The organism is Adlercreutzia sp. ZJ242 (assembly GCF_011038995.1).
Taxonomy (GTDB): domain Bacteria; phylum Actinomycetota; class Coriobacteriia; order Coriobacteriales; family Eggerthellaceae; genus CAAEEV01.
The window spans coordinates 1-57671 of the sequence record NZ_JAAKEE010000012.1 but is presented as its reverse complement, the minus strand read 5'-3'; the positions used below and the strand labels follow the sequence as shown (position 1 = coordinate 57671).

General features: G+C 63.8%; 45 protein-coding genes (1 of these 45 running past the window's edge). 12 read left to right on the top strand and 33 right to left on the bottom strand.

What is annotated here, in order from left to right; genetic code table 11:
- From G7Y49_RS04615 to loaP, 7 genes are all read right to left on the bottom strand, one after another.
- Positions 1-990 carry the 5' portion of a hypothetical protein gene (locus G7Y49_RS04615; RefSeq protein ID WP_165171519.1) on the bottom strand. 396 nt of this gene lie to the left of the window's left edge, so the window shows 990 of its 1386 coding nt (coding positions 1-990); its start codon is at positions 988-990; its stop codon lies beyond the left edge, outside the window.
- Positions 941-1825 carry an AAC(3) family N-acetyltransferase gene (locus tag G7Y49_RS04610; protein ID WP_165171517.1) on the bottom strand — a complete coding sequence of 295 codons (885 nt, stop codon included), beginning with the start codon at positions 1823-1825 and terminating at the stop codon, positions 941-943. Before G7Y49_RS04610 ends, G7Y49_RS04615 begins: the two co-directional genes overlap by 50 nt.
- Positions 1822-2961, bottom strand: coding sequence for a glycosyltransferase family 4 protein (locus G7Y49_RS04605; protein ID WP_165171515.1), 1140 nt, complete (start codon positions 2959-2961; stop codon positions 1822-1824). The genes G7Y49_RS04610 and G7Y49_RS04605 overlap by 4 nt, the downstream gene beginning before the upstream one ends.
- Positions 2962-2988: 27 nt before the next feature.
- Positions 2989-4071 (bottom strand): non-hydrolyzing UDP-N-acetylglucosamine 2-epimerase, encoded by a 1083-nt coding sequence (wecB, locus tag G7Y49_RS04600; RefSeq protein ID WP_165171535.1) that lies wholly within the window; start codon positions 4069-4071, stop codon positions 2989-2991.
- A gap of 25 nt (positions 4072-4096) precedes the next feature.
- Positions 4097-5314, bottom strand: coding sequence for a nucleotide sugar dehydrogenase (locus tag G7Y49_RS04595; RefSeq protein ID WP_165171513.1), 1218 nt, complete (start codon positions 5312-5314; stop codon positions 4097-4099).
- Positions 5302-7563, bottom strand: coding sequence for a glycosyltransferase (locus tag G7Y49_RS04590; protein WP_206214550.1), 2262 nt, complete (start codon positions 7561-7563; stop codon positions 5302-5304). Before G7Y49_RS04590 ends, G7Y49_RS04595 begins: the two co-directional genes overlap by 13 nt.
- A 477-nt stretch (positions 7564-8040) precedes the next feature.
- Positions 8041-8553: an antiterminator LoaP gene (gene loaP / locus G7Y49_RS04585; protein WP_165171499.1), complete on the bottom strand. Its 513-nt coding sequence runs from the start codon at positions 8551-8553 to the stop codon at positions 8041-8043.
- A gap of 884 nt (positions 8554-9437) precedes the next feature.
- Here loaP and G7Y49_RS04580 point away from each other — a divergent pair.
- From G7Y49_RS04580 to G7Y49_RS04570, 3 genes are read left to right on the top strand one after another with little or no spacing between them, the layout of a single operon-like run.
- The gene (locus G7Y49_RS04580) at positions 9438-10103 is read left to right on the top strand and encodes a YveK family protein (RefSeq protein ID WP_165171497.1); all 666 of its coding nucleotides are present in this window, start codon (positions 9438-9440) and stop codon (positions 10101-10103) included.
- Positions 10104-11180, top strand: coding sequence for a CpsD/CapB family tyrosine-protein kinase (locus G7Y49_RS04575; protein ID WP_165171495.1), 1077 nt, complete (start codon positions 10104-10106; stop codon positions 11178-11180).
- Between the two features lie 35 nt (positions 11181-11215).
- Positions 11216-11848, top strand: coding sequence for a tyrosine-protein phosphatase (locus tag G7Y49_RS04570; RefSeq protein WP_165171493.1), 633 nt, complete (start codon positions 11216-11218; stop codon positions 11846-11848).
- A gap of 128 nt (positions 11849-11976) precedes the next feature.
- Here G7Y49_RS04570 and G7Y49_RS04565 read toward each other — a convergent pair whose 3' ends face one another.
- Positions 11977-12213 carry a hypothetical protein gene (locus tag G7Y49_RS04565; protein ID WP_165171491.1) on the bottom strand — a complete coding sequence of 79 codons (237 nt, stop codon included), beginning with the start codon at positions 12211-12213 and terminating at the stop codon, positions 11977-11979.
- 285 nt (positions 12214-12498) lie between these two features.
- Here G7Y49_RS04565 and yihA point away from each other — a divergent pair, with 285 nt between their 5' ends.
- Both yihA and G7Y49_RS04555 read left to right on the top strand, forming a co-directional pair.
- The gene (gene yihA, locus G7Y49_RS04560; protein ID WP_165171489.1) at positions 12499-13101 is read left to right on the top strand and encodes a ribosome biogenesis GTP-binding protein YihA/YsxC; all 603 of its coding nucleotides are present in this window, start codon (positions 12499-12501) and stop codon (positions 13099-13101) included.
- Between the two features lie 143 nt (positions 13102-13244).
- The gene (locus tag G7Y49_RS04555) at positions 13245-13835 is read left to right on the top strand and encodes an adenine phosphoribosyltransferase (RefSeq protein WP_165171487.1); all 591 of its coding nucleotides are present in this window, start codon (positions 13245-13247) and stop codon (positions 13833-13835) included.
- Positions 13836-13920: 85 nt separating this feature from the next.
- On the opposite strand, the gene G7Y49_RS04550 is transcribed toward G7Y49_RS04555, so the two are convergent.
- The 3 genes from G7Y49_RS04550 to G7Y49_RS04540 form a co-directional block, all read right to left on the bottom strand.
- Positions 13921-15444: an IMP dehydrogenase gene (locus G7Y49_RS04550; RefSeq protein ID WP_165171485.1), complete on the bottom strand. Its 1524-nt coding sequence runs from the start codon at positions 15442-15444 to the stop codon at positions 13921-13923.
- A gap of 429 nt (positions 15445-15873) precedes the next feature.
- The gene (locus G7Y49_RS04545) at positions 15874-16398 is read right to left on the bottom strand and encodes a ferredoxin domain-containing protein (RefSeq protein WP_165171483.1); all 525 of its coding nucleotides are present in this window, start codon (positions 16396-16398) and stop codon (positions 15874-15876) included.
- Positions 16399-16673: 275 nt separating this feature from the next.
- Positions 16674-18239 (bottom strand): aminopeptidase 1, encoded by a 1566-nt coding sequence (locus G7Y49_RS04540; protein WP_165171481.1) that lies wholly within the window; start codon positions 18237-18239, stop codon positions 16674-16676.
- Between the two features lie 455 nt (positions 18240-18694).
- On the opposite strand from G7Y49_RS04540, the gene ngr reads away from it, so the two are divergent.
- On the top strand, positions 18695-19303 hold the full coding sequence (gene ngr, locus G7Y49_RS04535) for a nigerythrin (RefSeq protein ID WP_165171479.1): 609 nt from the start codon (positions 18695-18697) through the stop codon (positions 19301-19303).
- Positions 19304-19537: 234 nt separating this feature from the next.
- Here the strand turns inward: ngr and G7Y49_RS04530 are convergent, their stop codons facing one another.
- The 4 genes from G7Y49_RS04530 to cimA form a co-directional block, all read right to left on the bottom strand.
- Complete coding sequence (locus G7Y49_RS04530) at positions 19538-20068, bottom strand: metallophosphoesterase family protein (protein ID WP_241157267.1); 531 nt, start codon at positions 20066-20068, stop codon at positions 19538-19540.
- An 855-nt stretch (positions 20069-20923) separates the two neighbouring features.
- On the bottom strand, positions 20924-21511 hold the full coding sequence (locus G7Y49_RS04525; protein WP_165171477.1) for an NAD(P)H-dependent oxidoreductase: 588 nt from the start codon (positions 21509-21511) through the stop codon (positions 20924-20926).
- A 382-nt stretch (positions 21512-21893) separates the two neighbouring features.
- Complete coding sequence (locus tag G7Y49_RS04520; protein WP_165171475.1) at positions 21894-22184, bottom strand: YerC/YecD family TrpR-related protein; 291 nt, start codon at positions 22182-22184, stop codon at positions 21894-21896.
- Positions 22185-22240: 56 nt separating this feature from the next.
- Entirely contained in the window at positions 22241-23824 is a 1584-nt protein-coding gene (gene cimA, locus G7Y49_RS04515) for a citramalate synthase (protein WP_241157266.1), read from the bottom strand.
- 590 nt (positions 23825-24414) lie between these two features.
- Between cimA and G7Y49_RS04510 the strand changes: the two genes are divergently transcribed.
- Positions 24415-26496 carry a hypothetical protein gene (locus G7Y49_RS04510; protein WP_165171471.1) on the top strand — a complete coding sequence of 694 codons (2082 nt, stop codon included), beginning with the start codon at positions 24415-24417 and terminating at the stop codon, positions 26494-26496.
- Between the two features lie 348 nt (positions 26497-26844).
- Here the strand turns inward: G7Y49_RS04510 and G7Y49_RS04505 are convergent, their stop codons facing one another.
- The 3 genes from G7Y49_RS04505 to rplM all read right to left on the bottom strand — a co-directional run bounded on the left by G7Y49_RS04505 (position 26845) and on the right by rplM (position 30195).
- Complete coding sequence (locus G7Y49_RS04505) at positions 26845-28935, bottom strand: glutamine synthetase III (RefSeq protein ID WP_165171469.1); 2091 nt, start codon at positions 28933-28935, stop codon at positions 26845-26847.
- A 430-nt stretch (positions 28936-29365) separates the two neighbouring features.
- Positions 29366-29758: a 30S ribosomal protein S9 gene (gene rpsI / locus G7Y49_RS04500; RefSeq protein WP_165171467.1), complete on the bottom strand. Its 393-nt coding sequence runs from the start codon at positions 29756-29758 to the stop codon at positions 29366-29368.
- A 2-nt stretch (positions 29759-29760) separates the two neighbouring features.
- Positions 29761-30195: a 50S ribosomal protein L13 gene (gene rplM / locus G7Y49_RS04495; RefSeq protein WP_165047013.1), complete on the bottom strand. Its 435-nt coding sequence runs from the start codon at positions 30193-30195 to the stop codon at positions 29761-29763.
- 875 nt (positions 30196-31070) lie between these two features.
- Between rplM and G7Y49_RS04490 the strand changes: the two genes are divergently transcribed.
- Positions 31071-31937 (top strand): ZIP family metal transporter, encoded by an 867-nt coding sequence (locus G7Y49_RS04490; RefSeq protein ID WP_241157265.1) that lies wholly within the window; start codon positions 31071-31073, stop codon positions 31935-31937.
- A 198-nt stretch (positions 31938-32135) separates the two neighbouring features.
- Here G7Y49_RS04490 and G7Y49_RS04485 read toward each other — a convergent pair whose 3' ends face one another.
- Positions 32136-33416 carry an O-acetylhomoserine aminocarboxypropyltransferase/cysteine synthase family protein gene (locus G7Y49_RS04485; RefSeq protein ID WP_165171465.1) on the bottom strand — a complete coding sequence of 427 codons (1281 nt, stop codon included), beginning with the start codon at positions 33414-33416 and terminating at the stop codon, positions 32136-32138.
- 272 nt (positions 33417-33688) lie between these two features.
- On the opposite strand from G7Y49_RS04485, the gene metA reads away from it, so the two are divergent.
- Positions 33689-34621, top strand: coding sequence for a homoserine O-succinyltransferase (gene metA / locus G7Y49_RS04480; RefSeq protein WP_165171463.1), 933 nt, complete (start codon positions 33689-33691; stop codon positions 34619-34621).
- 240 nt (positions 34622-34861) lie between these two features.
- Positions 34862-35035, top strand: coding sequence for a hypothetical protein (locus G7Y49_RS04475; RefSeq protein ID WP_165171435.1), 174 nt, complete (start codon positions 34862-34864; stop codon positions 35033-35035).
- A gap of 338 nt (positions 35036-35373) precedes the next feature.
- Here G7Y49_RS04475 and G7Y49_RS04470 read toward each other — a convergent pair whose 3' ends face one another.
- From G7Y49_RS04470 to lysA, 3 genes are all read right to left on the bottom strand, one after another.
- Positions 35374-36042, bottom strand: coding sequence for an HAD family phosphatase (locus tag G7Y49_RS04470; RefSeq protein WP_165171461.1), 669 nt, complete (start codon positions 36040-36042; stop codon positions 35374-35376).
- 265 nt (positions 36043-36307) lie between these two features.
- Positions 36308-37591, bottom strand: a complete 1284-nt coding sequence (locus G7Y49_RS04465; RefSeq protein ID WP_165171459.1) for a homoserine dehydrogenase — start codon at positions 37589-37591, stop codon at positions 36308-36310.
- A gap of 65 nt (positions 37592-37656) precedes the next feature.
- The gene (gene lysA / locus G7Y49_RS04460; protein ID WP_165171457.1) at positions 37657-39012 is read right to left on the bottom strand and encodes a diaminopimelate decarboxylase; all 1356 of its coding nucleotides are present in this window, start codon (positions 39010-39012) and stop codon (positions 37657-37659) included.
- Between the two features lie 321 nt (positions 39013-39333).
- Here lysA and G7Y49_RS04455 point away from each other — a divergent pair, with 321 nt between their 5' ends.
- A complete protein-coding gene (locus G7Y49_RS04455; RefSeq protein WP_165171455.1) occupies positions 39334-39729 on the top strand; it encodes a molybdenum cofactor biosynthesis protein MoaE in 396 nt (131 codons plus the stop codon).
- A gap of 150 nt (positions 39730-39879) precedes the next feature.
- Positions 39880-40701 (top strand): arylamine N-acetyltransferase, encoded by an 822-nt coding sequence (locus G7Y49_RS04450; RefSeq protein ID WP_165171453.1) that lies wholly within the window; start codon positions 39880-39882, stop codon positions 40699-40701.
- Positions 40702-40936: 235 nt separating this feature from the next.
- On the opposite strand, the gene G7Y49_RS04445 is transcribed toward G7Y49_RS04450, so the two are convergent.
- The 11 genes from G7Y49_RS04445 to G7Y49_RS04395 form a co-directional block, all read right to left on the bottom strand.
- Positions 40937-41434 carry a hypothetical protein gene (locus G7Y49_RS04445; RefSeq protein ID WP_206214549.1) on the bottom strand — a complete coding sequence of 166 codons (498 nt, stop codon included), beginning with the start codon at positions 41432-41434 and terminating at the stop codon, positions 40937-40939.
- 50 nt (positions 41435-41484) lie between these two features.
- Positions 41485-42210 (bottom strand): DUF3800 domain-containing protein, encoded by a 726-nt coding sequence (locus G7Y49_RS04440; protein ID WP_165171449.1) that lies wholly within the window; start codon positions 42208-42210, stop codon positions 41485-41487.
- 37 nt (positions 42211-42247) lie between these two features.
- The gene (locus G7Y49_RS04435) at positions 42248-45346 is read right to left on the bottom strand and encodes a DEAD/DEAH box helicase family protein (protein ID WP_165171447.1); all 3099 of its coding nucleotides are present in this window, start codon (positions 45344-45346) and stop codon (positions 42248-42250) included.
- A 2-nt stretch (positions 45347-45348) separates the two neighbouring features.
- The gene (locus G7Y49_RS04430) at positions 45349-46632 is read right to left on the bottom strand and encodes a restriction endonuclease subunit S (RefSeq protein ID WP_165171445.1); all 1284 of its coding nucleotides are present in this window, start codon (positions 46630-46632) and stop codon (positions 45349-45351) included.
- Positions 46629-48704 (bottom strand): class I SAM-dependent DNA methyltransferase, encoded by a 2076-nt coding sequence (locus G7Y49_RS04425; protein ID WP_165171443.1) that lies wholly within the window; start codon positions 48702-48704, stop codon positions 46629-46631. Before G7Y49_RS04425 ends, G7Y49_RS04430 begins: the two co-directional genes overlap by 4 nt.
- A gap of 290 nt (positions 48705-48994) precedes the next feature.
- Entirely contained in the window at positions 48995-49099 is a 105-nt protein-coding gene (locus G7Y49_RS12485; RefSeq protein WP_370519591.1) for a hypothetical protein, read from the bottom strand.
- A 185-nt stretch (positions 49100-49284) separates the two neighbouring features.
- Positions 49285-53031 (bottom strand): phosphoribosylformylglycinamidine synthase, encoded by a 3747-nt coding sequence (locus G7Y49_RS04415; protein WP_165171441.1) that lies wholly within the window; start codon positions 53029-53031, stop codon positions 49285-49287.
- Positions 53032-53047: 16 nt separating this feature from the next.
- A complete protein-coding gene (locus G7Y49_RS04410; RefSeq protein ID WP_206214548.1) occupies positions 53048-53803 on the bottom strand; it encodes a hypothetical protein in 756 nt (251 codons plus the stop codon).
- A 24-nt stretch (positions 53804-53827) separates the two neighbouring features.
- Positions 53828-54706, bottom strand: a complete 879-nt coding sequence (locus tag G7Y49_RS04405) for a phosphoribosylaminoimidazolesuccinocarboxamide synthase (RefSeq protein ID WP_165171439.1) — start codon at positions 54704-54706, stop codon at positions 53828-53830.
- Positions 54707-55079: 373 nt separating this feature from the next.
- Positions 55080-56675, bottom strand: a complete 1596-nt coding sequence (locus tag G7Y49_RS04400; RefSeq protein ID WP_165171437.1) for a cell wall metabolism sensor histidine kinase WalK — start codon at positions 56673-56675, stop codon at positions 55080-55082.
- 1 nt (position 56676) lies between these two features.
- The gene (locus tag G7Y49_RS04395) at positions 56677-57387 is read right to left on the bottom strand and encodes a response regulator transcription factor (RefSeq protein WP_165047045.1); all 711 of its coding nucleotides are present in this window, start codon (positions 57385-57387) and stop codon (positions 56677-56679) included.
- Between the last annotated feature and the right edge of the window lie 284 nt (positions 57388-57671).

The window sequence follows — 57671 nt, the reverse complement described above, 5'->3', positions numbered from 1 at the left end:
AAACTGCTGATTCAGCATCGCCGGCATAAGAAGAACTCGACGTATGACCACTTCAATAATTGCCTCATCATTGAAGACGACAGCAATTAGGTACGCTACTGCAGTTACGCCAGCGAATAAGTAAATTACTTTACGTCGAAAGTCTTCGCTATATGCCAGATAACACACTACGGCAACAGCCATCGCGTAGAGTGACGTTTTCAGTCCGTCTATACAAAAATTGAAGTATTGCACAAGAAGCAGCAATATAAAGACTCTGTAGTTTTTCTTCGATAAATAATAGCAAGCTAAGCAAGGGATGACAAGGCGAGACATCTCCAATAGATAATCCAGTATGGTTGGAATAGAATAAGTGAGGGATTCTCTTCTCACATCATACACAAACACAAATTCGGTCATTAATCTGAAATTTGCATATACAGCCCACACAATAAGCACTACGCCAACAAAAATGACAGTAAGGGCAACTGTTACGTTTCTCCCAGTTCTCGATTTTGGCTTTGCGAACGAAAAACTCGGTAAAGCGTAATATGCGAGTATTAAAACAGCCCAATATATGAACAGCAGGATTATAAACAGATATGATGCATCCTGTTTTTCAAGCATTACAAGACTGGGAACGAATGCGGCTAAATATAGAACAATAACAAGAGGCGACGATTTTCTTTGATTTGTCACCAAATCAAAGAGCAAAGGCAAGGTCACCACTAACGCGACCCAAGACACAATGCATAACTCAGGCGATGTATTATTCTGAAAGTTATAATAGCTCCATTTGTCCGCAATATAACCCTGATAGATTAACTCAAGGAAAGCCCGGTAGATGATTACCATCATTGAAACAGAAGCGAAACCCACAATGTCATACTTTAAATTAAAAATGGTAGGGGTTACGGCCTCCTTGTAGCCGACTGATCTAAAGCTACTTCTACTATCTTTCCTAGCTGCCTGCAAAAGTGAACCGTACCCCTTCCTCCACTCTTTGATCAATGTACTCCATAGCTTCAGATGCTTTCACACATACAATGTAATTTCTGCCCAGATGCTGTTCACGATAAGACGGAATATTGCGATAAACCTTTCTGATCTCCGCATCATTTAACTGTCCGCCGCGAGACCAGGTCACCATCTGCCTGATGCACGCAACACCTGAATCCAGCACCAACACTGCATCGTATGTCTTGTCGAACATTCTTTTGCAGGATTCACTGCTTCTGATATGATTATATTCGGAGACATGAACCAAAGAGAGCTTTGTGGGCTCTCGCCCCAATCCCATTATCAGCACCTTACTGTTCTTCGAGCGAGCGAAGGAGCCATAAGCCGAATTCTCGTCAAAGCCGTTCATGCTGCGTCCGCAATATGAAAAGAGCTTTTCAGTCGCTGGACCTGTTCCTGCAACTGAAAAGTGGCTCGATTCACTTCTAATGACGCCTTCTCTTTTTCTAAAAACTTCGGAAAGAACGCCTGCTACGCTCGGTGTATCCATAACATCAAATGAATGAAGATCTTTCCCGTACGCTGGCATCAAGAGCGTGCCCTCTTCACCCAGCAGCTCCAACAAACATTCTATGACGTCATCCGGAGAACCCGAGAAATTATAAAATGACCGCCAAGCACAATGAACCATGAGGATATCCCCTGGTCTTACGTTTACACGAATTAATGCCTTGCGAAGGTCATCAACTCCGTAAGAAACCCGATCTAACCTAGCAGATAACTTGACTTTCTTCCTTTCTACGCAATCACGAATGGTTTCATTCTCTCTGCAGGAGAGAGAATTACGGATCATCTGCCTTGTAAGCTTACGGAGACTTTCTTTCATAAGCAGTAGTCTTCCTTGACCAATTTCTTTGCGATCGCCTTCCAATCACAATTGCTCCGGATATATTGGAAGCTTTTTTTGCCCATCTCCGCCAATGTTGAGTCATCTACCATTCGGTCGATCTGACAGAGCTTCTCCGCAAAAGCCGCCTCTTCGTTTTCGACAATGCACCCGGTCACATCATTGATTACATAATCAGAAAACGCACCTACGTTCGTACACAAAACGGGCTTCGAGAATTCCGCAGAGCAAAATACCACGCCGCTCATGCTTGCGTGTCTGTACGGCATTAGGACAATGGCCGATTTACTAATGAGGTAATTCAAGACATCATCTGGAACAAACCCGTCTACGAACTCAATGTTGTGACTGGAATTCTGACGTGCGACAGTCAGCTCTTTGTATTCGCCCTGAATCTTTCCCGCAATAACCAATAGAGATCCGTCATCAAAAGGGCAGCTATTCCATATGTTAATCAGTCTATCTACCCCTTTATTATAGAATTGAAGTCCAAAAAATAGATAAAGACGATGATGCGATTCGCACTTCCTAAGCAGCGTTTTGGGTATGTTTTCCAAGTTGTAGTGGGTGGACTGATTCGAATAGTATCCATGGAGCTGAATAGACGTCTTGCCCTCACAAGATGGGTAGTATTTTAGAAACTCCTTTTCGATCATTTTCCCATGAAACAGTAGCGTGTCGATCTTATCGTAAAGGCAAAGACGACACGCAAAGTCTTCTTTGCCTTGATGGGAAATTGCATTATGCGACGTATATACAATTTTCTTGCAGTATCGTTTAATTATCCAAACGAACAAATTGTCAATTCTGGGCACTAAAAACCATTGGATATGGACGACGTCGATATTCGCTTTTCGGATGAACACTATGATTTTGAAATAGCACAAAAGGTATTCTAGGCCACGCAGTAGTTTTCTTCCCTTACCCTGTATTCCGATAAAGTCAGAAACAGGGAAGAACCACTTTAGCAAGTTGTACCCGCTCGCCACAATGTCAAATGACTTTGCCGTAACAAGCGTGACTGACGCTCTCTCCGATAACCCTGAGCAGAGTCCGTCTATATAGTGCGACTGACCGCTCATTCCTCCCCACGGATCAATCATCAGGATATTCATGCACGACATTTCCTCCCTCCCGTAATCCTATTGCATTAAAGCTTGAATAATTCGGGGACACGCGTGCCCGTCGCCGTAGGGGTTGGACGCATGCGACATCTCAGCGTAGGCCGCCTCGTCGTCGAGCAGGCGGGAGAACTCGCGGCATATCACGTCCTCGTCGGTGCCCACGAGCTTGAGCGTGCCCGCCTCCACGCCCTCGGGTCGCTCGGTGGTGTCGCGCATGACGAGCACGGGCTTGCCGAGGGAGGGCGCCTCCTCCTGGATTCCGCCGGAGTCAGTGAGGATGACGTGGCTCCTCGCCATGAAGTTGTGGAAGTCGAGCACGTCGAGCGGCTCTATGATGCGCAGGCGTTCGAAGCCGTCGAGCTCGGCGTGGGCCGCCTCGCGCACCTGCGGGTTCATGTGGATGGGATAGATCGCCTTGACGTCGGGGCGCTCCTCCATGACGCGGCGGATGGCGCGGAACATGCGGTGCATGGGCTCGCCGAGGTTCTCGCGCCTGTGTGCCGTAATCAGGATGAGGCGGCTCCCCTCAGCCCAACCGAGCTCGGGGTGGGAGTAGTCCTCCCGCACGGTCGTGCGCAGGGCGTCGATGCCGGTGTTGCCGGTGACGTATATCCGCTCGGCAGGCTTGCCCTCGTCGAGCAGGTTCCGGCGGCTCGCCTCCGTGGGCGCGAAGTACCACCTGGACACGACGTCGACAGCTTGGCGGTTGAACTCCTCGGGCCAAGGGCTGTATAAGTCTCGCGTGCGAAGCCCAGCCTCCACGTGTCCTACAGGAATCTGGAGATAGAATGCCGCAAGTGCCGACGCGAAGGACGTGGTGGTGTCGCCGTGGACAAGCACGATGTCCGGTTCCTCGTACTCCATGGCCTTGCGGATCTTGAGCAGCACCTCGCTCGTGATGTCGAACAGCGTCTGCCCTGGCTTCATGATGGCAAGGTCGTGGTCGGGGACCACTTCGAACGCGCACAGCACCTGGTCGAGCATCTCACGATGCTGGCCAGTGACACATACGACCGTCTCGAACTCGCTGGGGCGCGACTTCAGCTCGTTTACGAGCGGGCACATTTTTATCGCTTCTGGGCGCGTCCCGAAGACGAGCATGACCTTCTTTCTCAACGCCGTCACCCTATAGTTTCCAGACGTTGCCGCCGTCGCCCATGACGTTGCGCGGGTCGATCAGGGCGCGATTGCCAAATACCTTCGGCTTACCCTTGACCTGGCTGTGGCCGACCATGACGATGACCATCTCCAAGCCGTCCAGAAACTCCTCCATGCTGTGGACCTGGTTGGGGACGACGTCGCGCTCAACCCACGGGTCGTAGACCTTCATTGCCGCGCCCCCGAGGTGCTCCGCCTGCGCCTCCAGCATCTGCAGCGTGGGGCTCTCGCGCACGTCGTCCACGTCCTCCTTGTAGGTGAGCCCGTAGATGCCAACCTTCGAGGGGTCATCAATGCCGTTTTCCCTCATCGCCTCATAGGCGCGGTGCAACACGTACTCGGACATGGAAGCGTTGGTCTGCAACGCCAGTCGGATGAAGTTGGCGGTCTCGGGGTAGTCACCCACGAGGAACCAGGGGTCCACCGGGATGCAGTGACCGCCCACGCCGGGGCCGGGATTGAGGATGTTCACGCGCGGATGTTTGTTGGCAATGCGGATGACCTCATGGACATCCATGCCACCAACGCGACACACTTTCGCGAGCTCGTTGGCGAAGGCGATATTGACGGCGCGGAAGGTGTTTTCCACCACCTTGGTCATCTCGGCGGTGCGGATGCCAGTGAGGGCGATCTCGCCTTGGCAGAACGACGCGTAGAGCGCGGCGACTCTCTTCCCGACCTCGGGGTCGTCTGCGCCGATCGTGCGATTGTTGTGCAAAAGCTCGCTCACCATATTGCCAGGGATAATGCGCTCCGGCGCATGCACAAGAGCCACGTCCTGACGGTCCGTCTCAACCAAGAGTGGACGGACGAAGCGGTCGATCGTGCCCGGGGAAATAGTGGATTCCACAACGAGTATTGCTTTCTCAGGTGCGACTTCTAGCACCGCTTTGCAGGCGGCGACCACGTAGGCGGGGTCGATCTTTTTATTGACTTTGTCGTAGGGCGTGGGCACACTTACGATGTAGGTGTCGCAGATCTGGTACTCGGTGGTGAACTTTACGCCGTCCTTCACGGCATCTGCAAACAGCTGGTCTAAACCTTCCTCTTTGAAGGTGGTATGCCCTGCGTTGAGCGTCGCCACAAGCTCCGCATTGTAGTCCGTGCCGACGACCTCGACGCCGTGCGCCGCCATCATGAGGGCGGTGGGAAGCCCGATGTATCCGAGGCCGATTACGTTAACCATTGCTCCTTCTCCTTATCATTGCTTACGGGCAAGAATTCCTCGTCCAAGATCGAGCACATCACCTGCGCAGATAGCTGGCGAGTGTGATTTGCGAGAATGTAATCACGGGCAAGCTTGCGCTCAGCTGCCGTCCACTTCCTTTCGAGCATGTCGTCAAACGCCCGAAGAAGCCCCTCGTGGTCCTCGGGAGGGACTGATATCCCGAGTCCGCTATTACGCAGGATCTCAGCCGAATCTCCTTGCGCAGCGAGAAGAACCGGACATGAGCACCCGAGGGCTTCGAAGAGCTTCGTCGGAACGCTGTCGGTCATGTTGGAGCTCTTCAGCGGGACATAGGCAAACCTTGCATGGCGTAGCAGCGTGAAAGCGCCACGCGCATCCGTTCTTCCGCACAAGGTCGCGTTCGAAAGGTTCCCGCGGGCGATCGCTTCAGCCAACAACTTCTCCTCCGCGCCGCTTCCGAAGAGAAGAAAGCGCGTCTTCGGCCTGCTTTTCGCGATCTCCAGAAGCGTTGACAGCCCTTGGGCGAGCCCCAGGTTCCCGACGTAAACTACGGGAGGGTCTTCGAGCAGCCGGAGCTCCTCCACCATGTCCCCTCGCTCCCTCTGCTCAAGGAACGAAGCGTCGAGACCGTTCGGGACAAGCCGGACCTTTGCCGCGTCAGAAGGCGGAAGCTGCTTGCGCAATTTGTCGAACTTGCCTCGAGACACAGTGGTGACAAGCGCGGCCTCCTTGTAGGCCCTTTTCGCCAAGGCGGAAAACACCCGCCCGAAAATGCTCTTCTCCGAGAAGCTGCCCATCTCGTAGGCCACATCGGGCCATATGTCCCGGACGTCAAACACGAGCCGGGCGCCGGCCCTCCTCGCAACCGAGATGCCGCTTGCGCTCATCATGAGCGGCGGAGACGTGACCACGACGACATCGAACCGCCCCAGCTTCTTTGCGGCAGCCGTCGCCCCGACAGCTTCGCTCAAGTTATTCAGAAGGCGGTTGACAACGGTCTTGCTCTTCATTTCATAGGTTGGAAAATAGTGCACGTATTCGGGTGCCTTGCGGCTATCGCCTGCCTCGCTCAAACTAGTTTCCGAAGCAAGGACTTGAACATCATGTCCGCGCGACCTTAGGCCATCGACCATAGCTGCCATGCGCTTTGCGCAGGCGTCTGCGTCAGGATGAAAGTGCTCGCACATGAGCAGCATGCGAAGCCCGTCATTTTCTTCGGGAACTTCCTCCTCAAGCGCGGCGCCGTCCCCGAGCGGACCGGGGCCGCGCCCCGGCGCGGCCTCCTCGGCCGCCGCCCCCGCGGACCCGCGGGGGCCGCCGTCGCCCTCGCGGCCCGCGGCGCCCCCGAAGAGGCGGAGCCCCCGGGCGAGGGCGACGGCGATCGCGAGGTCGAGGGCGAGGACCGCCGCCCTGGCCGCCAGCGGGGCCTCCGCGATCGCCACGCCCGAGGCGGCGAACACGACGCACACCGCGTAGATGGTCAGCACGACCCTCCTCTGGCCGTAGCCGAGCCTGAGCAGGCTGTGGTGGATGTGCTCCTTGTCCGGCGCCCCGACGGAGACGCCCCTGCGCCTCCTCCTGACGATGGCGGCGAAGGTGTCGAGGACGGGGACCGCGGCGATCACGACGGGCGCGACGAGGGAGGTCACGCTCGAGACCTCCGCCGCGCCCATCAGCGAGACCAGGCCCAGGACGAACCCGAGCGTGAGCGAGCCGCTGTCCCCCATGAACAGCCTCGCGGGGTGGAAGTTGAACCTCAGGAAGGCCAGGCACGAGGCGACCAGGGCGGCCGCCATCGCCGCCGCCGCCCAGATGCCCAGCCGGCACGACAGCACGAGCAGGGCCGTCCCCGAGATCGCGGCCACCCCGGCGGCCAGCCCGTCCAGGCCGTCGATGAGGTTCACGATGTTCGCGAAGGCGACCAGGTAGAGCGCCGTGACCGGGTACGCCCACGCCCCGAGCTCGAGGGAGAACCCGGCGTACCCGGAGTGCACGCCGGTCAGCAGGACGCCCCCCAGCACCGCGACGCAGGCGGCGACCACCTGGCCGAGCAGCTTCGTCCTCGCCCTGATCTGCATGACGTCGTCGACCGCGCCGACGAGGAAGACGGCGGCGACGGACAGCGCGACGAGGCCCGCGTCGACGCCGTCGGGGAAGCCCAGGCCCGGGGCGGCCCCGGCCTCGTGGAGGAGCCAGGCCAGGGCCAGGGACCCCGTCATCCCGCCGAAGAGCGCGATCCCGCCCATGCGGGGCGTCGCGACCTCGTGGACGCGCCGCCCGCCCGGCTCGTCTATCGCGCCGACCCTCTTCGCGACGGCGATCGAGGCCGGGACCAATGCGAAGGTGAGGGCGAACGAAGCCAGGGCGACGAGCGCCAGATCCCAGTACGCGGGCAACGCTACGCCTCCGCCGCCGGCGCGGCATGCCTGGCGGAGGCGCGCCCCTCCCCGCCAGATGCGCATCTGGGCTTGCGGGCTATCGCGAGCTGCTGGGTCAATTGACCCAGCGCGGCGCGAGGCGCGCCCGAGATGGTTCGATGTACCGAATCAGGGACAGAAACGTGCCCGCAGGCCGCGTCGCTGCCGCCATCGCCCCTCAACTTCCTGAAATCGGCCTTTTCGGAAGTCGCAGCGCGCGAGAAAGCGCAAACCGACCCGCGCGGCCCGCGCCAAGCCAATCGGCCCAGCGCCGCTTCACCCAGCGCCGCTTCAGCTATTTCGTTTTCAGGCTCTTTTTCTGACAATCTCTAAGCCGACTTTTGTCGTTATGGTTCTTCCGAACATCTGGATCTCCAGATACGCCAGCCGCTTGTGGCGGTTGATCTTCTTGATCCAGCCGGCGTGGTTCATGAGCGGGCCCTTGAGAATGACGACCTCGTCGCCCTCTATGATTCCCTCGGACATGCCGATCACGCGATCGTTCTTCGTGGTGAAAGCGCTAATCCATGCGATGTCGTCCGCTTGCAGCGGGATGAACGCATCGTCGTTGCCCAGAAGGCGCGTGAACGCCGGCACGCGACGCAGCTCGTACTCAACCTGCTCCACGCAGTCGGTCACCACGATCAGATAGCCCGGGAACAGCGGCTTCTCACAGCTCTGCCATTCGCCGCGGAACCTCACCATCGTCAGGTAGCGCGGGACGAAGCACTCCTGCACCAAGCTGCTGCTTACCAGCTGGCTGATCAGGCCGCATACGGCGTCTTCCCGCCCAGCATACGTCTGCACCACGTACCACATAACGCGCACGTCCTTCTTCAGACATGGCTTCGCCCTCAAAGCGCAGAAAGCCACAGCCTGCCATGCTCCTGCCCACACGCCGAATGCCGCGAAAACGCGCATGCTGCGCATGCCGCCCAAGGCGGTCCTGCAAGAAGACATAGCAAGGCTTTGGCCTCGCTGGGCCTCGCCATTGCAATAACGCTATTCACCGAACGATGCGCGCACGCGGCGTCGCTCCGCTCTCATGTCCACTCGCAACCACCGCTCGTAAAAAAGCTGTCGCACCCGTGGTTCTCGAATCCAACCACGAAACGACAGCCAACCTGCTCATACGGCCAACGCAAAGCCCCTGAGCCGAAGCTTTGCGCAGACTTGCGCGAGCAGCGGATAGTTGCAAGAAAAAGTATAGCAGGGGGAGAATTTTCGCCCATAATCGTTTGTTACACTAATGAAGTCTTTCGATACAGGCAGGCACGCGAGAGCATGAAACAGGCTCTGGCGCATCGTGCTTGAAGCACTATGGGAGGGCCTTCCCGCGTGTCTGGGAGCGTCTGAGAACGCCCGCCTCGCATGCCCGCGAGCGCCCGCCTCGCATGCCCGAGAGCGTCCGGAAGCACCCGAAAGAACTTGCCCAGCCTCCCCTCACAAGCAGTTCATCAGGGAAAACAATGTGCAACAGACGCCTTTTCTGCAACGAACGAACCGCTTGACCCCTTTCCTTTCGCTCTATAATATATACGTTTGTATCAAATTCCATCTTCAGCTTGAGCTGAGGTGCATCGTAGACTGAAGAAGGGGTCTGCAAGCAGCGGATCCCTTCTTTTGCGCAATCTGCGAGCCTTGATCGAGCCTGGTGGATGAAGGACCTCGCGACCTCGCCCAAGGAATGAGGAGAAGCATTTATGACCCTGCTCGAACTGCTGCAGCTTTTACGCAAGAAATGGTATCTTGTGGTGATCTTTCCCCTCGTGTTCGCCGGCGTAGCAGCCGGGTACTGCTGGGGGTTCATGCCGAACGTCTACACGTCGGACGTGTCGCTGTACGTTCTGGCGAAGAACGAAGCCGGCGACGCCTCGAGCGGCGTATCCTCTTCCGACATGACCGCCAGCCAGCAGCTCGCGAACGACCTCGCCGTGCTGGCCGAGACCAATCGCGTGACTGAGGCGACCGCCGAGGCCCTGGGCATGGAGGACCTCGACGACTTCGAGGTCGAGGTGAGCTCAGCCACCACCAACCGCGTCATCACGATGAGCGTCACGAGCAAGAAGCCCGAGTCGGCAGCGCTTGTGGCTGACCAGCTGGCAAAGCAGGTGTCCACCGCCGCCGTCGACGTCATGGACGTGCGCGCCGTCAACATCGTAGACCAAGCACAGGTCCCCCTGACGCCCTCGGGTCCCAATCGCATCTTGTATACGGCCGTCGCCTTCCTGGCCGGCCTGTTCGTCGCCATCGCGCTTATCGTCCTCATCGACTTGCTTGACACCACCGTCAAGTCCGACGAGGAAATAGAAGAGCTGTTCGGCTTGCCCGTGCTTGGCAACATGCCCACCGTGAAGAAGGGGAAGTAAATGGGCAAGAAGAATCACAAGAAGATCGGCCAGTTCGAGGTCCCGGGGCTGCGCAACGCCTCGCAGACGCTTTTGGCCAACATCCGCTTTGCCTCAGTTGACGAGCGCGTGAAGACCCTCGTGGTCACCTCGTCGACGCCCGACGAGGGAAAGACCACCGTCTCCTCGAACCTCGCCTTGGCCATTGCCTCAGCAGGCCACAAGGTGCTCATCGTCGAGAGCGACATGAGGCGTCGCTGCCTCGCCTCCATGCTTGAGCTGCATCCGCGCAACGGCATCTACGCCGTGCTGTCAGGCGATGCCCAGCTGGATGACGTGATCGTCCCCACGAAGTACGACAACCTGTACTTCATGGACGCCGAGCCCAACATCCCCAGCCCCCCCGACCTGCTGTCCACGAAGCGCTTCTCCGCGCTGGTGGACAAGCTGCGCGAGACCTACGACTTCGTTGTCTTCGACGCTCCCCCGCTCGGCGCGTTCGTTGACGCGGCGCTCATCAGCAACTTGGTCGACGGCACCATCCTGGTCGTACGCGAGCGTCGTGCGAAGCGAGCAGCCATCGCGAACTCCATCCAGCAGCTGCAGGCGGCAAACGCGCGCATCCTCGGCGTTGTCATGACGTTCACGAACGAGGCCGACTCGAACTACTACTACGCCTACTACAACGAGCAGGGCGAGCGCGTCAAGAAGGATGACTCCAAGGCACCCGCCCTCAAGGCCACGCATGATCTGATTGATGACGACATCGATGCTTGGGCGCGTCGCGCAGGCATCGAAACCACCCAAAGGGACCGCGAAACGCGCGAGCGACGTGAGCATGCGCACGAGCAGCGTGCCGAGCAGCGCGAGGTGCAGCGCGAGGTGCGCGAAGCACGCAGCACAGGAAACGGCAACAGGCGGCCGCAGAGCAACAACCCGCGATCCAACAACCCACGGGCGAACGCCGTCAACGCGGCGGGCTCCTATGGCTATGCAGGCAGAGGAGGCTCCTCCTCGGGCAACCCGTTTACGCCGGGCGCCTTCAAGCCCGCCACCCCTGACGGGAAGCAGCCGCGCCACAAGAGCAGGCGCATCTAGCGGGCTGAGCGAACGGACCTACGGACAGACCTGCCATGTTTGACGTTCACTGTCATATCATCCCTGACGTAGACGACGGCTCGCGCGACATGCGCGAGTCCGTCGCCATGCTCAAGGAGGCTCGCGCCTCGGGCATCGACCGCATCGTCTGCACGCCGCACTGCCGCTCCTCGAAGTTCAACTACGAGCGCATCGTGGACCACTTCGAGGCGCTCTACGCCCAGGCTGAGCAGATGGGAATCCAACTTGACCTGGGGTTCGAGGTACACTGGGAGAAGCTCGCCGAGCTCGGCCTAGACGCCGCCCCCGCCCTGTGCTTCGAGAACACCAACCTCATGCTGCTCGAGTTCTCCTGCGGCTCGCTTCCGGCAAGCTGGCAGCGCATCGTCTACGAGCTGCAGGGAGCCGGCATCCAGCTGATCATCGCGCATCCGGAGCGCTACCGGCCCGTTCAGCGCAACATCGAGATCGCCTACGAGATGAAGGAGATGGGCTGCCTCCTGCAGCTGTCCGGCAACTTCGTGGAAGGCGGATGGCGCAGCCAGCGGCGCAAGACAGCCCTCGAGCTCCTCAAGAACAACCTGGTGGACTACATCGCCTCGGACGCCCATTGTCCTGAGGACTACGAGAGCTACCGCAAGGCGCTGCAGATCGCCCAGAAGTACTAGCGCAAGCGCCTGCGATTGGCGGGTACCTGGCGGGCGCTAGCCGCAAGCGCTCCTGGCGGGCGCTAATCGCAGGCGTTCCTGGCGAGCGCGGCCCCACAGCTCGGCCGCCCCCATGGTGTCGCGCGACCCTACAGCTTGGCGCCGCAGTTCCAGCAGACCTCCGCGTCAGCCGGGCACGTGCTCGCGCACTTCGGGCACGTCACGTGCGCCCGCGGCACGCTGTCTTCCGGCTCGGGCGCGCCCTTGAACGTCACGCCCGGCCAGTCGCTGCGCGTGGTCGACTCGATCACGTCGAGACCCGATATGTGCAGCGCGCCGTCCTCGTCAAACGCGCCGTTGTCTGCCTTGATCTTCGATGCGGTCATAATCGCCTCGCTTTCCTGCGCCCTCTCGCGCGTCTCATGTCGTGCCCCTGCGATCCTTCGCGCTCTTCGCGTCGCGCTCACGATCCCTCGCGTTCTCGCGGTCTTTCGCGTTCTCGCAACCCCTTGCGCGACGCGCTGCGCCTCGTCGCGTCGCCCTCATTAAAGCATGCTCATACTCCTATTCCACGATACTCCCGCAAATCTGCAGACCCCCTGGTCGTGACATTGGTTTTCCCATCGGTTACCATAAGCGAACCGTCTCGAAACCGCAGGTAAGGAAACGCCATGAACTTCCACGTCGCCAGCTTCAAAGCCGCCTACGGAACCTCCGCCCAGCTGCCCGCCTCGGCACGGCCCGAGGTGTCGTTCGCGGGGCGCTCGAACGTGGGCAAGTCGTCGCTGCTCAACAAGCTGATGTACCGCAAGAACCTGGCGAAGGTGTCGCAGACGCCCGGCAAGACGGCCACCATCAACTTCTACGACGTGGACGGCTACGACTTCGTGGACCTGCCCGGGTACGGCTACGCGAAGGTGGCGAAGTCCGAGATCCACCGCTGGTCGGAGCTGATCGAGGGCTACTTCAACCAGGACCGCGCCTTCGCGCTCGTGGCCTCGCTCATCGACATCCGCCACGACCCCAGCGCGCTCGACCGCAACATGGTGGAGTTCCTGAAGTCCGCCGAGCTGCCGTTCGCCGTCGTGCTCACCAAGGCCGACAAGCTCTCCCGCCAGCAGCAGATGAAGCAGCGCGCCGCCATCAAGAAGGCGCTCGACCTGCCGAAGGGCACGCCGATGGTGGTGACGTCGTCGGAGAAGGGCGACGGCATCGACGAGCTGCGCACGCTCATCACGAGCGCCATCAAGGAGTGCGAGGAGACGAGCTTCTGAGGAAACGCGCGAAGGCGCGCCAACAGGCGCTTGGCGGCGGCCAGCGCCCGCCCGCGCGCCCCTTCGCAAAGCACAGGGAAACCGCGTGTCCGCGCCCTCGTCAGGCGCCGACCGCTTGAAGACAGGAAAGGAAGAACCACCCCATGACCACCACCGCAGCCGCCCCCGCGACCATCGCCCCCGCCGCCCCCACGGCCTCCACAGCCGACTTCGACTTCGAGAGCCTCATCATCAGCATCCCCGACCACCCCGAGCCGGGCGTCGTGTTCAAGGACATAACGCCGCTTCTGGCCGACGCGGAGGGGTTCGCTGCCGTCGTCGACGCGATCGCCGGACACTTCGCCGACCACGGCATCACCAAGGTGGTGTGCGCCGAGGCGCGCGGCTTCATGGTGGGCGCGCCCGTGGCCCGCGCGCTGGGGGCCGGGTTCGTGCCCGCGCGCAAGCCGGGCAAGCTGCCGCGCGAGTCGCTCTGCGAGGCGTTCGAGCTGGAGTACGGCACCGACGAGCTGCACATCCACACCGACGCGCTGACCGCCGACGACGTGGTGCTCATCGTGGACGACCTCGTGGCCACGGGCGGCACCGCCAACGCGCAGGTGCGCCTCATCGAGCGCTTCGGCGCCCAGCTCGCGGGGATGGGCTTTCTGATGGAGCTCGCGTTCCTCAACCCGCGCGAGACCATCGCCACCGCCACCGACGTCGAGGTGTTCTCCCTCGTCCAGGTGCAGTAGGTCGCGCAAACAGCGCGGAATCACAAAAGGGCCCCGCCATCTGCTGCAAGCTCGCGCAGGCGGCGGGGCCCTTCGCTCTTTTTTGTTAGCGGATGGAGACGTTGCTCGCGTAGGTGTTCTTGTCCTTCAGCACCACATCGTGCGCGCCGCCCTCGACGATGGAGGTGGAGGACACCACGGTGAGCTTGGCCTTCTCCTGCAGCTCAGGGATGGTGAGCGCGCCGCAGTTGCACATGGTCGCGCGCACCTTGTACAGCGTGAGCGCCACGTTGTCCTTCAGCGGGCCGGCGTAGGGCACGTACGAGTCCACGCCCTCCTCGAAGGCCAGCGACTTCTTGCCGCCGAGGTCGTAGCGGCCCCAGTTGCGAGCGCGCGCCGAGCCCTCGCCCCAGTACTCCTTCATGTAGGTGCCGTTGATCATCACCTTGTTCGACGGGCTCTCGTCGAAGCGGGCGAAGTAGCGGCCGAGCATCACGAAGTCGGAGCCCATGGCCAGCGCCAGCGAGATGTGGTGGTCGTACACGATGCCGCCGTCGGAGCAGATGGGCACGTAGACGCCCGTCTCCTTGAAGTACTCGTCGCGCGCCTTCGCCACCTCGATGACCGCCGTGGCCTGGCCGCGGCCGATGCCCTTCGTCTCGCGCGTGATGCAGATGGAGCCGCCGCCGATGCCGATCTTGATGAAGTCGGCGCCCGCCTCGGCGAGGAAGCGGAAGCCCTCGGCGTCCACCACGTTGCCCGCGCCGATCTTGAGGTCGTCGCCGTAGTGCTCGCGCACCCACTCGATGGTCATCTTCTGCCAGTCGGAGTAGCCCTCGGAGCTGTCGATGCACACCACGTCGACGCCGGCCTCCACGAGCGCCGGGATGCGCTCGGCGTAGTCGCGCGAGTTGATGCCCGCGCCCACCATGTAGCGCTTGTGGGAGTCGAGCATCTCGTTGGGGTTGGACTTGTGGGAGTCGTAGTCCTTGCGAAACACGAGCGCCACCAGGTGGTCGGCGTCGTCCACGATGGGCAGGGAGTTCAGCTTGTGGTCCCAGATGATGTCGTTGGCCACCTTCAGCGTGGTGTCCGCCGGCGCCACGATGAGCTTCTCGCGCGGGGTCATGAAGTCGACCACCTTCTCGTCGAGGCTCATGCGGCTCAGGCGGTAGTCGCGCTCGGTCACGATGCCGAGGAGCTTGCCGTGCGCCGTGCCGTCATCGGTCACGGGCATGGTGGAGTGGCCGTAGAGGTCGCGCAGCTCAACCACCTCGGCGAGCGTCATGTCGGGCGAGAGGTTGGCGTCGGAGGTGACGAAGCCGGCCTTGTAGTCCTTCACGCGCTTGACCATGGCCGCCTCGTCCTCGATGGACTGGTTGCCGTAGATGAACGACAGGCCGCCCTCGGTTGCCAGCGCCACGGCCATGCGGTCGTCGGACACCGCCGCCATGATAGCCGACACCATGGGGATGTTGAGCGACATGGGGCATTCCTCTTCGCCCTTGCGGTACTTCACCAAAGGCGTTTTGAGGCTGACGGCGGTCGGCACGCAGCTGGAGGGCGTGTGCCCGGGAACCAGCAGATACTCGTTGAACGTGCGCGATGGCTCATCGTAGTAGTAGGCCATGTCTGTGTGCTCCTTCTCTCATTCAGACGCGTTGACTCTCTCCCCCTTCGCGCGCGATGCGGCACGTCCCGCAGCGCCGATGCGCCTGCGCTTGCGGCGGCTCGCCGGCTCGCGAGCGCGCCGATACGCGGATGCGCGCGAATCAGAATGATTGCCCATTATAAAAGCCTGACCAGCGCAATTCCACCGAGAATAGCGAAGTTTTCGAGAGCATCCGCAAACGGCACACGGGTATGCGGCGCCTCGCGCGCGGGCAGCGGGCAGCGGGCGGGGCGGAAGCGGAAGCGCCCGCCCCGCGCCTGGTGAGAGATGCGAGCGAAGGGCGGGCGGATGAGGGAGCGCGGCGAGCGCGGACATGCGGCGAGCGCGGGCGCGGGCGAGGTGCGGCCAGCGCAGGCGGCGGGCACGCGGCGCCTCGCGCGCAGCCAGCTACTTGCGGTCGAAGAAGGGGCTCTTCGAGGAGATGCTCACCACGATGCCGTACACCTGGCGCACGCCCTCGCCGAGCATCCCCAGGCGCTGCGCGGCGAGGCCCGCCGAGAACATGACGCGCGTGTCGACGCGATGGTCCGTCGCCGTCGCGCAGGCGGACCCGAGCGCGATTCCCACGTCCACGCTGTTGATGGCGCACGGCACGCCCTGCGAGCGCCCCTCGCAGGTGGCGAAGCCGCAGTGCCCGCAGTTGAGCCCCTGCGCCTGCTCGCGCGTGCCGACGAGCACCACGCACTCGCTCGCGCGCACGTTGCCTGCGTCGCGCAGGAAGAACTTGAAGCCCGTCTCCTCCGACACGCGCTCCATCTCCTGCGCGAGGCGCTCGGCGTCGTCGCCGTCGACCACGGCGCACTCCACGATGTCGACGCCCTTGCCCTTCGGGGCCGTGCGCGCCGCCACCATCATCTTCTGCGCGATGTCGACCGCCTGCGCGTGCCGCAGGTCGCGTTCGTTCATGATCATGGGATCCTCCTCGTCTCTCGGAAGCTCGTTTTCTCTCCCCTCTCTTCCTCCTGTTTTCTTCCGGCGTGTTTTGCGAAACACGTTTCGCAAAACCGCCCGAGTGTTTCACGTGAAACACTCGAGGCAGTCGCGCGCAAGCTCATGCGCGGAGTCGCACGCGAGGGGAGCAGGGTCGCACGCGGATCAACACGCGAGGGGAGCAGGGTCGCACGCGGATCAACACGCGGAATTGCGTACGAGGGGAGCGGGGTCGCACGCGGAGCGCGCGGATTTCATTACGCGTTCAGCAGGAACGCCTCGTAGCCGCGGCGCGCCTCGTAGATGTCAGCCTTGCTGGTGACCTCCCACGGCGCGTGCATCGAGAGCACCGGCACGCCCGAGTCGATGACGTCCATGCCGAAGCGCGCGGGGATGTACGCGATGGTGCCGCCGCCGCCCGCGTCGACTTTGCCCAGCTCAGCGGTCTGGAAGCTCACCTGCGCATCGTCCATCACGCGGCGGACGCGCGCCACGTACTCGGCGCTCGCGTCGTTCGAGCCGCTCTTGCCGCGCGCGCCCGTGTACTTGTTGAACACGAGGCCGCGGCCGAGGAACGCGGCGTTCTTCGCCTCGAACACGCTCGCGTAGGCCGGGTCGAGGCCCGCGCTCACGTCGGACGAGAGCATGCGCGAGTTCGCCAGCGCGCGGCGCAGAGGCAGCGTGCCGCCCTCGCCGACGAGCTCCATGACCTCGGCGATGGCGTTCTCGAAGAGCATCGACTCCATGCCGGTGGCGCCCACGCTGCCGATCTCCTCCTTGTCGACCAGGACGGTCACGGCCGTGCGGCGCGGTACGGGCGCGCCCTCGGCGGCCAGCGCCAGCTGCGCCACGAGCGACGTGTAGGCGCACACGCGGTCGTCCTGCCCGTAGCCGATGACCATGCTGCGGTCGAATCCCAGCTCGCGCGCGCGGCCGGCGGGGACCACCTCGAGCTCGGCGGAGAGGAAGTCCTCCTCGGAGATGCCGTACTTCTTCTCGAGCAGCTTGAGCGCGAGCGCCTTCACCGGCTCCTTGACCTCCTCTCCCTGGTCGTTCGTAACGTCAGCGAGGGTTTCCGTGGTGCCCGAGATTGACGGGCTGGCGGGGGCGAAGCCTACTTCGGTAGGCGAGCCTCCGTCAGCGTGGCAAGATTGGGTGCCACGGGAAGCCGCAGCGTCGACTTGTCCGCTCGTCCCGTCAGGGCGAGCGGAACAGCAGAGCGGCCGGTTCCCCACGAGCAGGTCGAGGTCCTCCCCCTCCACGATCTTGTTGCCGTTCTTCTCCATCTGCGCGCGGCCGAGGTGCGGCAAAAGGTCGGTCACGCAGAACACCGGGTCGCCCTCGTCCTCGCCGATCACCACGTCGACCACCGTGCCGTCGGTCTTCGCCACCACGCCGTGCAGCGCGAGCGGCAGCGCCACCCACTGGTAGTTCTTGATGCCGCCGTAGTAGTGCGTGTCGAGCAGGGCGAACCCGTCCTTCTCGTACAGCGGGTTCTGCTTGAGGTCGAGCCGCGGCGAGTCGATGTGCGCTCCCAGGATGTTCATGCCGTCCTGCAGGGGCTCGGAGCCCACGTGCACGAGCACGATCGCCTTGCCGTGCGCGTGCGTCCACACCTTGTCGCCCGGCTTGAGCGCAAGCCCGTCCTCCACGCATGCGTCGAGGCTGCGGTACCCCGCCTTCCCCGCCAGCTTCACCATCTCCTGAGCGCACTCGCGCTCGGTCTTGCACTTCGAGATGAAGTCGATGTAGTCGGCCGCCAGCGCGTCAACCTCGGCTAGCGTCGCCTCGTCGTACTTCTTCCACGCCACCTCACGTTCCATGGATCCACGTTCCTTCCCGAAGGCGCGCCCGCCTCGCGCGGGTGCGACCCTCGCAGCCGTCTTTCGCGGCTGATCAGTTGCCCGTCATGTCTCGCCGCCCATTATACGGCGTACGGCGGTTTCGCGCGAGCAGGTCACCGTACGGATGTTTCACGTGAAACATTTGCGCGCGCAGAGCGTTCCGCCCGCTTCCGCCGATTCCCATCGGCTTCCGCCAGTTTTGCCGGTTTTGCCAACTTCGTTGAGCTCTCGCCAGACCGCCGTCGACCTCCCGTCAAACGTCGGCCAGCCCCAAGGCGCTTGTCGAGCATCCGATGGAAGTTATCCGCGGTTTACGTCCGTCTCTTGTCATGGAATATCGCCGCGCGCGCTGGCACCCTGAGCGCGGCGCTTCTATAATGTGCGGGATCCATCAACGGGGCATCACCCCAGGAGACGAGGAAAAGGAGCTTTACATGAAGGTTCGCGCGAACATCCCCACCGCCGACAACTCCACCAACTTCAACATCGTGGCTGACAGCACCACCACCGTGGGCACCACGCTCGAGAACCTGAAGGCCGCCGTGTGCGGCGAGACGGGCGCTTCCGCGAAGTACGCCGCCTGCGCCGTCGCTGCGCGCGAGCAGGGCTATGACCAGATCGCCCGCCTGTTCGAGGCCACTTCCGCCGCCGAGCAGGTGCACATCGGCCTCGAGGCCGCCGTCATCAAGGGCATGGAACCCGACTACGAGCGCCCCGCCGCGCCGGCTGCCGAGGGCGCTGCCACCGACCTCAACCTGATCGCGGGCGCCATGGGCGAGATCTACGAGACCTCCGACATGTACCCGGCGTTCATCGCGAAGGCCGTCGAGGAGGGCGAGAAGAAGGCCGTGCAGGTGTTCACCCGCGCCAAGCTCGCCGAGTCCGTGCACGCCGAGCTGTACCTGCAGGCGTACAACGACATCGACGCCGCCGATGACGACGCGTACTACCTGTGCCCCGTGTGCGGCTACATCCACAAGGGCGACGACTTCGACAAGTGCCCCATCTGCCTCTGCCCGAAGGACAAGTTCAAGGCTTTCTAGCAGTTTGTTCCGTCGTTGCTGACGCAACAACGGAACGGCTCGACGCTGCGAGGTCCGGAGGTACCCGCCCTTGTCGCTCCAAGCGAGGCTCGCGTACGAAGTACGCTTCGCCTCGCTTTCGCGCCAATTGCGAGCACCTCCGGACCTCTCGCTGGCTTTCGCCGACAACGTGCGTGAGGAAAGGACCGCTGCGGCGGTCCTTTCCTTTTTCGGCTGCCGCCCCAGGTCAGTTGACTATCCCCAGGTCAGGATGGGCTTTCCGCCAAGGGACTCCACGCAGGCCCCCAGGATGCGCCCCTTGCTCACCTGCACCTTCGCTATGCTGCGAGGAGAGCCCCCGCGCGGGAGGGAGGCCGAGCCGGGGCAGATGAGCAGGCTGGCGGGACGCGCCTCGGGGCCTGTCTCGAGCTTCGGCACGTGCGTGTGGCCGTGCACGAGCACCTGCGGGATGGGGTCGCCCGGCGCCAGCGCGCTCGACCCCGCGTACGTGATGCGCACGTCCTGCGGGTAGTGCGCCACCAAGAAGCGCACGCCGTCGATCACGAGGCGCGCGAAGCGCGTGACCGCGCTGCCGTACTCGAGGAAGTCGTTGTTGCCGAGGACGGCGGTCACCGGCGCGATGCACTCGAGCTCGCGCAGGATGGACGGCCCGCAGATGTCGCCCGCATGGATGATGTGGTCGCAGTCGGACAGCGCCGCGAAGGCGCGCGCGTCAAGCGCGCCGTGCGTGTCAGATATGATGCCCACCCATGTCATGGCGTCCATGATAGCATGCGCCGCACGGCGGGAAAGGAGCGCACGCCAAACGCCTTCGCGCAACACGAGCGCCACACGACGCAGGCAGCTCATCACGCCACGCAGGCACCTTGCCAAGCGCCGAAGCGCCTTCGCGCCCTGTACGGCATGCCGAGCGCCATCGCGCCCTGCGCAACGCGTGACCAAACGCCATCGCGCAACGCCCCGGTCAACAGCCGTCAACGGCCCGGTAACCATGCGGCGCTCCCGCACTCGCGGGGCGCGCGAGCTGGCATACTTCTCATCGCGGAATGGAAACGAAGCAAGGGTCACCTTGCTTTCCCATCCTTTCCTTCTTCTCTCTCCTTAGGCGCTGGCCTCATCCACCAGCGCCGCCCGAGAGCCGCCCTCCCCGGCGACCTCGGGCCGATGCCGCCGCCAACGGCATCACTCCTCCTTTTGGGGAAGGCGGCCCCACCCCCTGACCGCCTTCCCGCTTGCTTGCAGAAAAAATCCGGCATTTTGGCAGAAATCTTCAGATATTTGTCGATTTCTGTGGCATGGAGCCCATCTGAAGTTGCCACTCTGCTCATTACGAAAAGATATCGCAGCTGCGATCAGGTACTTTGCATAATAGAACAATGTCGCAAGTGCGAAAGTTGTCCTCAGCGGGCAGCTGATCGACAAATATCTGAAGATTTCTGCCAAAATCACCTAGAAAATCTGCACAGCACGCAGAGCGCGCAAAAACGAGGCGCACTCATACGACGGCAGGGCGCTGCGCTGGTGCAGCGGCACGTGCTCACGTGGCACACCAGGACTCGTTGGCGCAGCGACATGCCGAGACGTCCAGCGCAGCAACGCCAGGGTGCAGCACCCCTGCCCTTACGGCTCGATGCCGTCCTCAGCGAGCAGCTGCGCGATCTGCGCGCGGGCCTTCCCCATCTCCTCGTCGACGTCGACGCCCTCGGCGTCGAGCCCGTCGGCCACCACGTAGCGCACCTCGGGGATGCCGAACATCTCGGCGAGGGCGCAGATGTAGTCATAGCCGAGGTTGCGCGTAAGGCGGCTGCCCGCCGTGGTGAGGTAGGTGATGCGGCGCGCCTGGCACAGGCCCTCGTAGCGCGCGTCGGGCGTGAAGTGGAACGTGACGTTGTCCACGCTCACGTGCTCGATGTAGGTCTTGAGCGCGGCGGGGAAGGTGAGGTCCCAGTACGGCGCGCCGATGACGATGTCGTCGGCCTCGGCGAACTGGTGGGCCAGGTCGAACACGTCGTCGTCATACACGCCGCGGCGCTGCAGCTGCGAGCGGAACGCCACCTTCTGCGCCGACAGCGACGTCAAGTGCAGCTGCTCCAGGTTGACCTCGCGCACCACCGTGCCTGCGCGCTTGACCGCGCCCAGATACGCGCGGCACAGCTGCAGCGTGCGCGACTGCTCGCCACGAATGCAGGCGTTCACAAACAGAACCATCTTGAGATCCCCCTCGTCCCTTCGCTCACGCGTTGCCGCGCTGCCTCGCCCAAAGCCGCATGGCAGGCAAATTGGATGAGCGCCCATGGTACGCCCCTGCGCAGGGAAAGGAGGGGCGCGCTGCCGCGCCTCATGCCAGCGGGCGCTTCGGCTTCGCCAGCGGCGCCCCGCGCAGCTCTCGCGATACCGTCAGCGGCGCCCCGCGCAGCCCTCACGCTTCGCCAATGGCAAAAGAAGGAGTACGAAAAGAAGAATACCGACAGCATGAGGCGATCAACGCCTGTCAACCGACATGCGCCCGAGCGCTTGCGACAATGCATGAACTTCGCCAGCGGCGCCCCGCGCAGCTCTCACGCTTCGCCAGCGGCGCCCCGACCGAGCCTTACTCGGTGCGCGCGAGCACCTCGAGCGCTGACGCGTACCCGCCGGTGCCGTAGCTCAGGCACTTCGAGACGCGGGCGATGGTGGTGGCGGAGGCGCCCGTGGCCTCCTCGATGACCGCGTACGACTTGCCCGCCGACAGCAGGCGCGCCACGGCCAGGCGCTGGGACGTCTCGCGGATCTCGCGGATAGTGAACAAGTCCTCGAGCAGCGCGAAGATAGTGTCCTCGTCGTCAAGCGTGGACAGCACGCGCAGCAGGTCGTCCACTTCCCTCGTTCTGATCTCGCTCATTCGCCTCTCGCCTTCTTCACCCTCATCTTCTATGGCAACCCTCGTGCTGTATAAAGTCAGCAAAGACGCAACAACCCGTACTCGATGGACTCGACCAGCGCGTTCCACGACGCCTCGATCACGTTCTCCGACACGCCCACGGTTCCGTAGCTCCCGCGGCCGTCGGCTGTTGTGATGGTAACACGAGTGATGGCGCCCGTGCCCTGGCTTTCGTCGAGCAGGCGCACCTTGTAGTCCACGAGCTCCATGCTGCTCACCTCGGGATAGCATTCGCTGATGGCCATGCGCAGCGCGTTGTCGAGCGCGCCGACCGGGCCGACGCCCTCGCCCGTGGCCACGATGCGCTTGTCCCCCACGTGGATCTTCACGGTGGCCTCCGAGGTGGCGTCCTTCGCGAGCGCGCCGGTGTCCTCGCGGTCATCGATGATCACGCGAAGGCTCTCGAGCGTGAACGCCGGCTGGTACGTGCCCAAATGCCGGCGCAGCAGAAGGGCGAGCGAGCCGTCGGCCACCTCGTAGGTGTAGCCGCGCGCCTCGCGCTCCTTGATGTCGTCGAGGATGGCCTGCACGTCGACGCCCGCGTCGACCAGGTCGATGCCGAGCATGGCCGCCTTCTGCACGAGCGACGCCTTGCCCGCCAGCTCGCTCACGAGCATGCGCGCGCCGTTGCCCACGGCCTCGGGGCGCTCGTGCTCGTACGCCTCGGGGAAGCGCGCGATGGCGCTGGCGTGCAGGCCGCCCTTGTGGGCGAACGCCGACGTGCCCGTGTAGGGGTGGTGCGCGGGCACTGACACGTTGCACAGCTCCGCCACGTACTGCGCCAGGCTCGTGAGGTTGCGCAGGCTGCCCGCGCCCACGCAGGTGACGCCGCACTTGAGCTCGAGGTTCGCGATCACCGTGAGCAGGTCGGTGTTGCCCACGCGCTCGCCGATGCCGTTCACGGTGCCCTGCACCGTCGACGCGCCGGCGCGCACGGCCGCGAGCGTGTTGGCCACCGCGCAGCCCGAGTCGTTGTGGCAGTGGATGCCGAACGCCTGGCCGGGGAAGGCGGCGACCACCTCGGACACGACGCGCTCGACGTCGAAGGGAAGCGCGCCGCCGTTCGTCTCGCACAAGTCGATCGAGTCGGCGCCGGCCTCGTGCGCCGCGCGCAGGCACGCCAGCGCGTAGCCGGCGTTGGCCGCGTAGCCGTCGAAGAAGTGCTCGGCGTCGAACACCACGCGCCGGCCCGCCGCCTTCAGGTGCGCCACCGAATCGGCGATCATGCGCAGGTTCTCCTCGAGCGTGGTCTGCAGCGCGCGCGTGACCTGGGCGTCCCACGTCTTGCCCACGATGGTGACCACCGGGGCGCCGCACGCCAGCAGATCGGCCAGCCCCTGGTCCTCCGCGGCGGGCACGCCCTTCTTGCACGTGCTGCCGAACGCCGCGATCTTCGCGTGGGCGAGCGGCATGGCGCGCACGGCCTCGAAGAAGGCGATGTCCTTGGGGTTGGAGGCGGGGAAGCCGCCTTCGACGTAGTCGATGCCGAACGCGTCGAGCCGGCGCACGATGCGCAGCTTGTCCTCGAGCGACAGCGTGATGCCCTCGCACTGCTCGCCGTCGCGCAGCGTGGAATCGTAAGTGTAGACGCGCTTGTCCACGGTACCTCCCCTTCGCGTCTGGGCGCGGCGCGTGCGCGCGGGCTGCACGCGAGTTCGCAAGCTGCGTGCTCGCATGTCCGCAAGCCGCGTGCGAGCTGTGCTGCGCATGGGTCCGCACGCACCCGCAAGCCGCACTGCGCGCACGCCTGCGAGCCGCGCTGCACGCGAGCCGCGCCCCGTTTGGATCAGATCATCTTACCGCAAACGAGGCGCGCCGGCAGGATCGAAAAGAGAAGGCGAAGGGGAGGGATGCGGGCGCCGTGCCGCGGCAGGGGCGAGGACCAGCCGTGCCATGCCGACCGGAGGCGCGGCGACCACGATGCGGCCGGAGACGCGGCGCCTGCGATGCCGACCGAGGGCGCTCACCTGCGGTGCTGGCCGAGGACATGAGGCGCTGGCGGCCTTCCCGCACGTCAACGCACGGGAAAAGGGCTTTCGCCAAGGCGCCAGTTGTGACACAATCATGCCCTGAAGCATCATGCCGCACACCACGCCCGATCAGCGGGAACGCGACGCCCAACCGACAGGCGCGCCGCGCCCGGCCGACAAGGGCGCGGCGCGCGGAACCCAAGCACGCAAGGAGCGTCCCCATGCTCAACTTCTTCCATAGGAAAGACCCCCGCGACTCCGACGCCGCCTCCGGCAACGGGACCGCCCCCGACGCCGCCTCCGGCAGCGACGCCGAGCCCGAAGCCGCGCCCGAAACGAGGCGGACCCCCCAGGAAGTGCTCGCCGCGTTCAAGGAGGCCCCCTTGCCCGACGCCATCGACGGGCTGCTGTTCCGCGTGTCGATGGCCGCGCCGGGCGAGGACGACGTCACCTCGTTCGAGCGCTACGCCGCGCGCCTGCTCGCCGAGGCCGGCGCGGCCAACCTGCGCCCCATCGCCGTCGAGCACCCGATCGAGCTGCGGCACCTCTCGCTCACCGGGCTCTACTGGATCAGTTTCGACGCCAGCTCCATGACGCCCGAGCAGCGCGCCTGCGTGCTGCGGGTGGAGTCGGCCCTGAACCGCCTCATCCTCGTCAGGCAGACCGTGCAGGCGGAGGCTCGCACCATTTTCCACCCCGAGTCGGCCTACGCGCAGTGGGACTGGCAGAACATCCGCTCCATCACGCGCTACGCCGAGACGCGCCTGGCCGAGGCCGAGAAGGAGAACGAGCTGCTCACCATAAGCGGCGCGACGGGCGCGCGCGGCGGCAACTGGGACGTGAGCACGCGCTTCGCCCGCGCCTGCGAGTCGCTCATGCTGCCCTACCGCCTCGAGTACCGCTTCGACGTCGACACGACGTCGGGCACGGTGGTGGCCGACGTCACGCTGCCCTGCCCCGACCAGATGCCGCGCTCGCGGTGGGTGGAGAGCGCGGGCGCGTGGCAGGACTGCGCGAGCCAGCAGCCCGCCGCCGCGGCCGCCTACGCGCTGCGCCTGGCGACGGTCATCGCCGCAGCCGCCTTCGGCTCGAGCGTGGGCGTCACGCGCGTGCTCATCAACGGGCACGAGGGAGGCCTGGACAGCGATGCGGTCCTCTCGCTCGAGTTCGACCGCATGGCCTTCGTGATGGGCGTCATGCCCGCCGTCAAGGAGGGCGCGATGGCCGCGCCGGGCACCGAGTGTGACCCTGCCACGCTGTTCGGCCTGATCAAGCCTGCGAAGTTCGCCATATCGCCCGACGCGTCCGGGCACAACCTCCCCGTCGAGCCCCTCGCCGCGAGCCTCCCCGAGCGCCGCATCCCCCTCGCGGAGGACACGCGCGCGCTGCCGCCTGAGCTGGCCGAGACGCTGCACGCCGACCGCGTGTGCGACCTCGACGTGCTGAGCGAGCAGGACCTCGCCATGCGCGAGCGCTTCGAGGCCGCCATGGCCGACCGCGACGACTCACCGCTTCTGGCCACCGCGCAGCTCGAGGACATCGTGCAGAAGGGCGACGAGCTCACCGCGGCGAACCTCGCCGCCCTGCGCGAGGAGAACCCCGAGGCCGCCGCAGCCGGCAAGGTGGCGCCGCTGTACTGCGAGGGCCTGTTCGCACGCTACCTCGTGGGGCTCGGCGCCGAGCCGGGCATGCGCTACGCCCGCGCCTCCGACATGGCGCACGCGGCCCGCACGGCGCTCTCGCACCTCTACACCGACATGGGCGACACAGACGGCGGCATCGCGCAGGCGAAGGCGTGCGTCGAGATGGCGCCGTCGGGCCCGTCGGCCTACCAGGACCTCATCACCGCCTACGTGGAGGCCGACCGCTACGACCTCGTGATCGACGTGGCGAAGCAGGCGCTGCGCTACGCCGTGATCGACGACAGCGTGTTCTACCTGTACTACCGGCTGGCCTACGCGTTCTGGCAGACGGGTCGGCGCGAGGAGGCCGCGGCGTGCTACAGCCGCGTGCCGCGCGCGTCGAGCATGGGCGAGCCCGCCGCGCGCGAGCTGTCCGACCTGCTGCGCGAGATGGGCGACCGCGACCCGATGGACAGCTCCGAGGCAGGCGCCGTCCTGCGCACCGCGGGCGTCCCGCTCGCGCCGACCGACGAGGCCGTCGAACTGATGGCGGAGGCCCTGGTGGGCCTGTGCGACGCCGGCCTGCCGCTCGCCGCCGCCCCCATGGCGCGGGTCATCGGGCACATCAAGCGCAACGACATCATCAGCTCCGTGGCTGCGTCCCTGAAGGAGGGGGTCTAGCGGAGCCGCGGCAAACCACTGAACGCCGATAACGGCCCTTTTCCATCCACCTCAGAAGAGAACGTGGATGGAAACTGGTCGTTGTCGGTGGTTTGCACAAGCAAAATCGCCGATAACGCAGCTTTTCCATCCACTTTTGCCTGAGAATCGTCGATAACGGCGCCTTTTCATCCAGAATTTTCCTGAGGTGGATGCAAAAGGGCCGTTATCGGCGTTTGTTTGAATCGACGGCTCGCGCACGCCCGCACGCCCGCTGGCGTCGCCGATCCTCGCGCCCAAACCAGCGATCCCCGCCGGCGCCCGCATGCTGGCGCCGGCGGCCTGCACGCCCGCCCGAACCGGCGGCTCCTACGCGTAGAACAGGATCTCGTTGTAGGTGGGCACGGGCCAGAACTCGCGCTCCACGATGATCTCCATGTTGTCCACGGCGGCGCGCAGGTCGTCCATCACGGGGATGATCTCGTGCGCGTTCATGTCCGCGCGCTCCTGCTGGTCGGCGATCTCGAGCGACGCGTAGTGCAGCTCGTGCAGCTTGTTGAGATGCTTGCTGATCTCGGCCGAGCCCTCGACGAGCGCGCGCAGCTTCGCCTCCTGGCTCGACAGGTCGGCGTCGGGCATCGCCGTGCGCACCTCGGTGATGTGGCGCGCCACCTCGGCGGCGAACTTGTTGACAGCCGGCAGGTAGTCGCGGCGGGTCAGGCGCTTCATCGTGCGGATCTCGATGTTCATCACCTTGTTGTACTTCTCGAGCTTCACCTCGTAGCGGCTGCGCACCTCGGTCTCGGAGAGGATGCCGAACTCGCTGAACAGGTCGATCGACTTCTGGCTCACGAGGCACGGCAGCGCGTCGGCCGTGGTGTGGTTGTTCGCCAGGCCGCGGCGGGCGGCCTCGACCGGCCACTCGTCGGAGTAGCCGTCGCCGTTGAAGATGATGCGCTGGTGGTCGCGCAGCGTCTGCTTGATGTAGTCGATGGCGGCCGCCTCAAGCTCCTCGCCCGACTTGCCCTCCATGACGTCGGCGAACTCCTTGAGCGACTTCGCCATGGCGGCGTTCAGCACCATGTTGCAGTCGGAGAGGTTCTGCGTCGAGCCGGGCATGCGGAACTCGAACTTGTTGCCCGTGAAGGCGAAGGGGCTCGTGCGGTTGCGGTCGGTGTTGTCCTTGAGGAAGTTCGGCAGCACGTCGACGCCGAGGTCCATGGCCACGCGCTCGGCCGAGGTGTAGTCGTGCTCGTCGATGAGCGCGTCCACCACGGCGCCCAGCTCGTCGCCGAGGAACATGGACACGATGGCCGGCGGCGCCTCGTTCGCGCCGAGGCGGTGGTCGTTGCCCGCGCTCGCGGCCGACATGCGCAGAAGCTCCTGGTACTCGTCGACGGCCTGGATGACGCCGGTCAGGAAGACCAGGAAGCGCAGGTTCTCGATGGGGTTCTCGCCCGGGTCGAGCAGGTTCTTCTTGCCCGCCGAGATGGACCAGTTGTTGTGCTTGCCGGACCCGTTGATGTTCTCGAACGGCTTCTCATGCTGCAGGCACACCAGGCCGTAGTGGCTGGCCAGAAGGCGCATCTTCTCCATGGTGAGCAGGTTCTCGTCGATGGCGCGGTTCGTGTTGGCGAAGATGGGCGCCAGCTCGTGCTGCGCGGGGGCCACCTCGTTGTGCTTCGTCTTCGCCGGCACGCCGAGCTTCCACAGCTCGTCGTCGAGCTCCTTCATGAACTCGTTGACCGTGGGGCGGATGGCGCCGAAGTAGTGCTCCTCGAGCTCCTGGCCCTTGCACGGCGGGTAGCCGAAGAGCGTGCGGCCGGTGAGCACCAGGTCAAGGCGCTGCTCGTAGTCCTTCTCGGAGATCAGGAAGTACTCCTGCTCGGCGCCAAGCGTGGTGGTCACGCGCGCCGGGTACTCGCCGAACAGCGCGAGCACGCGCTTGGCCTGCTCCTCGAGGGCCTTCATGGAGCGCAGGAGCGGCGTCTTCTTGTCGAGCGCCTCGCCGGTGTAGGAGCAGAACGCCGTGGGGATGCAGAGCACCTCGTCCTTGATGAACGCGTAGGACGTGGGGTCCCACGCCGTGTAACCGCGGGCCTCGAAGGTGGCGCGCAGGCCGCCCGAGGGGAACGAGGACGCGTCGGGCTCGCCCTGGATGAGCTCCTTGCCCGAGAAGCTCATGATGGCGCGGCCGTCTCCGCAGGGGTCGATGAAGCCGTCGTGCTTCTCGGACGTGATGCCCGTCAGCGGCTGGAACCAGTGCGTGTAGTGCGTGGCGCCCTGCTCGATGGCCCATTCTTTCATGGCGTGGGCGACGACGTTCGCAACCTCGATGTCAAGCGGCGCGCCGTCTCTGATCGTTTTCATGAGCTGTTTGTAGGTGGCCGATGGGAGGCGCTCCTGCATCGTGTGCTCGTTGAAGACCATTGAGCCGTAGATCTCTGATACCCTTGCCATAAAAGTGTCGCTCCTCACTTGCGCTCAAGCGGATGTCTCATGCACGGCGCCGACCTCGCAAAACGTCGACGACGCATGGAGATACGATACCATGCCCGCGCCGAAAAACCCTCGGTAACTTACCCTCATCAAACTACTGGCCGAATGTTTCGGGAAGTTTTCAGGCGGGAGAAGCATATGTAACGAAAGCGGGGGGATGCGAGCAAGCGCAGGCTTGGGAGCGTGGGGCAGGCCGAAGCGAAGCAAGCACGCGAGGGTTTACGAACGCGTGAGACATAGAGTGCGGGCGGCGAAAGTGCGGACGCGAGGGCGCGGGCTTGGGGGCGCGGGGAGCGATGGCGCGGACGAGCACGCGCTCGCCGCGCAAAAGGAAACGGCCCGCCAGGTTGCTGGCGAGCCGTCTGCTGCAAAGCGTATGCCGCTGCGTAAACTAGCGCTTGCTGAACTGCGGGCGCTTGCGAGCCTTCTTGAGACCCGGCTTCTTACGCTCGACCACGCGGGCGTCACGCGTCAGGAAACCGGCCTTCTTCAGCTCGGCGCGGTAGTCGCCGGCCTCGAGCAGCGCGCGGGAGATGCCGTGGCGCAGCGCGCCGGCCTGGCCCGAGATGCCGCCGCCGTTGATGCGGGCGATCACGTCGAAGTGACCCTGGGTGTCAGTCACCTTGAAGGGGGTCTTCGCGTAGTTGAGCAGAGCATCACGGCCGAAGTACTCGTCGCCCGAGCGACCGTTGATCGTCACCTTGCCGGTGCCGGGAACGAGACGCACGCGAGCGACTGCGTTCTTACGACGGCCCGTGCCGTAGTACAGAGCTTCATTCGCCATGATTAACCCTCCATCTCAATCTTGCGGGGCTGCTGCGCGGCATGGGGATGCTCCGCACCAGCGTAAACCTTCAGCTTCTTGCCCATGGCACGACCCAGCGTGTTCTTCGGCAGCATGCCCTTGACGGCATGCTCGATCACGCGCTCGGGGTGCTTCGCCATGGCCTCCGCGAAGGTCTCGGACTTGAGCCCGCCGGGATAACCGCTGTGACGATAGTAGGTCTTCTGCGCAGCCTTGGTGCCCGTCAGGCGGATCTTATCCGCGTTGACGATGATCACGAAGTCGCCCGTGTCAACATGGGGGGTGTACTGCGGCTTGTGCTTGCCCTTCAGGATGTGAGCGGCCTTGGCAGCCACGCGACCGAGAACCTGGTCCTCCGCGTCGATGACGACCCACTCGCGCTCAACCTCACCGGGCTTCGCATAATACGTCTTCACTTAAGTTCCTCCAATAAATGCTTGTCCTACATGGCGTTTCACCGCCATTGCTTGCGCGCTGGCGCGCCTTGCAGGATGTGTTTGTTTTCAAAAGTGCAGGTTGCCTTGGCGCTGGTTTCCTACGCCAGCACGCGGGGTGTGGGCCTGGACTCCCTCTTTCCGCGCTCCGCAGCACGCTCTGCGTTTACGGGGCTTTTGAAAGCGAACTTTTGCATTGTATATACGCGCGCGTGAGAAAGTCAACGAGAAATGCGGAAAAGTCGCGAGAATACCCGATGGAGGCTGGGGTGGTGGGGATTGGATGGGGGCTGGGTGGGGCGGGAGTTGGGCGGGCGTTGGGCGGAAGTTGGGCGGGACGGTGCGGAAGCGGCGAAGGGGGCGGGTCCGCGCCGGGCAAGCTGCTAGGTTGATGCTGGGTCAGCGTTGGACGAGCTGCCGGGCTCGGCGTAGGGTTAACGTTGGACGAGCTGCCGGGCTCGGCGTAGGGTCAACGTTGGACCAGCTGCTGGGCTCGGCGTAGGGTTAACCTTGGCTAACGCTTATGCTGTTTCCGAATTCGGAATCGCCCCGCTGCTTTTTTCTCTATCATAGTGAGCCGTACGAAACTTTTGGGAGGATTACGCCTCGCGCGACATGCGTGAGACAGCGCGGCACGCGCGGGACAGCACGGTGCGGATGGGCGCAACGCGAGCAGACGGCGCAGGCGAGCACGGCCCGCGAAGAGCGCGCACGTCCTGCGCGGCGACAAGCGACGTCGTGTCCGCGAAGAGCGCGCACGTCCTGCGCAGCGCAGGCGAGCGCGGCGGCAAGCGGCGTCACGCCCGCGCAGACGGCACCGCGGCACGCAGCGCACGAGGCGAGGAGGAGCTTTCACGATGGAGATGATGGACCCGTTCTGGTTCGTGACGCTGGTCACGCTGCTGTCGGGCGCGGGCGGAACCGGCGTCGGCGGCGTGGTCGGCGCGCTGTGCAAGAGCGACTCGAACCGCACCATCAGCCTGCTTCTGGCGTTCGCGGGCGGCGTGATGACCGCCATGGTGTGCTTCGACCTGCTCGCCGAGTCAGTCGAGGCCGCGGGCGAGGTGCTCGACCCGGGCGTGCTGCTGGTGATCGCCTCCGTAGTGGCAGGCGTGGGCGTGGTTTACGGGCTGAACTACGTGATCGACCGGCGGACGCACGACGAGGTGCCCCACGTGGCCTCCGCCGAGCACCCCAAGACGCACGACGACATCGACGAGCTCATCCACGCCGACCACTGGGCCGAGCACAAGCGCAACAACGACTCGCGCGCGAGCCTCATGGTGGCGGGCGTGGTGATGGCCTGCGCCATCGCGCTGCACAACGTGCCCGAGGGCATGACCATCGGCGCGAGCTTCGCCATATCGGACAACCTCATGCTCGGCACGGGCATGGTCATGGCCGTGCTCATCGGCCTGCACAACATCCCCGAGGGCATGGCCGTGAGCGTGCCCCTGATCTCGGGCGGCATGGGACGCGCGCGCGCCGTGGCGCTCACGGCGGCCTGCGGCCTGCCCACGCTGCTGGGCGCGTGGCTGGGCCTGTGGCTCGGCGACGTGGGGCCCTTCGGCCTGGCCGCCAGCCTCGGGTTCGCCTCGGGCGCCATGCTCTACGTGGTGTTCGGCGAGATCATCCCCCAGTCGGTGCTGATGTACCGCAGCAAGGCCCCGGCGTTCGCCGTCATCGTGGGCCTCATGCTGGGGCTGCTCATCATCTTCGCCTAACGCGCGCGGCTGCTCGCGCGTGCCGGCTGCTCGCTGCTCACGCGTGCCGGTTGCTCGCACGTAGCGGCTGCTCGCGCGCAGCGGGACCTAGCGCTCATGCTAGCGTACGCGCTGCGCGCTTCGCCCGAAGCCCAACCCTGAATCCACTTTGAAGCGGCGGGGTCGCCTCCTTGAGAGGGCGACCCCGCCGCATGCTTGCTAGACGGCGGCGAGCGCCTGGTCGAGATCGGCGATCAGGTCCTCGGCGGCCTCGATGCCGCACGACAGGCGCACCAAATCGGGCGAGATGCCGGCCGCCGCCAGCTCCTCGTCGTTCATCTGACGGTGCGTGGTGTTGGCCGGGTGCAGCACGCAGGTGCGCGCGTCGGCCACGTGCGTGGCGATCTGCGCGAGCTTGAGGTTCGCCATGAACGTCTCGGCCGCCGCGCGCCCGCCGGCCACGCCGAAGCTCACCACGCCGCACGCGCCCTCGGGCAGGTACTTCTGCACACGCTCGTACTCGGCGTCACCCTCGAGGCCGGGGTAGCGCACCCAGGCCACCTTCGGATGCGCGGCCAGGTGCCGCGCCACCGCCAGGCCGTTCTTCGCATGCTGCGCCATGCGCAGGTGCAGGCTCTCGAGGCCCATGTTGATGAGGAACGCGTTCTGCGGCGCTTGGATGGATCCCAAGTCGCGCATGATCTGGGCCGTCGCCTTCGTGATGTAGGCGCCCTCAAGCCCGAAGCGCTCGGTGTACACCACGCCGTGGTAGCTCTCGTCGGGCTGCGTGAGGCCGGGGAACTTGTCCGCGTGCGCCGTCCAGTCGAACTTCCCCGAGTCCACGATCACGCCGCCGACGGTGGCGCCGTGGCCGTCCATGTACTTGGTGGTGGAGTGCGTGACGATGTCGGCGCCCCACTCGATGGGGCGGCACAGAATCGGCGTGGGGAACGTGTTGTCCACGATCAGCGGCACGCCGTGCGCGTGCGCGGCGGCGGCGAAGCGCTCGATGTCGAGCACCGTGAGCGCCGGGTTCGCGATGGTCTCGCCGAACACGCACTTCGTGTTGGGCCGAAACGCCGCCTCGAGCTCAGCGTCCGTGCAGTTGGGGTCCACGAACGTGCACTCCACGCCCATGCGGCGCATCGTGTGCGCGAGCAGGTTGTACGTGCCGCCGTAGATGGACGCCGACGACACCACGTGGTCGCCCGCGCCCGCGATGTTGAACACCGCGAAGAAGTTCGCCGCCTGGCCCGACGAGGTGAGCATGGCCGCCGCGCCGCCCTCGAGCTCGGCGATCTTGGCCGCCACGTAGTCGTTCGTGGGGTTCGCCAGGCGCGTGTAGAAGTAGCCGGACTCCTCCAGGTCGAAGAGCTTGCCCATGTGCTCGCTCGTGTCGTACTTCCACGTGGTGTTCTGGTAGATGGGGATCTGGCGCGGCTCGGCGTTGCCCGGGCGGTAGCCGCCCTGCACGCAGGTGGTGCTGATCGACTGGGTCATGGGGATGCTCCTTCGACTTGGGTTAGCCCGTCGCGCGTCGCGGCGCGGCGCGTGCTGCGCGCAGGGCGCGCACGCTGCGCTGCGTCGTGGCGCGCGACGGCATCGAATGCGATGATTTGCCTATTATAGTTTTGCAACCGATAGTCCGATGCGCGTTTTCTTCGATAGCCAGTTGCAAGATCTTCGTATTGCGCGCAGCCGAACACATGGCGCCGCCGCGCGCGCAGTTCCTTTATAGTGGACGGAACGTACCGTCTGAAAGGATTTCTGCCATGCCCATCCGCATTCCCGACTCACTGCCCGCAACCGCCGCGCTCGAGAGCGAGAACATCTTCGTCATGACGGAGTACCGGGCCATGCACCAGGACATCCGCCCGCTGAAGCTGCTGCTTCTGAACCTCATGCCCACCAAGATCACCACCGAGACGCAGATCCTGCGCAAGCTGTCGAACACGCCGCTGCAGATCGAGGTGGAGCTTCTGCAGACCGCCAGCCACGACGCGAAGAACGTGGCGGCCGAGCACCTCGAGACGTTCTACACCACCTTCGAAGAGGTACGCGACCGCCACTTCGACGGCCTCATCATCACGGGCGCGCCAGTCGAGCTGCTCGACTTCGAGGACGTGGACTACTGGGAGGAGCTCTGCGCCATCATGGAGTGGTCGAAGACCAACGTGCACTCCACGCTGCACATCTGCTGGGGCGCGCAGGCAGGCATCTACTACCACTACGGCGTGCCCAAGCACGAGCTGCCGCGGAAGGTGTTCGGCGTGTTCGAGCACGACGTGGTCAAGCGCACCTCCCCGCTCATGCGCGGGTTCGACGACGTCTTCCAGGCACCGCACTCCCGCTACACCGAGGTGCACGCGGCCGACATCGAGGCACATCCCGAGCTGGAGCTGGTCGCCGTGTCAGACGAGGCCGGCGTCTACATCGCGAAGTCGACGGACTCGTCGAACTTCTTCGTGTTCGGGCACCCCGAGTACGACCGCGGCACGCTCAAGGCCGAGTACGACCGCGACGTGGCGCGCGGCCTCGACATCGCGCTGCCCGCGCACTACTACCCGAACGACGACCCCACCGCCACGCCGCGCTCCACCTGGCGCGCCCACGCCCAGCTGCTCTACACCAACTGGCTGAACTACTACGTGTACCAGACGACGCCCTACGACATCAACCTGACCGGCAAGCACGAAGAGGGGTAGAGCGCGAAGGGCGATTGCGGACGCTGGTCGCATTCGCCGCGGCGAACGCCCCGCGCGGACGCATCGTTTGCAGTTGCGCTTGATTTTGCATAAGCGCATACGGACGCACCTCGCGCAGAAGAACGCGCCTGCCTGCGCTTATGTGCCCGCGAACGCGCCTGCGTGATGCGCGGGACGGCGGCAACGTGTAGAATGTTTCACGTGAAACACTCGTTCTGCCGTCAAGGAGGAAGATTCGCGATGCCAAGCAGCGAGCCGCACGTGCGCGTGGTGTACAAGCCGGTCATCCCGCGTGACGCTGATGCGCCCGATCCCTTCCTGCGTGCGGAAAACGAGGACGACGACGGCTACGACCCCTACTCGGACCGCCCCGCCGAGCGCGAGCCCCTCTTCGAAGCAGATCCCTGGGACTAGCCGCCACGCGCAACCGCCGCCGATTATCTCAATGCGTTCCGCCACGCACTTTCGCAACGCGTTTTGTGACGTTTTCTTCAGCACGTTTCATAGCGCTTCTCTCAGCACGTTTCGTGACGTTTCTCGCAACGCGTTTCGCAAAACGCCACGAATGTCGGCGTGCTTAAAGAGACGCGTTTCGTGGAACGCGTCTCGCGGAACGTCCCCTACGGTGTGCTTTGCGAAACGTGTTTAACAAAACAGCTTCCCAAAGTGTCTTTTCCAGCGCGTTTTACGAAACACGCTTTCGTCGCTGCGTTTCGCGAAACGCGTTTCGTGAAACGTCTCCTGGGAGTCCTCTACGAGTCCCCGAGGAGCATGTCGACGGTTACCTCGACGAGGGACTCTGCGAACAGGTCGGCCTCCCTCCTCAGGTCATCCCTGGTTGCGGACAAGTCGCAGTCGTGGACGCCGAGCGTGCGGTAGCCGGCTGCGTTGAGCGTCCTGATGGCGTAGATCGCGTCCTCCACGCCCCAGGTCTGCTCCCGCGTGGTGCCGAGCGCCTCGCGCGCGCGGTCGTACACCGCGGGCTCGCGCTTCGAAGCCCCCACGTCGTCAACTGACACCACCGCCCGCAGATACGGCGCGAACCCCGCTGAGCGCAGCCCCGCGTCGAGCAGCGGCTTGGGCGAGGAGGACGCCACCGCCAGGGGCACGCCGCGCGCGTCAAGGGCGCGCACGAGCTCGAGCGCGCCCGGCTTCGCCACCGCGCGGTTCTCGTAGTAGTCGCGCATGAGCTCGTCGATCATCCGCTCGACGTCGGCGCCTGACTCCCCCAGCCCGAACTTGCCGTGCAGATACGCGCCGCACTCGGGGATGGTCATGGTGGTGAGGACGTCGGTGTCCTCCTTCGCGAGCTCCGCGCCCGCGCGCTCAGCCAGACTTGACTCCAGCTCCCGCCATGCCGCCATCGAGTCAAGCAACGTCCCATCACAGTCGAAAACAACGCCCACGCGCTTCTCCTGCATCAATGCACTCCTTCTCCGCCTCTTCGGCACGTTTGACAAACCACCCTGCGTTCTGCATCTATGAGTAAAGAAGGAGGCCTCTTCGACCCCCTTCGAAACCCCAATCAAACTCGGCTGCCTGCCGAAACCCAGCTCGCCCCGCCGGAACCCTGGCTGCCCGCCGAAAGCCGGCTGCCTGCCAGAGCCCCGTCGCCTGCCGAGGCTGCCTGCCGAAATCCGACCTGCCCCGTCGTCACGCCAACGAGGCAGGCCCAGGCGAAGCTCGCTACTCCTCGACGCGAATGAGCGACGGCTCGGCGTGCAGGACGTCGTCAAGGCCGCGGATCTCCTCAATGACCTCGCGAATCGCGCGCTCCTTGGCCGTGTGCGTCACGTAGACGATCTCGACGGTGCCGCCGTTCTTCTGGCCGCGCTGCACTACCGAGTGCACGCTCACGCCGTGGTTGGCGAACACGCCCGCCATGGCCGCCAGGACGCCCGGGCGGTCTGACACGGTGAAGCGGATGTAGTACTTCATCGAGAGCTCTTCTATCGGCAGGATGGGCAGCTCGTCGGTGCAGGTGCATCCCACGATGGGGTCGATGCCCTGCTGCATGTGGCGCGCCACCTCGAGCACGTCGCCCATGACCGCGCTCGCCGCCGCGCCCGCGCCGGCGCCCTCGCCGAAGAACATCGTCTCGCCCACGAAGTCGCCCGTCACGTAGATGGCGTTGAACACGCCGTTCACCTTCGCCAGCTGGTGGTCGACCGGGATCATGGTGGGGTGGACGCGCACGTCGATGCCGCCCTCGGTGCGGTGCGCGATGGCCAGCAGCTTCACCACGTAGCCCATGTCGCGCGCCGTCTCGAGGTCGACGGGCGTGATGTTGGTGATGCCGCGCGTGTACACGTCATCCATGGTCACGCGCGAGTTGAACGCGATGGACGCCAGGATGGCGATCTTGGCGGCAGCGTCGAACCCGTCGACGTCGGCTGACGGGTTCGCCTCGGCGAAGCCCTTCGCCTGCGCCTCGGCGAGCACGGCGTCGTAGTCCATGCCGTCCTCGTCCATGCGCGTGAGCATGTAGTTGGTGGTGCCGTTCACGATGCCCATGACCGAGCTGATCTCGTTGGCGATCAGCGAGTGCTTCAGCGGCCCGATGATGGGGATGCCGCCGCCCACGCTGGCCTCGAAGGCGATCTCGCGGTTCTTGGCCGCAGCCGTCTCCATGATCTCCTTGCCGCAGGTGGCCATGAGCGCCTTGTTGGCCGTGACCACGTTCTTGCCGGCGCCCAGCGCGTCGAGCACCACCGTGCGCGCGAACGTGGTGCCGCCGATCAGCTCGATGACCAGGTCGATGTCGGGATCGTCAATGATGTCGCGGAAGTTGTCCGTGAACAGGTGCCCCACGCCGTGCGCCTCGGCCTCGGACGGGTCGAGCGAGCACACGCGCGCCAGCTCGATGTCGATGCCGTAGTGGCGCAGAAACGCGTCCTTGTGCTTCAAGATGATGTCGATGCAGCCGCCGCCCACCGTGCCGGTGCCCACCAAGCCAATTCTAACCGCCATGTCGTGCTCTCTCCTTCGTTCTGCCGCGAAGCGCGAATCCCTCGGACCTGCAGGTCTCGCTGAGCCTACAGATCTCGCCGATAGAGATCATTATACGTTTCGCGGCGAGTCACCACGCGCGCGACGCCGTCTTTTACGAACACCACGGCCGGGCGAGGCTGCCCGTTGTAGTTCGAGGCCATGGTGGCGCAGTACGCGCCCGTGCCGAACACGCACACGACGTCCCCCAGGTCAGGGTGCTGCAGCGGCATGTCGATCACCACCGCGTCGCCGCTCTCGCAGTGCTTGCCGCACAGCGTGACGATCTCGGTGCGCGGCTGACCCGCCTTGTTCGCGATGGTCGGCTCGTAGTCGGCGTGGTAGAGCGCCGTGCGGATGTTGTCGGACATGCCGCCGTCGACCGCCACGTACTTGCGGATGCCCGGCAGCGTCTTGAGGATGCCCACGGTGTAGAGCGTCACGCCCGGCGTGGCCACCAGGCTGCGGCCCGGCTCCACCATCAGGCGCGGCAGCGGCAAGCCGTGCTGCCCGCACAGCTCGCGCACGGCGGAGCAGGTCACCTCGGCGAAGTCCTCGATGGAGGACGGCCGGTCGTCGGCGGTGTAGGCGACGCCCAGGCCGCCGCCCAGGTCGAGCTCCTCGATGACGTGGCCGTACTCGTCGCGGATGCGCGCCATGAACTCCACCATGACGGCCGCCGCCTCGCGGAACGAGTGCAGCGCGAAGATCTGCGAGCCGATGTGGCAGTGCAGGCCGGCCAGGCGCACGTTCGGCGTCTCAAGCGCCGTGCCCACGCAGGTGAACGCGAAGTCGTCGCGCATGTTGAAGCCGAACTTGGAGTCCTCGCAGCCCGTGCGGATGTACTCGTGCGTGTCGGCCTCCACGCCCGGCGTGATGCGCAGGTAGATGTCCTGCGCTTTGCCGAGGCGCCCGGCGATCTCGCTCACGCGCGCCAGCTCGATGCGGCTGTCCACCACGATGCGGCCGACGCCGGCGGATATGGCCTCCTCGAGCTCCTGGGGCGTCTTGTTGTTGCCGTGCACGAACACGCGCTCTGCGGGGAAGCCCACGCTCAGCGCGCATGCCAGCTCGCCGCCGCCCGACACGTCGAGGCACATGCCCTCAGCGTTCGCCAGGCGCACGACCTCCTTGTTCAGAAACGCCTTCGACGCGTAGATGATGTCGGAGTCCTCGTAGCGGGCACGGAAGGCGTCGCGGTAGGACTCCATGCGGCTCACGAGGTCGGCCTCGTCGAACACGTAGAGCGCCGTGCCCTGCTCGCGCGCGAGCTCGACCATGTCCACGCCGCCGATGAACAGGTGGTCGTCGCGCACCTCCGCGGTCATCGGCAGCACCGCGCCCAAATCCATGGTGGTGCGGTTGTCGGGCTGTTTCGTCAGGTCAGAGGCGGGCAGAGACATAGCGGGTCCTTTCGTGGGCCGGCTTTCGGCGCCGCAGGGCGCGCAAAGCCGACAGTCTAGCATCGAGCGTGTGAAGTCCACACAGTATACCGTGACGAACAAAGGCGCGTTTTTCCATCAGGTAAATTGTCGGGAAAATATCCGCCGCCATTGTCAAGGAGGTGACAGGCGCGAGGGGCAGACGCCGGGGGCCGGGCCGGAGGACGCGCCGGGAGCCACGCCGAACTTGAAGCCCCAACCTGCATAAACTCCCAGCCCTCGCCCCGCCCAAAGTCCCCTATAATGGGGCAGAACTATTATCTTTAGCGAAGGGAGATTCCCATGGCAAAGCAGGAACCGTCAATCGACCAGTGGCTCGCGGAGGCGAAGGCCGACCCGAAGGCGGCGCAGTGCGGCATGTTCCTCACGCACAACGGCGTGGTGCGCGTGACGCCGAAGGCGCAGGTGCGCGAAGGCGTCGAGGGCCTTGGCGAGGTGGCGCAGGTCGAGTTCTCCTACGACGCCGCCGGCCTTGAGGCCGCCGTCAACGAGGCGCTCACCTGGGACGGCGTGTACTACGTGCGCGTGTGGCTGAACGAGGGCACCTGCAAGGTGGGCGACTCGCTCATGTACGTGCTCATCGGCGCCGACATCCGCCCGCGCTGCATCGACGCGCTGCAGAAGCTCGTCGGGAAGATCAAGAACGAGCTCGTGGTGGAGAAGGAGATCTACGCCTAAAGCGTGCAGCGCAAGCGCCTGCGTCACACGCATGGCCGCACCTGCGTCAGGCGCGCGACTCGATAAGCTGCGCGCCTTTGCGTTGCTCGCTTTTTCTTGCGAAATGACGAGCGGAGCCTGCAACGCTCCGACGAGAAGAAAGACCCTCTCATGCTCACCGAGAACATGACCCAGGCCTACCTGGACCGCATCGGATTCACCGATCCCGTCCGCGCCGACCGCGCCACGCTCGACGCGCTCGTCTGCCGGCACCAGTGCAGCGTGCCCTTCGAGACGGTCACGCTGCACCGCCGCGGCGCCGTGCCCGACCTAGAAGTCGACGCCCTCTTCGGCAAGATAGTCGCCCGCCGCCTCGGCGGATACTGCTTCGAGCTGAACAAGCTGTTCGAGGAGCTGCTGCGCGCGCTCGGGTTCGACGCGCGACCCGTGCTCTGCCGCTCGGTGCGCGGACGCGACGCGCGCATGCCCATCAACCACCGCGGCCTCGCCGTGCGCCTCGACGACGGTGACTTCTTCGTTGACGTGGGCTTCGGCGGCCCCATGCCCGCCGGCGCGCTCCTGCTGGAGCACGGCGTGGAGCAGCACGTCGCCGGCGAGCTCTACACGCCTCGCCGCATCGACAGCACCTGGTGGAAGGTCGAGCGCGTCACGCGCGCTGCACGCGACCTGTATGATGACGAAGCGCCCGAGCGGCGCCAGGTGGAGCTCGAGCTGTGCACCGCCGTCGTCGAGGACGTCGACTTCAACGCTCTCAACCTGTTCTTCGCTCAGCCGGGCACGCTCTTCCGCGACCACGAGATAGCGAACCTGCGCACCGCGGACGGCTACCTCGGCCTCAAGGACGGCGTGCTCACCAAGCGCGCCGGCGGCCGGAAGGAAGTCGCCGAGCTGCCCGACCGCGCCGCCGTCGACGAGGCCCTCATCACCCTCTTCGGGATGAAGACCATCCGCAGCTGGCCCGCCGAAGCGTAGGAAGGAAGATAAATAGCCGCCGTCTAGGTCACGGATTGCGCCCCTAATGTTCATATGGCCGATCAAGGCGTCAATGAACATTCGCTACACTGCCAGGTTACGAAGAGACACAAGGAAGCAGACTATTGCCAAAACAGCTACGAAATCTAGCATTTTCTTCCGGCGGCAGATATACTAGCTGTTACAGATTCACCCAGCAGTGAAACCTGTTGCGAGGCCGTCCCCTGTGGCGGCCTCAGTTCATTTTCTCACCTCTTGCATACCGCTTGAGCAGCTTGTCGTGCTGCCGATCGGTCTCGCAAAGAAATGTCGTCCAGAGATAGTAGTAGGCAGGTTGCCCGTTGCAATCTTTACCACGTGGGTCAAGAACAACACAATAGTCCTCATCCTCCACGAAAAGGTGCACGCGTTTCTTGGTACCATGGCCACGATAGATCTCGCTCCAAGCAAGCACCCCAGGCGTATTGACGGCATGCTCGATAACGGGACGCGGCCATCGTATGCGCTCAACAAGTGCTATCTTCGGAATGCGATTCTCCTCATCCTTTGCCCCTCCGGCGCTTTCCTCGATGCAATGCCAAAATGAGTGGTCTTGTCCGTTATAGGCTATCTGGCGTTTCGACTTCACTTCATGTTCCAGCAGTTTCGGCTTGTCGGTGATGAAGTCCGCAGCAAAATAAGCGTACGCGGCATCGAGATATGCGTCCCAATCCCCATTGTAGTCTTTGAGCATGATTAGGTCGGGGAGCCAGACGAGGTTATATGAGACGGCCTCTGTCATTCTTACTCCCATATCCATTGGTTGAACTTATGAGCCCGGTAAGGCGTACACCTCGTGAGATCCCTCACTCCAACCTTCTCCTTGAACATTTCGATGACCTGTCGCTTGGCTTTGCTATTGTATTCACCTCGATTCTCGTACACGGCAATGCCCAGAATGAAGTCCGCCAACTGCAGCAGTTCAACCTCATGACTTCGCACTTCCTGCACACGAGTAATGCGTTCGCCATTATAGTCGCCGATGCCACACCTCAAAATGCGCCCAAGATCCTGTACGCGCTCATAGCCATGGGTGTCCTTGATGTCTACGTAGATATGGTATTCGAAATCATCAACTTCAACGATGGGCTTGAGCATCTTGTAATACATCTTGTAATACCACTCATCATGCGTCTGCCCAGGCACAAGCGAGTGATCAATGATGCTTTTGTTGATAAGAAAGCTCCTGAATCGAAGAAACTTATAGCCAGCAAACAAATCGAGCACGTCGGCATAATAGTCCATCTTTGCCATGCCCACGCGCGTCCATTTCAACTCGTAGCGTTCGGGCATACCGTGTTCAACCTTGAGCGTCTTGAGGCGATGATTGATCTCTGCAGTATGGCGCATCGGGCAAACAACAGCCCCAAGCCCCATTACCTTCTGACCGTCATTCTCCAGATGACAGCTCTCGTCACCATAAATATTGAACACTTCCCTTGGCGTAGCAATCGGTGTCTTCCTGTACATAATAGCCCCCCTTCGACTCAACGCATCTGATATTCTCCTACCGCCCTCTCGATAATCCCTCAAACAACTCATCCACCAGAATATGAATCAGGTCCTTGCGTATCTCCCTCTGATCCAGCAGGAAGGCATACCAGTCCGTGTTCTTGTCGTAGTTCTCAACGAGTGCTGCCTCGGTCTGGTCGTCAAGCGTGTTCACGAAGTCCCGTTTCGTGTTGACCTTCGCGCTGCGGCGAATCTTCTCGTCCTTTTTCAGCGTCTCCTTGAGGGCGACCAAAGACCCGGCCGCTATCGTGGGGTCGAAGCTCCTGCCATACCTCGCATTCCACTCGGCCACTATCTTCGACAGCGTGTCCATCTGGTCTTTCGTAAGCGACATGCCAATGCCCCGCGCTATGCTCACCTCCGGCTCGGCCGCAAGCGCCTCGCCCTTGTGTTCGGAGGTCTTCTCGACGCCGAAGTCCTCAAGCGTCACCTTGTCCGTAAGATCGATGCCGCCGCCACCTCTGCCCCCGGCGTTCAGCTCCTTGATCAAAAACTGGCAGAAGCGGTACTCCATGTGCATATGCTCGTCCTTGAAGGGCGCCGACATGGACAAGAACGCATACTGCTTGACGAAGTGCCTGATGATGCGCCGCGCCCTGTCGGCCTCTTCCTCCTCCATGGCTGCGACCGCACGCGTGGCACATCCCAACAGCGCCCACATTCTCCCCTTGTCGTCGCCCGTCTTCCTCTTCTTCGCCAGCAGACGGTAGAACTCGCGCACGTCATCGGCATCCAGCACGCAAAGCTCCCGCAGATGCCTCTCGGTCTCGCGCAGATCGCTCAAGGTCAACGGGTTTTCCAGAATGGTGTTCTCGTAGTAGGGCGCGAACGCCTCCGCTATGCCCTCGTAGCTGTTCTTGAAGTCGAGCACGAAGGTGCGCTTCTCAAAAGGCGGGCATATCCTGTTCAAGCGGGAAAGCGTCTGCACCGCAGAAAGCCCATGGAGCTTCTTGTCCACGTACATTGCGGCAAGCTTTCTCTGGTCAAACCCCGTCTGGTACTTGTCCGCCACGATGAGGATGCGGTACCCATCGGTGTTGAACGCCTCCGGCAGCTTGTCCTCGGCAAGCCCCCCGTTCATGCCGCGCTCGGTGTACTCCACGCCGTCAACCACTATCTTGTCGGAAAACGCCACAAGCGCCTGGCACGCGCCGAGCCTGCCCATGTTATCGCGCCGCATCTCGTCGAAGGCAAGTCTATAGCGCACGGCCGCCTCGCGCGAAGAGGTCACGATCATCGCCTTGGCCTTGCCGCCCAGGCCACCCGCAACCTGCGTGACGAAATGGTTCACCATGATCTCCAGGTTGCTCTTTATCGTCCCGTCGGCGCAGGCTATCATGCGGGCAAGCTCCCGCTTCGCCGCCGCGGTCTCCAGCTCGGGGTCGTCCTCGATGGACTTGACCACCCTGCAATAGGAGTTGAAGGTGGTGTAGTTGGAGGTCACGTCCAGTATGAACCCCTCCTCTATCGCCTGCCGCATCGAGTAGAGGTCAAACGCCTCCTTCTTGCCGTCCTTGTTCGTCGTCCCGAACAGATCGAGCGTGCGCCCCGTGGGAGTGGCCGTGAATCCCACGATGCTCATGTTCTTCTGCTTTCCCGACCTCGCGATGTCGGCCGCAACCAAGTCGGATACGGTCTCAAGGGGCGATGCCACGCCTCCCACGTCGGAGAGCGCGGCGTTGACAGCCTTCATGGAATCGCCCGAGGTGGACCCGTGCGCCTCGTCGATGAGCACCGCGAACCGCTCGCCCGTGCCGTCGAACGCGCCCGCCTCAAGGTTCAAAAACGACCCCAGAGTGCAGACGATTATGCGGTACCCGCCCTTGAGCGCCTTCTTAAGGCGGGTCGCCTTCGAGGTCTCCCCGGCGTCGTCGCGCCCACCGGTTTCTATGACGCGCACGATGTCGCCCGACTTGTTCATGTCCTGCACAGCCCGCTGCAGCTGCCTGTCTATGACGATGCGGTCGGTCACTATCAGCACCTTGGAGAATAGCAGGTCGTCATCGCCCTCGCCGTAAAGCCCCGCCAGCTTGTGCGCAAGCCACCCTATCGTGTTGGTCTTGCCCGACCCCGCCGAATGCTCTATCAGGTAATCGCGCAGCGTGCCGTTCTTGCGCATGTCCTGCGCCACCCGCCTCACTGCCCTCATCTGCTGGTAGCGCGGAAAGATCGGCGTTTCGTCCTTTGATTTGCGGGTCTTGTGGTTGGGGGCGATGAAGGCGAAGTCGTAGATGAGCTCGAGGATCGAGCCCTTGGCAAGCACCTCTTCCCACATGTAGGCGGTGGCGGGCGCGCCCTCGCGCTGAGGGTTGCCCGCCTCCGTCTCGTGCTGCATGCCGTCGCGCCTCACGCCCTGGTTGAAGGGGAGGAACTTGGAGTCGGTGCCGGCAAGGGATGCGCACATCCACACCTCGTGCAAGTCCATGGCGAAGTGCGCGAGCGCCCCCACCTTGGGCATCAAGAGGCGCGTCTTGGGATCCCTGTCCTCCTGGTACTGGCGTATCGCCTCGCGGTAGTCCCAGCCGCTGGCGGAGCTTTCGCATTTCAGCTCGAAGGTGAACACCGCAAGCCCGTTGAGGAATACCACCAAGTCGATGCGCTCGCCTTCTTTGTGGTAGACCTCCTCCATGACGCTCAAGGTGTTCTCGTCGAAGAGCTCCATGGCCTTGGCGTCGAAGGAGGCCGCGGGCTTCGGGTAAACGAGGCTCAGCTCAATTCCCGAATCGAACGCTACGCCGTGCCAAAGGCATCGCAGGAGCCCGTCTTTCGCTATCGCGTCGGCGATCTTCGCAAGGATGGTCTGGCGCGACCCGCCGTCGTACATCGCATGGAGCTTGCCCATGCTTTCTGGCTGCGTCCTGTCGAGGAAGTCGAAGAGCATATCTACGTCCATGGCGCGCACAGGGTCGTAGTCTTTGGCGGCGATGCGCTCAACATAGCCGGCACCGCCCACCAGCTTGTCGATGATGTAGCGCTGGAAGCTCCGCTCGCTCAACGGGTTGCCAACCTCAAGCCTCGATGTATCGAATTCGCCGGGCACGACCTCGTAAACGAATCGCAACGGATCGCTTGAGCTGAAAATCGAATCAGCCATGATCAATCTTCTTTCCCCACGCGCTTTTTGCCGGTGACGTATTCGTAAATGAGCGACTGCCGCCGCTTCTTCAGAACCTCCACCTGCTTGCGCTTGATGTCAAGAATCGCATCCACCTTCGCCGTTTTATCGTCAAGGTAGTCTGCAATTTGCTGTTGCTCAGCGACTGGCGGTATCAGCACGGGTAGTGATTTTAATAACATTTGCCCCAATGAAGCCCTTGTGACCAAAACCATGTTCGCAGCGAAAAAAGCGCGGCTTACGCCATATCTGAAGTAATACCTAGAGTATTCAGGGAGCAAGTCGTTTTTGTAAGGACGAACGCGAATTAAGAAGCCAGCAAAAGTCGCATCTTGTATATCTTCAAGCGCTGTAGTAGCAATTCCTGCCTCATCCACTGTTTCCGACGTTCTGGTAAAAAAGATGTCTCCCCGACGTACCGAATATCGCGAACGCTCTTCAGAATTGCTCTCGATTAAACCCCACTCTTTACTATTAGACAATTCGTCTCGATATACATTCCCATACGAAATAAAAGGGTAACCAGTTCCAAAGTATTCAGCTTCTTTGGAAATGCCATTTTGGCATGATCCTATAGCTCTCATTTTAGTAAATTCCCAATGCTCAGGAATATCCCCAATCCACTCAACCCCGCTTGGCCTCATGGCAACATCAGGATCAAGCCCCTTGGTAACCGCCTCATGGATAATCGATTTCTTATATCGCTCCAACACGTCAATCTGTCGTTCGAGAATAGCGCCTTTCTTATCTATGTGCTCGACTTGCTCGTCAAGGTAACTTGCAATTAGCTGCTGCTCTTCTAAAGCTGGTAGAGGGAAATAGATTTGCCCCATCTGAGGCCAACTTGTTCGCGGCATCTTTACACCGTATGTAATTGAGTTAACCGTATCAATAAAACCTTTGTTGATCAAAAGCCAGAACAAAAATCGCGTTGTGCACTTCTTTGGGGTTATGGGAATAAGTTCCGTAGAGGACTGACCCTTGCATCTAGGCATAACCACTTTAGCCAGATATGGGCGCAACTTTCCAAACAGGACATCAGCTTCTCCGAAATTGAAAACCTGAGATTCGATATCGACACTTTCGTCAAAACCGAGCGTTTTTCCCGTCCATGACTCAATATTCTCTAATGCAACATAAGTAGACTCAGCCTCGAATGACGAAGTGCTGCTGCTATGAGAGGCGATATACCGCAAGGGCGCGCACTCCCATTCTTCGGGAATCTCGCCAATCCACTCAACGCCGCTGTCCTTCATCTCGCTCATTGCGCCATCAGCTCCTGGAGCTGCGCCTCGAGCGCGTTGAACTCCGCCAGCAGCGCATCGGATGACTCAGGCTCCTCGTACTCATAGAAGTACCTGGTGAAGGGAATCTCAGCACCGGTCTTCACGTGCTTGTCGTCCTCTTCGTCAAACCACTTGGCGTCGGGCACATAAGGGTACACCTCGCGCTCGCAGTAGTCCTCGACATCTTCCAGAAGCTTTACTATCTCGGTGTCCTTCGTGGAGTTATCGTAGGTCAGATTGCCCTTGCGGTCATAGCGCAAGGGCGCTCTCTTGTCCATGACGCTCATGGCGCCAACCACCTTCTCGATGACCGACTTGCGCTGCGCAGCGGTTTCCTTTTCCTTGTAATCGGGCAGATCGGCAAGCAGCTCTTTGACATACGCTTCAAACCATGCATGATCAAGCGTCTCCTCGTCCATGACATTGGCTCGGAGTATCTCAAGCATCTGCTCGAAAACGGGCTCGGCCTCTACAAGCGTCTTGTAATCCCGCCGCTGCTTGTCGGTCTTGTCCACGTCGTCGATGAGCGCCAGCTCCTCCACCTTCGCCGGGTTGTGGAAGTCTTCTCTGAACTTGCCCTCAGCAAGCTTTGCTATACGCTCTTCTGTGATCTGATAGCTACGCTGCAGCGGCTGCTTCACCGTGTATTCCTTGTACAGGAACTCCTCGACGGGAAGGATCCTCGAATGCTCGTTCTCCTCGAAGGCGATGTAGAGCCCAACGATCTCATCGATCTGCTCAGGTGAAATCCGCTTGCGCTTGTTGCCGAGGGACTTGCGCATCTTCTCCCATTTGTCGGTGGCGTCTATCAGCTGCACATAGCCGCGCCTCTTGGGCGCCTTGCTCTTGGAGAGCACCCAGAGGTAGATGCTGATGCCCGTGTTGTAGAACAGATCCCCCGGCATGCCGACGATCGCCTCGATGTAGTCGTTTTCCAAGAGCCACCGTCTCACCTGGCTCTCGCCCGAGGATGTGCCGCCGGAAAACAGCGGGCTGCCGTTCGATATGACGCAGGCGCGCCCGCTCTCGCCATCGAGCTTGTACATCACGTGCTGCATGAACAGAAGCTGCATGTCGCTCTTGGCGGGAAGCCCGGCGGGGAAGCGGCTGCCGATGCGCTTGTGCTCCTCGGTGACGGCGCGTTCCACGCCGTCAGACGCGTCCTTGCCACCCCAAGCTTGCCCAAAAGGCGGATTCATCAGCACCAGCCGCATCTTATCGCCCGGGAAGCAGTCCTCCTTCATGGTGTCGGCAAGGCGGATGTTCTCTGCCCGCTGACCTTTGATGAGCATGTCGGCAAGGGCGACGGCATGCGTGTCGGGAATCACCTCTTGTCCGTAGAGATACACATCCGCCTCGGGGCAGATTTCCGAGAGCTGCTCGTGCGCCACAGACAGCATGCCTCCCGTGCCGCAGGCGAAATCCCCGACCTTGATGACCTTGCCCGGCGTCTTCAAGTCCTCGCAGCCCTCTGCGAGCGCAAGGCGCGTGACCAGGCGCACCACCTCGCGCGGCGTGTAGTGGTCGCCAGCCTCAGCGTTTTCCGAGAAGCGCCTGAGCACTTCCTCGAACATATAGCCCATGGCCACGTTGTTCACCGTCTTCGGATCAAGGTCCAGCTCGGAGAACTTCCTCACCACGCCCGTGAGCTTCGAGCCCTTCGCCATCTTGTCTATCTCCTTCCCGAACTCCAAGTCCGAGAAGATCTCCTTGATGTTGGGCGAGAACGCCTTGATATAGGTCTTCAGGTTGGCTTTCAGATGGGCTGCGTCCCCGAGCAGCTTCTTCAGGCTGTAGCGGCTCGTGTTGTAGAACGCATAGCCCGACTTTGTGCGCAGTATCGCTTCCGGCGTATGTGGATTTGCCTCATAGGCTTCGCAGACGGCGTCTTTGGTGTCTTCGAGGGCGCACTCGAGCCTGCGCAAGATGACCATGGGGATAATCACGTCGCGGTACTTGTCGGGCTGGTAGGTGCCTCTCAGCGTGTTCGCGATAGAAAAGACGGTGTCTATCTGCTTCTTAACGCTATCGACTTGGTAGCCGTCTGTCATTATCGACCCTCTCCCAATTTCCTTATCAAGCATCTGCGCGCATGACGGTAGATTCCTTGGCTACGTCACATAGATCCTTCAGTATGCACGCAGCTATCGCTGTATTATCTCCTTCTACAAAGCGTTTCCATCTGTCAGCGAAACGAGCACTGTCCTTAACAGGCTCCGCGTAATTCACTTCTCGTTTTTTTTGCATCAGCAAGAGCGCAGCGCGATCGCATTCATTATACCGTTCTCACTATGTTGCATTATTCGCAGGCAAGTTTAGATATCACCACTAGGTTTTTCGGTCAGACTAAAGATGATTCTCGGATGCGCGAGATCAGCGGCTGGTTGATGGAGGTATGCCGCTCGGCAGCTTCGATAGTTACGCGCCTGTACTGTTCAGGGGATATGCGCAGCGCGTATTATCCCGAGCACTTCTTCGAGCCAAGCAAAAGAGGCTCTTCTTCACTTCCTTGCATGTCATCCAAGACGTCGCGCAAGATCAACCATGCCGAAGAAGGCCGCACCAAAGGATCGGGCGCCCGCTGGGGCGCCCGATCCTCCTTCATGAAAGTCTCCCCCACGTGGCGGCTTCCTACTTGAAGTAGGCCACGCCGCCTTCGAACAGCGGCTGGTAGAGGTCGCCGGGGACGTTCTTGTACAGGCCGGCGCCGCTCCGCTCGGTGTGGCCCATCTTGCCGAGGACGCGCCCGTCCGGGCTCGTGATGCCTTCGATGGCGAGCATCGAGCCGTTGGGGTTCACCGCCAAGTCCATCGACGGCACGCCGGCCTCGTCGACGTACTGCGTCGCCACCTGGCCGTTCGCCACCAGCTCGTCGAGCAGGGCAGGCGGCGCCACGAAGCGGCCCTCGCCATGGCTGATCGCCACGGTGTGCACGTCGCCCACCGCGCACTGCGACAGCCACGGTGACAGGCTCGACGCCACGCGCGTGCGCACGAGGCGGCTCTGGTGGCGGCCGATGTTGTTGAACGTGAGCGTGGCGCAGTCCGCGTCCATCGGGCGGATGTCGCCGTAGGGCACGAGACCCAGCTTCACGAGCGCCTGGAAGCCGTTGCAGATGCCGAGCATGAGGCCATCGCGCTTCTGCAGAAGCTCGCGCACCGCCTCGGTCACCGCGGGAGCGCGGAAGAACGCCGTGATGAACTTCGCGGAGCCGTCGGGCTCGTCGCCGCCCGAGAAGCCGCCCGGGATCATGACGATCTGGGAGTTCCTGATGAGGCGCACGAGCTCGCGCGTGCTCTCGGCCACCGCGTCGGGCGTGAGGTTGTTGATGACGAACGTGTCGACCACGGCGCCCGCGCGCTCGAAGGCGGCCGCGGAGTCGTACTCGCAGTTGTTGCCGGGGAACACCGGGATGACCACGCGCGGGCGCGCCACGGCGGGGCCGGCGAACACGTGCGGCGCGGCGGCCTCGAAGGAGACCGGCTCGACCGCTGGCAGCGCCGCGCGCTCGGCCTCGGAGGTGCGGTACGGGAACACCGCCTCGATGCCGCGCTCCCACGCCTCCTGCAGTTCGGCGAGGCTCGCGACCTCCTCGCCCACCACGAGCTCGTAGGCCGCGGTGGTCTCGCCCACCACGGCTGCGGCCACGTCGTCGCCGACCTCCGGCACCGCGGCGCCGTCGGCGAGCTCCACCACGAAGCTGCCGTAGCTCAGCCCGAAGAGCGCGTCAGCGGACGGCGCCGCGGAGATCTTCACGCCGATGCCGTTGCCCACGCACATCTTGAACAGCGCCTCGGCCATGCCGCCGTAGCCCGGCGTGGCGACGGCAAGCGCCGCACCCGTGCCGATCAGCTCCTCGACGCAGTCGAGCGCCTCCAGCAGCGACGCGGCGCACGGCGTGACGCCGTCGTCCTCGTGGCGCGGCACCACCATGAGCACGCGATGCCCCGCGCCCTTGAACTCGGGCGACGTCACGCGGTCGACCTTGCCGCACGCCGTGGCGAAGCTCACGAGCGTCGGCGGCACGTCGAGCTGCTCGAACGAGCCGGACATGGAGTCCTTGCCGCCGATGGCGCCCACGCCGAGGTCGACCTGAGCCATGAGCGCGCCGAGCACGGCCGCGGCGGGCTTGCCCCAGCGCGCGGGCTCGTCGCGCAGCTTCTCGAAGTACTCCTGGAACGTGAGGTACATGTCCGCGCGCTTGAAGCCCGCGGCCACGAGCTTCGCCACGCTCTCCACCACCGCGACGTACGAGCCCGTGAACTGGTTCGCCTCGGTGAGGTACGGGTTGAAGCCCCAGGCCAGGCCCGAGCACGTGGTGGTCTCGCCAAACACCGGCAGCTTCGCCGCCATGGCCTGCGCGAGCGTGAGCTGGTTCTTGCCGCCGAACGGCATGAGCACCGTGGCCGCGCCGATGGTGGAGTCGAAGCGCTCGGAGAGGCCCTTGTTCGACGCCACGTTGATGTCGCTCAGAAGCGCGCGCATCCGCGCGTCCAGCGCGTCGCCGGGCTCGCCCCAGGTGCGTTCGTACGCGCGCGGCGCGCCCACGGTCACGGCCTGGTGCTTCGGCGCGCCGTTCGACGCCAGGAACGCGCGGCTCACGTCGATGATCGTGTCGCCGCGCCACACCGCGCGCACGCGCGCCTCCTCGGTCACGCGCGCCACCGGCGTGGCCTCGAGGTTCTCCTCGTGCGCCAGCGCGATGAACGCGTCCACGTCCTCGGCGGCGAGCGCTACGGCCATGCGCTCCTGCGACTCGGAGATGGCCAGCTCGGTGCCGTCGAGGCCGTCGTACTTCTTGGGCACGCGGTCGAGCTCGATGAACAGGCCGTCAGCCAGCTCCCCGATGGCGACCGACACGCCGCCCGCGCCGAAGTCGTTGCAGCGCTTGATCATCTGGCACGCGTCCTTGCGACGGAACAGGCGCTGGATCTTGCGCTCGACCGGCGCGTTGCCCTTCTGCACCTCGGCGCCGCAGCTCTCGAGCGACTCCAGGTTGTGCGCCTTCGAGGACCCCGTGGCGCCGCCGATGCCGTCGCGGCCCGTGCGGCCGCCCAGGAGCACCACCACGTCGCCCGGCGCCGGCGTCTCGCGCCGCACGTGGTCGGCCGGGGTGGCGCCCACCACGGCGCCGATCTCCATGCGCTTGGCCGCGTAGCCCGGGTGGTACAGCTCGTGCACCTGCCCCGTGGCCAGGCCGATCTGGTTGCCGTAGGACGAGTAGCCCGCGGCCGCCGTGGTCACGAGCTTGCGCTGCGGCAGCTTGCCGGGGATGGTCTCGCTCACGGGCACGAGCGGGTCGGCCGCGCCGGTCACGCGCATGGCCTGGTACACGTAGCTGCGGCCGCTCAAGGGGTCGCGGATGGCGCCGCCCACGCACGTGGCCGCGCCGCCGAACGGCTCGATCTCGGTGGGATGGTTGTGCGTCTCGTTCTTGAACAGGTACAGCCAGTCCTGCTCCTCGCCGTCCACGTCCACCTTCACCTTCACGGTGCAGGCGTTGATCTCCTCGGACTCGTCGAGGCCCGTGAGGATGCCCTGCTTCTTCAGCCACTTCGCGCCGATGGTGCCCATGTCCATGAGGCAGACGGGCTTCTCGTCGCGCCCGAGCTCGTGGCGCATCTCCAGGTAGCGGTCGAACGCGCGCTGCACGTTGGCGTCGGCGATCTCGAAGTCGGTGAGCACCGTGCCGAACGTGGTGTGGCGGCAGTGGTCCGACCAGTAGGTGTCGATCATCTTGATCTCGGTGATGGTGGGGTCGCGCCTCTCCTCCTCGGCGAAGTAGCGCTGGCAGAAGACGATGTCGGCGAGGTCCATGGCCAGGCCGCGCTCGGCGATGAAGGCGGCCAGGCCCTCCTCGTCGAGCTCGCGGAAGCCCTCGACCACCTCGACGTCGGCCGGCTCGGGGTAGTCCATGGCCAGCGTCTCGCGCGTCGCAAGCGACGCCTCGCGCGCCTCGATGGGGTTGATCACGTAGTGCTTGATGGCCTCGACGTCGGCCTCGCCAAGCGCGCCCTCGAGGTAGTACAGCTTGGCGGAGCGCACCTCGGGGCGCTCGCCCTGGCTGATGAGCTGGATGCACTCGCTCGCCGAGTCGGCGCGCTGGTCGAACTGCCCGGGCAGGTACTCCACCGCGAACACGGCGGCGCCGCGCGCGTCGGGCATCTCGAGCGTGGCCACGTCGGACTGCGGCTCGCTGAACACCGTGGGCACGCACTGCTCGAACAGCTCGGGCGAGATGCCCTCCACGTCGTAGCGGTTCACGCAGCGCAGGCCGGAAAGCGCCGACACGCCCAGGATGTCGCGCAGCTCGGCGAGCAGCTGGTGGGCCTCCACGTCGAAGCCGGGCCTCTTCTCAACATAGACGCGTTGGACCATGGTTCAAGCCTTTCTCTTACTTGCCTTCGGTGCTCTCGGCGCCTTCGGCGCCCTTGTCGGCCGCGCCGTCCGCGTCGGCAGCCTTCGCGCGGGCCTTCTCCTCGTTGATCTTCTCGCGGTTCGACAGGCGGAAGCCGCTGCCGAACAGGCTCTTCCGGGGCTTCTTCACGGGCTCCTCCTTGACGGGGGCCTCGGACGCCTCCTCGGCGGGCTTGCGGCTGACCGGCTTGGCGTGGCGGTTCTGGTTCTTGCCCGAGCCCTTCTTGTGCGCCTGCTGCGCGCGCTCGGCGCGGGCGGCGGCGCGCTCGGCCTTCTTCTGCTTCTCCTCCTCGATGATCATGCGCTCCTGGTAGGCGCGGCGCTCTTTGCGGATGGGGGACATGTCGATGTAGAAGGCGATGATGATCAGGGCATACGCCGCGAAGAGCACGCCTAGGGCCACCGCGTCGGGCATGAGCTCGCGCCCGAGGAACGAGACCGCCGTGCAGGCGATGGCGCCGATCAGGGTCACCCACCACCAGAGGCGCAGCGTCTTGTAGCGCTTGGTGTCGGGCTTGTAGTACTTGCGGTCGAGCGCGCGCTGCTCGGCCTGCGCCTTCTTGCGCTCGGCCTTGCGCTCGGCCTTCTTCTGCTGCGGGGTCTTCTCGGTGGTCTTGACGATCACCGAGGCCGCCGCCTGGGTCTTGGGCTTGGCGCTCGCGGCGCTCTTGCGCGTCTTGCCCGGGCGCTCGTCAGAGGTGTAGCGCTCGTTCATCGGGTTGCGTTGGGTCATGGGGCGATTCCCTCTCTAGCTTCTCTAGCGCTCGAACGTGCGGCCGGTGATCGTCTCGTATGCCTGGATGTACTTCTCGGAGGTCTTCTCGATGATCTCCTGCGGGAGGCGCGGCGGCTTGGTGCCGGAGCCCTTGTCCCAGTTCGCGGTGAGCCAGTCGCGCACGAACTGCTTGTCGAAGGAGGGCTGGTCCTTGCCTTCGGCGTAGACGTCGCCCGGCCAGAAGCGCGAGGAGTCGGGCGTGAGGACCTCGTCGGCCAGGATGACCTTGCCGTCGATGGTGCCGAACTCGAACTTGGTGTCGGCGATGATGACGCCGCGCTCGGCCGCGTGGTCGCGCGCGGTGGAGTACACCTTGATGGCCAGGTCGCGCAGCGTGGCCGCGGCGTCCTCGCCGATGATCTCGGCGCAGCGCTCGAAGCTGATGTTCTCGTCATGGTCGCCGATCTCGGCCTTGGTGGACGGCGTGAAGATGGGCTCGGGCAGCTTCGAGGAGTTCACGAGGCCCTCCGGCAGCTCGATGCCGCAGACGGTGCCCTGCTTGCCGTACTCCTTGAGGCCGCTGCCGGCCAGATACCCGCGCACGATGCACTCGACGGGGAACATGTCGGCCTTCTTCACCAGCATGAAGCGGCCGCGCAGGTAGTCGGCGTAGGGCTTGAACTGCTCGGGCAGGTCGGCCACGTCGGCCGAGATCAGGTGGTTCTCCACCACGCCCTCGAGGAGCTCGAACCAGAAGCACGACAGCTGCGTGAGGACCTGCCCCTTGTAGGGGATCTCGTCCTCCAGGATGTAGTCGAACGCCGAGATGCGGTCCGTGGCGACGAGCAGCAGCTTGTCGCCGAGGTCGTACAGATCGCGAACCTTGCCCTGAGCATCGGGCTTGATGTCGATTCCCGCCATGAGAAAAACCCTTTCCTCCACCATGTTCCGTATTGCCGCGCATCGCGCGCGGGAGGCGCCTGCGGCTGCCGCCCGCCGCCGTACGGCGTGGCGGCATGCGCCGCCGCGCACGTCACGCGCGTGTTTTCGCATCATTCTATTATGGCGCAAGTGGGGAGGCCTGTCGCGCAAACCGAGCGCAATTTCCAAGGTTTTAGGGCGGGTGCGGACGGGCGCAGGCGAGGCAGGCTGCGCGAAGGGCACGGCGGGCCCTCGCGCCGGCGAGCCGTCAAGCGAGCCGTCGAGCGGGCCGTCAAGCGAATCGTCGGGCGGGCCGTCGGGCGAGCCGCTGGGCGGGCCGTCGGGCGAGCAGCTAGGCGAACCGTCGGGCGGGCTACCGCGCGCCGCGGCCCTTCTGCTTCTTGCCAGCGCGGTTGCCGACCCGGCCGGCGTTGCGCTGGGCGCTGCGCGCCTGCGCCGTGGCCTGCTTCTTCGCGCGCTCGGCGTCGTAGAGCGGGATGTGGATGGTGAAGCAGGCGCCCTTGCCCTTCTCGCCTTCCACCTGCACCCAGCCGCCGTGGCGGTCGACGATCTCCTTCACCACGGCCAGGCCCACGCCCAGACCGCCGCTCTCGCGGGTGCGGCCCGCGTCGGCGCGCCAGAAGCGCGAGAACACCATCTTCGCCTCCTCGCGCGTCAGGCCGATGCCGGTGTCCTCCACGGAGATGGACGCCATGATGTCGCCGCGGCGCACGCGCACGTGGATGTGCCCGCCCTCGGGGGTGTAGCGCACGGCGTTCGAGATGAGGTTCGCCGTGGCCTGGCGGATCATGTCGGGGTCGCCCACCACGCGCACGCCCCGCTGCGCCTGGTAGTCGATGGTGAGGCCGGAGTCGGCCACGAACATCTCGTGCGTGGACACGATGCCCTCGATGAGCTCGCCCACGTCCACGACCTCTTCCTTCATGGGCTGCGAACGGTTCTCCAGGCGCGACAGCTTGAGCAGCGCGTCGACCAGACGTGACAGGCGCTGGACCTCGGAGTTCACCGTGACGAGGCGCTCCTCGTCCGCCTCGTACACGCCGTCGACCATGGCCTCGACCGTGGCTTGGATGGCCATGAGCGGCGTGCGCAGCTCGTGCGCCACATCGGTGGTGAGGCGGCGCTCCAGCTCGCGGTCCTTCTCGACCGACTCGGCCATGGCGTCGAACGTCTCGCCCAGGCGGGCGATCTCGTCCTCGCCGTGCAGGTTCGTGCGCGCCGCGAGGTCGCCTTCCTTGATGGCGCGCGCGGTCTTGGTCATGCGGTTGATGGGCGCCACCAGGTTGCGCGCGAACAAAAAGCCGATGCACGACGCCAGGATGATGGCCACCACCGTGGCGAGCAGCAGCGCCTGGTATGAGTTGTTGCGAAACTCCTGGTCAGGCTGACGCATGAGCGTGTCGGAGCCGTACACCCAGATGCGCACCGAGCCCACGGCCGCGTTGTCGACCACGATGGGCGCCATGGCGACCTGCGAGGGGTCGGTCGGCTCGAAGGACTTCTGCGCGCCGGGCGCGTCGCTTCTCACCGACGCCGACGAGTCGAACGGCACGCCGCCCTCCGCGTCGATCACCTTCACGCCCACGCCCGAGGTGAGCTCGGCCGTCTGCAGGGCGGGCTTGGTGGTGTCGGGGTTCCACAGATCCCCCGTGCGCTCGTAGACCGAGGCGATGCGCTCGGCCGTGGTGGTGGCCATGGTGCGCATGTTGTCGGTGGTGTAGGTTTGGAAGTGCTGCTCCCACACGAACGACACCACGCCGATGGCCACGAGCGCGGTCATGGCCGCGATGAACGCGAACGCCAAGGTCACGCGCGTAGTGTACGAGAAGCTCGACCAGCGGAACCGCTTCTTGGCCTCGACGCGGGCGATGGAGCCCGTGGTGGCGGACGCTGCCGCGCCGTCGGACGACTTCGGCTCGGCGTCCGAGACCATCACGCGCTCGGTCATGCTACTGGCCGTTCTTCGTGGGGTCCTCGAAGCGGTAGCCCACGCCGTGCACCGTGTGCAGCCACTTGGGGTTGCGCGGGTTGTCGCCGATCTTGGCGCGCAGGTTCTTCACATGGGAGTCGATGGTGCGCTCGTAGCCCTCGAAGTCGTAGCCGAGCACCTTCTCCACCAGCTCCATGCGCGAGTACACGCGGCCGGGATAGCGCGACAGCGTGGTGAGCAGCTTGAACTCGCTGGCCGTGAGGTCGATCTCCTCGCCGGAGACGAGCACCTTGTGCCCCGAGACGTCGATGGTGAGCTCGCCGAACTCGAGCACCTCGCGCTGGGGCTCGGAGTCGGCGTGCACGCGGCGCAGGAGCGCGCGGGCGCGGGCCACCAGCTCGCGCGGGCTGAACGGTTTCACGAGGTAGTCGTCGGCGCCGAGCTCGAGGCCGATGATGCGGTCCTCCACCTCGCCCTTCGCGGTGAGCATGATGATGGGCACGTCAGAGGTGTCGCGGATGACGCGGCACACGCGCTCGCCGGGAACGCGCGGCAGCATGAGGTCGAGGATGATGAGGTCGAAGTGGTGCTTCTGGAACTCCTCGAGCGCCTCCTGGCCGTCGCCGACGGCAGTCACCCAGTAGTTCTCACGCTCAAGGTAGGCCGTGACGGCGTCGCGAATGGCCTTCTCGTCCTCGACCAGGAGGATGCGTCGGGTTTCGTTGCTCATGGATGACTCCTTAAGCTCGGTTTGCTCGTTCTCGCCAGACCTGGGCTCAAGGCCCCGGCAGCAAAGCAGGCAGCAGGTCAGTGTTTGCGTTTATTGTAGCGTTTGCCCCCGACGAGACGCACACCCGTATGTCAAATGACACAATAGCCCCATGCCACAGAGACGAGATCGACAGAACACGGCGCGCGCGAAGGGCGGCGCGGCCTCATCGCGCGGCACGGGGCGGCGCGGGGGCGCGAGCGCGAGCAAGCGGCGCGGGAACGCGGCCGCGAGCAGGCCGCATG

Bases quoted from the DNA above. Each gene is read 5' to 3' on its own strand.
- G7Y49_RS04610 (WP_165171517.1), bottom strand. From the start codon at position 1,825: ATGAAAGAAAGTCTCCGTAAGCTTACAAGGCAGATGATCCGTAATTCT.
- G7Y49_RS04605 (WP_165171515.1), bottom strand. From the start codon at position 2,961: ATGAATATCCTGATGATTGATCCGTGGGGAGGAATGAGCGGTCAGTCG.
- wecB (WP_165171535.1), bottom strand. From the start codon at position 4,071: ATGCTCGTCTTCGGGACGCGCCCAGAAGCGATAAAAATGTGCCCGCTC.
- G7Y49_RS04595 (WP_165171513.1), bottom strand. From the start codon at position 5,314: ATGGTTAACGTAATCGGCCTCGGATACATCGGGCTTCCCACCGCCCTC.
- G7Y49_RS04590 (WP_206214550.1), bottom strand. From the start codon at position 7,563: ATGGGCGGGATCGCGCTCTTCGGCGGGATGACGGGGTCCCTGGCCCTG.
- loaP (WP_165171499.1), bottom strand. From the start codon at position 8,553: ATGTGGTACGTGGTGCAGACGTATGCTGGGCGGGAAGACGCCGTATGC.
- G7Y49_RS04580 (WP_165171497.1), top strand. From the start codon at position 9,438: ATGACCCTGCTCGAACTGCTGCAGCTTTTACGCAAGAAATGGTATCTT.
- G7Y49_RS04575 (WP_165171495.1), top strand. From the start codon at position 10,104: ATGGGCAAGAAGAATCACAAGAAGATCGGCCAGTTCGAGGTCCCGGGG.
- G7Y49_RS04570 (WP_165171493.1), top strand. From the start codon at position 11,216: ATGTTTGACGTTCACTGTCATATCATCCCTGACGTAGACGACGGCTCG.
- G7Y49_RS04565 (WP_165171491.1), bottom strand. From the start codon at position 12,213: ATGACCGCATCGAAGATCAAGGCAGACAACGGCGCGTTTGACGAGGAC.
- yihA (WP_165171489.1), top strand. From the start codon at position 12,499: ATGAACTTCCACGTCGCCAGCTTCAAAGCCGCCTACGGAACCTCCGCC.
- G7Y49_RS04555 (WP_165171487.1), top strand. From the start codon at position 13,245: ATGACCACCACCGCAGCCGCCCCCGCGACCATCGCCCCCGCCGCCCCC.
- G7Y49_RS04550 (WP_165171485.1), bottom strand. From the start codon at position 15,444: ATGGCCTACTACTACGATGAGCCATCGCGCACGTTCAACGAGTATCTG.
- G7Y49_RS04545 (WP_165171483.1), bottom strand. From the start codon at position 16,398: ATGATCATGAACGAACGCGACCTGCGGCACGCGCAGGCGGTCGACATC.
- G7Y49_RS04540 (WP_165171481.1), bottom strand. From the start codon at position 18,239: ATGGAACGTGAGGTGGCGTGGAAGAAGTACGACGAGGCGACGCTAGCC.
- ngr (WP_165171479.1), top strand. From the start codon at position 18,695: ATGAAGGTTCGCGCGAACATCCCCACCGCCGACAACTCCACCAACTTC.
- G7Y49_RS04530 (WP_241157267.1), bottom strand. From the start codon at position 20,068: ATGGACGCCATGACATGGGTGGGCATCATATCTGACACGCACGGCGCG.
- G7Y49_RS04525 (WP_165171477.1), bottom strand. From the start codon at position 21,511: ATGGTTCTGTTTGTGAACGCCTGCATTCGTGGCGAGCAGTCGCGCACG.
- G7Y49_RS04520 (WP_165171475.1), bottom strand. From the start codon at position 22,184: ATGAGCGAGATCAGAACGAGGGAAGTGGACGACCTGCTGCGCGTGCTG.
- G7Y49_RS04510 (WP_165171471.1), top strand. From the start codon at position 24,415: ATGCTCAACTTCTTCCATAGGAAAGACCCCCGCGACTCCGACGCCGCC.
- G7Y49_RS04505 (WP_165171469.1), bottom strand. From the start codon at position 28,935: ATGGCAAGGGTATCAGAGATCTACGGCTCAATGGTCTTCAACGAGCAC.
- rpsI (WP_165171467.1), bottom strand. From the start codon at position 29,758: ATGGCGAATGAAGCTCTGTACTACGGCACGGGCCGTCGTAAGAACGCA.
- G7Y49_RS04490 (WP_241157265.1), top strand. From the start codon at position 31,071: ATGGAGATGATGGACCCGTTCTGGTTCGTGACGCTGGTCACGCTGCTG.
- G7Y49_RS04485 (WP_165171465.1), bottom strand. From the start codon at position 33,416: ATGACCCAGTCGATCAGCACCACCTGCGTGCAGGGCGGCTACCGCCCG.
- metA (WP_165171463.1), top strand. From the start codon at position 33,689: ATGCCCATCCGCATTCCCGACTCACTGCCCGCAACCGCCGCGCTCGAG.
- G7Y49_RS04475 (WP_165171435.1), top strand. From the start codon at position 34,862: ATGCCAAGCAGCGAGCCGCACGTGCGCGTGGTGTACAAGCCGGTCATC.
- G7Y49_RS04470 (WP_165171461.1), bottom strand. From the start codon at position 36,042: ATGCAGGAGAAGCGCGTGGGCGTTGTTTTCGACTGTGATGGGACGTTG.
- G7Y49_RS04465 (WP_165171459.1), bottom strand. From the start codon at position 37,591: ATGGCGGTTAGAATTGGCTTGGTGGGCACCGGCACGGTGGGCGGCGGC.
- lysA (WP_165171457.1), bottom strand. From the start codon at position 39,012: ATGTCTCTGCCCGCCTCTGACCTGACGAAACAGCCCGACAACCGCACC.
- G7Y49_RS04455 (WP_165171455.1), top strand. From the start codon at position 39,334: ATGGCAAAGCAGGAACCGTCAATCGACCAGTGGCTCGCGGAGGCGAAG.
- G7Y49_RS04450 (WP_165171453.1), top strand. From the start codon at position 39,880: ATGCTCACCGAGAACATGACCCAGGCCTACCTGGACCGCATCGGATTC.
- G7Y49_RS04445 (WP_206214549.1), bottom strand. From the start codon at position 41,434: ATGCTCAAAGACTACAATGGGGATTGGGACGCATATCTCGATGCCGCG.
- G7Y49_RS04440 (WP_165171449.1), bottom strand. From the start codon at position 42,210: ATGTACAGGAAGACACCGATTGCTACGCCAAGGGAAGTGTTCAATATT.
- G7Y49_RS04435 (WP_165171447.1), bottom strand. From the start codon at position 45,346: ATGGCTGATTCGATTTTCAGCTCAAGCGATCCGTTGCGATTCGTTTAC.
- G7Y49_RS04430 (WP_165171445.1), bottom strand. From the start codon at position 46,632: ATGAGCGAGATGAAGGACAGCGGCGTTGAGTGGATTGGCGAGATTCCC.
- G7Y49_RS04425 (WP_165171443.1), bottom strand. From the start codon at position 48,704: ATGACAGACGGCTACCAAGTCGATAGCGTTAAGAAGCAGATAGACACC.
- G7Y49_RS04415 (WP_165171441.1), bottom strand. From the start codon at position 53,031: ATGGTCCAACGCGTCTATGTTGAGAAGAGGCCCGGCTTCGACGTGGAG.
- G7Y49_RS04410 (WP_206214548.1), bottom strand. From the start codon at position 53,803: ATGACCCAACGCAACCCGATGAACGAGCGCTACACCTCTGACGAGCGC.
- G7Y49_RS04405 (WP_165171439.1), bottom strand. From the start codon at position 54,706: ATGGCGGGAATCGACATCAAGCCCGATGCTCAGGGCAAGGTTCGCGAT.
- G7Y49_RS04400 (WP_165171437.1), bottom strand. From the start codon at position 56,675: ATGACCGAGCGCGTGATGGTCTCGGACGCCGAGCCGAAGTCGTCCGAC.
- G7Y49_RS04395 (WP_165047045.1), bottom strand. From the start codon at position 57,387: ATGAGCAACGAAACCCGACGCATCCTCCTGGTCGAGGACGAGAAGGCC.